Annotated in this window: 42 protein-coding genes and 2 riboswitches (1 of these 44 running past the window's edge); of the genes, 28 read left to right on the forward strand and 14 right to left on the reverse strand. The window is 68.3% G+C overall.

From position 1 onward, the window contains the following. The 16 genes from F3J10_RS03440 to F3J10_RS03515 form a co-directional block, all read left to right on the forward strand. A protein-coding gene (locus F3J10_RS03440) for an ABC transporter ATP-binding protein (RefSeq protein WP_166912784.1) crosses the window boundary here: on the forward strand, positions 1-145 show its end. Its footprint begins 632 nt before the window's first position; only the last 145 of its 777 coding nucleotides appear in the window; its start codon lies off the left edge, out of view; it ends in the stop codon at positions 143-145. Positions 146-327: 182 nt separating this feature from the next. Continuing rightward, positions 328-2298 (forward strand): tRNA uridine-5-carboxymethylaminomethyl(34) synthesis enzyme MnmG, encoded by a 1971-nt coding sequence (gene mnmG / locus F3J10_RS03445; RefSeq protein ID WP_025097713.1) that lies wholly within the window; start codon positions 328-330, stop codon positions 2296-2298. Next, positions 2295-2984 (forward strand): 16S rRNA (guanine(527)-N(7))-methyltransferase RsmG, encoded by a 690-nt coding sequence (gene rsmG, locus F3J10_RS03450; protein ID WP_025097714.1) that lies wholly within the window; start codon positions 2295-2297, stop codon positions 2982-2984. Before mnmG ends, rsmG begins: the two co-directional genes overlap by 4 nt. Before the next feature lie 56 nt (positions 2985-3040). After that, positions 3041-3811: a ParA family protein gene (locus F3J10_RS03455; RefSeq protein WP_013696165.1), complete on the forward strand. Its 771-nt coding sequence runs from the start codon at positions 3041-3043 to the stop codon at positions 3809-3811. Between the two features lie 38 nt (positions 3812-3849). Further along, entirely contained in the window at positions 3850-4737 is an 888-nt protein-coding gene (locus tag F3J10_RS03460) for a ParB/RepB/Spo0J family partition protein (protein WP_013696166.1), read from the forward strand. Between the two features lie 7 nt (positions 4738-4744). Beyond that, a complete protein-coding gene (locus F3J10_RS03465) occupies positions 4745-5878 on the forward strand; it encodes an SLC13 family permease (protein ID WP_046580203.1) in 1134 nt (377 codons plus the stop codon). Between the two features lie 264 nt (positions 5879-6142). Continuing rightward, positions 6143-6673 carry an ATP synthase subunit I gene (locus F3J10_RS03470; protein ID WP_167241043.1) on the forward strand — a complete coding sequence of 177 codons (531 nt, stop codon included), beginning with the start codon at positions 6143-6145 and terminating at the stop codon, positions 6671-6673. A gap of 161 nt (positions 6674-6834) precedes the next feature. After that, positions 6835-7686 (forward strand): F0F1 ATP synthase subunit A, encoded by an 852-nt coding sequence (atpB, locus tag F3J10_RS03475; protein WP_025097717.1) that lies wholly within the window; start codon positions 6835-6837, stop codon positions 7684-7686. Between the two features lie 76 nt (positions 7687-7762). Next, the gene (atpE, locus tag F3J10_RS03480) at positions 7763-8032 is read left to right on the forward strand and encodes a F0F1 ATP synthase subunit C (RefSeq protein WP_013696170.1); all 270 of its coding nucleotides are present in this window, start codon (positions 7763-7765) and stop codon (positions 8030-8032) included. A 126-nt stretch (positions 8033-8158) separates the two neighbouring features. Beyond that, entirely contained in the window at positions 8159-8629 is a 471-nt protein-coding gene (locus F3J10_RS03485) for a F0F1 ATP synthase subunit B (protein WP_013696171.1), read from the forward strand. Positions 8630-8631: 2 nt separating this feature from the next. After that, entirely contained in the window at positions 8632-9171 is a 540-nt protein-coding gene (locus F3J10_RS03490) for a F0F1 ATP synthase subunit delta (protein WP_060004443.1), read from the forward strand. Positions 9172-9215: 44 nt separating this feature from the next. Then, entirely contained in the window at positions 9216-10757 is a 1542-nt protein-coding gene (gene atpA, locus F3J10_RS03495; RefSeq protein WP_013696173.1) for a F0F1 ATP synthase subunit alpha, read from the forward strand. A 72-nt stretch (positions 10758-10829) separates the two neighbouring features. Continuing rightward, the gene (gene atpG, locus F3J10_RS03500) at positions 10830-11708 is read left to right on the forward strand and encodes a F0F1 ATP synthase subunit gamma (RefSeq protein WP_025097719.1); all 879 of its coding nucleotides are present in this window, start codon (positions 10830-10832) and stop codon (positions 11706-11708) included. A gap of 72 nt (positions 11709-11780) precedes the next feature. Further along, positions 11781-13175 carry a F0F1 ATP synthase subunit beta gene (atpD, locus tag F3J10_RS03505; protein ID WP_017917924.1) on the forward strand — a complete coding sequence of 465 codons (1395 nt, stop codon included), beginning with the start codon at positions 11781-11783 and terminating at the stop codon, positions 13173-13175. A gap of 159 nt (positions 13176-13334) precedes the next feature. Further along, complete coding sequence (locus F3J10_RS03510; RefSeq protein ID WP_013696176.1) at positions 13335-13760, forward strand: F0F1 ATP synthase subunit epsilon; 426 nt, start codon at positions 13335-13337, stop codon at positions 13758-13760. 175 nt (positions 13761-13935) lie between these two features. Continuing rightward, positions 13936-15702, forward strand: coding sequence for an AMP-binding protein (locus F3J10_RS03515; protein ID WP_166912772.1), 1767 nt, complete (start codon positions 13936-13938; stop codon positions 15700-15702). Between the two features lie 674 nt (positions 15703-16376). On the opposite strand, the gene F3J10_RS03520 is transcribed toward F3J10_RS03515, so the two are convergent. Continuing rightward, positions 16377-17225 carry a transporter substrate-binding domain-containing protein gene (locus F3J10_RS03520; RefSeq protein ID WP_167241045.1) on the reverse strand — a complete coding sequence of 283 codons (849 nt, stop codon included), beginning with the start codon at positions 17223-17225 and terminating at the stop codon, positions 16377-16379. A 183-nt stretch (positions 17226-17408) separates the two neighbouring features. Between F3J10_RS03520 and hemE the strand changes: the two genes are divergently transcribed. The 6 genes from hemE (at position 17409) to F3J10_RS03550 (ending at position 29210) form a co-directional block, all read left to right on the forward strand. Beyond that, entirely contained in the window at positions 17409-18503 is a 1095-nt protein-coding gene (gene hemE / locus F3J10_RS03525; RefSeq protein ID WP_025097722.1) for a uroporphyrinogen decarboxylase, read from the forward strand. A gap of 528 nt (positions 18504-19031) precedes the next feature. Further along, complete coding sequence (locus F3J10_RS03530) at positions 19032-21284, forward strand: primosomal protein N' (protein WP_167241047.1); 2253 nt, start codon at positions 19032-19034, stop codon at positions 21282-21284. Between the two features lie 493 nt (positions 21285-21777). Then, entirely contained in the window at positions 21778-25701 is a 3924-nt protein-coding gene (gene putA, locus F3J10_RS03535) for a trifunctional transcriptional regulator/proline dehydrogenase/L-glutamate gamma-semialdehyde dehydrogenase (RefSeq protein WP_167231014.1), read from the forward strand. A 97-nt stretch (positions 25702-25798) separates the two neighbouring features. Further along, positions 25799-26938: a branched-chain amino acid ABC transporter substrate-binding protein gene (locus tag F3J10_RS03540; RefSeq protein ID WP_025097725.1), complete on the forward strand. Its 1140-nt coding sequence runs from the start codon at positions 25799-25801 to the stop codon at positions 26936-26938. A 276-nt stretch (positions 26939-27214) separates the two neighbouring features. Next, a complete protein-coding gene (locus F3J10_RS03545) occupies positions 27215-28369 on the forward strand; it encodes a pyridoxal phosphate-dependent aminotransferase (RefSeq protein WP_166914166.1) in 1155 nt (384 codons plus the stop codon). 94 nt (positions 28370-28463) lie between these two features. After that, complete coding sequence (locus F3J10_RS03550) at positions 28464-29210, forward strand: ABC transporter substrate-binding protein (protein ID WP_167241068.1); 747 nt, start codon at positions 28464-28466, stop codon at positions 29208-29210. A gap of 63 nt (positions 29211-29273) precedes the next feature. On the opposite strand, the gene F3J10_RS03555 is transcribed toward F3J10_RS03550, so the two are convergent. Both F3J10_RS03555 and cadR read right to left on the reverse strand, forming a co-directional pair. Then, positions 29274-29885 (reverse strand): PadR family transcriptional regulator, encoded by a 612-nt coding sequence (locus F3J10_RS03555; protein WP_025097728.1) that lies wholly within the window; start codon positions 29883-29885, stop codon positions 29274-29276. A gap of 96 nt (positions 29886-29981) precedes the next feature. Beyond that, positions 29982-30413, reverse strand: coding sequence for a Cd(II)/Pb(II)-responsive transcriptional regulator (gene cadR, locus F3J10_RS03560; RefSeq protein ID WP_025097729.1), 432 nt, complete (start codon positions 30411-30413; stop codon positions 29982-29984). A gap of 88 nt (positions 30414-30501) precedes the next feature. Between cadR and F3J10_RS03565 the strand changes: the two genes are divergently transcribed. Next, positions 30502-33180 (forward strand): heavy metal translocating P-type ATPase, encoded by a 2679-nt coding sequence (locus F3J10_RS03565; RefSeq protein WP_167241049.1) that lies wholly within the window; start codon positions 30502-30504, stop codon positions 33178-33180. A 34-nt stretch (positions 33181-33214) separates the two neighbouring features. Beyond that, positions 33215-33403 carry a hypothetical protein gene (locus F3J10_RS03570; RefSeq protein ID WP_025097731.1) on the forward strand — a complete coding sequence of 63 codons (189 nt, stop codon included), beginning with the start codon at positions 33215-33217 and terminating at the stop codon, positions 33401-33403. A 90-nt stretch (positions 33404-33493) separates the two neighbouring features. Here the strand turns inward: F3J10_RS03570 and F3J10_RS03575 are convergent, their stop codons facing one another. Further along, entirely contained in the window at positions 33494-33973 is a 480-nt protein-coding gene (locus F3J10_RS03575; protein ID WP_167241052.1) for a GyrI-like domain-containing protein, read from the reverse strand. A gap of 231 nt (positions 33974-34204) precedes the next feature. Between F3J10_RS03575 and eat the strand changes: the two genes are divergently transcribed. From eat to eutC, 3 genes are read left to right on the forward strand one after another with little or no spacing between them, the layout of a single operon-like run. Then, the gene (gene eat, locus F3J10_RS03580; RefSeq protein WP_167241054.1) at positions 34205-35614 is read left to right on the forward strand and encodes an ethanolamine permease; all 1410 of its coding nucleotides are present in this window, start codon (positions 34205-34207) and stop codon (positions 35612-35614) included. Positions 35615-35651: 37 nt separating this feature from the next. After that, the gene (locus F3J10_RS03585; RefSeq protein ID WP_167231002.1) at positions 35652-37049 is read left to right on the forward strand and encodes an ethanolamine ammonia-lyase subunit EutB; all 1398 of its coding nucleotides are present in this window, start codon (positions 35652-35654) and stop codon (positions 37047-37049) included. Then, positions 37046-37840 (forward strand): ethanolamine ammonia-lyase subunit EutC, encoded by a 795-nt coding sequence (gene eutC / locus F3J10_RS03590; protein ID WP_025097734.1) that lies wholly within the window; start codon positions 37046-37048, stop codon positions 37838-37840. The genes F3J10_RS03585 and eutC overlap by 4 nt, the downstream gene beginning before the upstream one ends. A 91-nt stretch (positions 37841-37931) precedes the next feature. On the opposite strand, the gene adh is transcribed toward eutC, so the two are convergent. Next, positions 37932-39452 carry an aldehyde dehydrogenase gene (adh, locus tag F3J10_RS03595; RefSeq protein WP_167241056.1) on the reverse strand — a complete coding sequence of 507 codons (1521 nt, stop codon included), beginning with the start codon at positions 39450-39452 and terminating at the stop codon, positions 37932-37934. 337 nt (positions 39453-39789) lie between these two features. Here adh and F3J10_RS03600 point away from each other — a divergent pair, with 337 nt between their 5' ends. Continuing rightward, positions 39790-40920: a helix-turn-helix domain-containing protein gene (locus tag F3J10_RS03600; protein ID WP_167241058.1), complete on the forward strand. Its 1131-nt coding sequence runs from the start codon at positions 39790-39792 to the stop codon at positions 40918-40920. Between the two features lie 61 nt (positions 40921-40981). Here F3J10_RS03600 and F3J10_RS03605 read toward each other — a convergent pair whose 3' ends face one another. The 9 genes from F3J10_RS03605 to F3J10_RS03645 all read right to left on the reverse strand — a co-directional run bounded on the left by F3J10_RS03605 (position 40982) and on the right by F3J10_RS03645 (position 53823). Continuing rightward, positions 40982-42067 (reverse strand): glycosyltransferase family 9 protein, encoded by a 1086-nt coding sequence (locus F3J10_RS03605; protein ID WP_167241060.1) that lies wholly within the window; start codon positions 42065-42067, stop codon positions 40982-40984. A gap of 45 nt (positions 42068-42112) precedes the next feature. After that, on the reverse strand, positions 42113-43834 hold the full coding sequence (locus F3J10_RS03610) for a thiamine pyrophosphate-binding protein (RefSeq protein ID WP_167230971.1): 1722 nt from the start codon (positions 43832-43834) through the stop codon (positions 42113-42115). Positions 43835-44039: 205 nt separating this feature from the next. Next, entirely contained in the window at positions 44040-45428 is a 1389-nt protein-coding gene (locus tag F3J10_RS03615) for an L-serine ammonia-lyase (protein ID WP_167241062.1), read from the reverse strand. A 29-nt stretch (positions 45429-45457) separates the two neighbouring features. Continuing rightward, a complete protein-coding gene (locus F3J10_RS03620) occupies positions 45458-46603 on the reverse strand; it encodes an alginate lyase family protein (RefSeq protein WP_025097740.1) in 1146 nt (381 codons plus the stop codon). A gap of 143 nt (positions 46604-46746) precedes the next feature. Continuing rightward, positions 46747-49677 carry an aminomethyl-transferring glycine dehydrogenase gene (gene gcvP / locus F3J10_RS03625; RefSeq protein ID WP_167230961.1) on the reverse strand — a complete coding sequence of 977 codons (2931 nt, stop codon included), beginning with the start codon at positions 49675-49677 and terminating at the stop codon, positions 46747-46749. Positions 49678-49740: 63 nt separating this feature from the next. Next, positions 49741-50124, reverse strand: coding sequence for a glycine cleavage system protein GcvH (gene gcvH, locus F3J10_RS03630; protein WP_025097742.1), 384 nt, complete (start codon positions 50122-50124; stop codon positions 49741-49743). Between the two features lie 43 nt (positions 50125-50167). Then, the gene (gene gcvT, locus F3J10_RS03635; protein ID WP_025097743.1) at positions 50168-51286 is read right to left on the reverse strand and encodes a glycine cleavage system aminomethyltransferase GcvT; all 1119 of its coding nucleotides are present in this window, start codon (positions 51284-51286) and stop codon (positions 50168-50170) included. 95 nt (positions 51287-51381) lie between these two features. Continuing rightward, a riboswitch (glycine riboswitch) is annotated at positions 51382-51507 on the reverse strand. 34 nt (positions 51508-51541) lie between these two features. Then, positions 51542-51643, reverse strand: a riboswitch (glycine riboswitch). Positions 51644-52163: 520 nt separating this feature from the next. Then, entirely contained in the window at positions 52164-52568 is a 405-nt protein-coding gene (locus tag F3J10_RS03640; RefSeq protein WP_025097744.1) for a hypothetical protein, read from the reverse strand. A gap of 202 nt (positions 52569-52770) precedes the next feature. Then, positions 52771-53823: an oxidoreductase gene (locus F3J10_RS03645; RefSeq protein ID WP_167241064.1), complete on the reverse strand. Its 1053-nt coding sequence runs from the start codon at positions 53821-53823 to the stop codon at positions 52771-52773. Positions 53824-54079 lie beyond the last annotated feature (256 nt).

The following is a 54079-nucleotide window of genomic DNA, read 5'->3' on the forward strand; positions in this document are numbered from 1 at the left end:
GAATGCACGCGCGGCCTTGCAGATCTCCGATTACGCCTATGTCCTCGAAACCGGCGAATTCGTGCTCGATGGACCGGCAGCGGAGCTGGCGCAGAACCCCCGCGTGATCGACAGCTATCTTGGGCTGGCTCGGAAGTCAGGCTGAAATCGAGCGAGCAGGGCGCTTGAAAGCGCCGGAGGTGTTGGAAAAATGCGGCGTGTTTCACGTGAAACACGCCGTTTTTGTTGATCGGCTGTTCGGCCGATATTCGGGCCAAAAGCGAACCCGCTATAATTCGCCCCATACTTCTCTCTCAGGTTCGCGTACGTTCTGACGCGAAATCCGCAATGCTTTATCCCACTGAATTTGACGTGATCGTCGTCGGCGGCGGTCACGCCGGTACGGAAGCCGCTTTGGCTGCCGCACGCATGGGCGTGAAAACGCTGCTGCTGACCCACAATATCGAAACGCTCGGCCAGATGAGCTGCAACCCGTCGATTGGCGGGATCGGCAAGGGCCACTTGGTCAAGGAAGTCGATGCGCTCGGCGGCGCCATGGCGATTGCCACCGACGAAGCCGGCATCCAGTTCCGGATCCTGAATTCGTCCAAGGGCCCGGCCGTGCGCGCCACGCGAGCCCAGGCCGACCGTCTGCTCTACAAGCAGGCGATCCGCAGCCGTCTCGAGAATCAGCCGAACCTCTGGTTGTTCCAGCAAGCCGTCGACGATCTGATCGTCGAAGGTGAACGCGTGGTTGGCGCGGTGACGCAGATCGGCATTCGCTTCCGGGCGCGCGCCGTGGTACTGACCGCCGGCACCTTCCTCGACGGTAAGATCCACGTCGGCCTCAATAATCACACGGGCGGTCGGGCAGGGGATCCTGCCGCCGTCTCGCTTTCCTCGCGCCTCAAGGAACTGAAGCTGCCGCAAGGCCGGCTCAAGACCGGTACGCCGCCGCGTATCGATGGCCGCTCGATCGACTTCTCGAAGCTCGAAGAGCAGCCGGGCGACCTCGATCCGGTGCCGGTGTTCTCGTTCCTGGGCCGCGTCGAGATGCACCCGCGCCAGATGCCATGCTGGGTCACGCATACCAACGAGCGCACGCACGACATCATCCGCAGCGGCCTCGATCGTTCGCCGATGTACACCGGCGTGATCGAGGGCGTCGGCCCGCGTTATTGCCCGTCGATCGAGGACAAGATTCACCGCTTTGCCTCGAAGGATTCGCACCAGATCTTCCTCGAACCGGAAGGGCTGACCACCAACGAGTTCTACCCGAACGGGATCTCGACCAGCCTGCCGTTCGACGTGCAGCTCGACCTGGTTCATTCGATGCGCGGCCTCGAACATGCGCACATCCTGCGTCCCGGTTATGCAATCGAATATGACTACTTCGATCCGCGCGGCCTGAAGGCTTCGCTGGAAACCAAGGCAATCGAAGGCCTGTTCTTCGCGGGCCAGATCAATGGCACGACGGGTTATGAAGAGGCAGCCGCGCAAGGGCTGCTGGCCGGGATCAATGCCGGCCGTTATGCCCAGGAGAAGGATGCCTGGTGCCCACGTCGCGACGAGGCCTATCTGGGCGTGCTGGTCGACGATCTGGTTACGCGCGGTGTGTCCGAGCCTTATCGGATGTTCACCAGCCGCGCCGAGTATCGCCTGAGCCTTCGTGAAGACAATGCCGACATGCGCCTGACCGAAATCGGTCGCGAACTGGGCGTGGTCGACGACGCACGCTGGGATGCGTTCTCGCGCAAACGCGATGCTGTTTCACGTGAAACCGAACGTCTGCGTTCAACCTGGGTGACGCCGAAGACGTTGCCGGCCGAGGAAGCGACGGCGCTGCTCGGCAAGGCGATCGATCACGAATACAGCCTGGCCGAGCTGCTGCGTCGCCCCGGCGTGAGTTATGCCGGTGTCTGCGGCCTGCGCGAAGGAGAGTGCGGGCCGGCAGAGCCGCTCGCCGAGGATCCGGTGCTGTTGGCGCAGATCGAGGAACAGATCGAGATTGGCATCAAGTACCAGGGTTACATCGAGCGCCAGGCCGGCGAGATCGAGCGCAACGGCGCGCATGAAAATACCCGTCTGCCGGAAGGCATCGACTACGCCGAAGTGCGTGGCCTGTCCTTCGAGGCACGTCAAAAGCTGAACCAGCATCGTCCCGAAACGATCGGCCAGGCGTCACGGATCTCGGGCATCACGCCGGCGGCGATCTCGCTGCTGATGGTGCACCTGAAGCGCGGCCTGGGCCGTCGCGGCGCGTCGAGCGCGAACGGCGCGGGCGAAGCAGGGGGCAGCAACGTCCCGACCCAGCAATGACGGCGCGGCAACCGGTGGCGGGCTCGTCCCGCGAGGCGCTGCATGATCTGCTGAGCCAGGGACTCGATTCGCTCGGCATCGAACTCGAACAGGCGCAGGTCGACAAGCTGCTCGACTACGTGGCGCTGCTCGGCAAGTGGAATGCGGTCTACAACCTGACTGCGATTCGCGACCCGCGGCAGATGCTGATCCAGCACATCCTCGATTCGCTTTCGATCGTCCCGCATCTGCGCGAGCTCGATGTGAAGACGGCGCTCGATGTCGGTTCGGGCGGCGGCCTGCCCGGCATCGTGCTGGCGATCGTGTTCCCGCATTGGCAGGTCACGCTCAACGATATCGTCCACAAGAAGTCCGCATTTCAGACCCAGGCGAAGGCCGAACTGAAGCTGGCCAATCTGTCGGTCGTCACCGGCCGCGTGGAATCGCTGCGCCCTGGTCACGAAGTACCGGGTCAGTTCGACGCGATCGTCTCGCGCGCCTTCGCGGATCTGTCGGACTTCGTGGTGCTCGCGCGGCATCTGGTGGCGCCGGGCGGGGCGATCTGGGCGATGAAGGGCGTGTTGCCCGAAGACGAAATCTCGCGCCTGCCGGCAGGCTCGCAAGTGCGCCAGACGATTCGGCTCGCGGTGCCCGCGCTAGACGCGGAACGGCACCTGATCGAAGTCGGCGTTGACGAAGCACAATGAAATTGGGGCGCGGTGAATCCGCGCCCGATGTCTTAAAAAAGAGGGACGAACCAACGATGGCAAAAATCTTCTGCGTGGCCAACCAGAAGGGGGGCGTCGGCAAGACGACGACGACAGTCAATCTCGCCGCGAGTCTCGCTGCCCAGCAGCAGCGCGTATTGCTGATCGATCTGGACCCGCAGGGCAATGCCACCATGGGCAGCGGCATCGACAAGGCGGCCTGCGAGTCGACCGTCTACGAGGTGCTGGTCGATGGCGTGAGCATCGAGCAGGCGCGCGTGCGCCCCGAGTCGCTCGACTACGACGTGCTGCCGGCGAATCGCGAACTGGCGGGCGCGGAGATCGAGCTGGTCGGCGTCGAGAATCGCGAGCGCCAGCTGAAGGCCGCGCTCGAGAAGGTCGCCGATCAATACGACTTCGTGCTGATCGACTGCCCGCCCGCGCTGTCGCTGCTGACGCTGAACGGGCTGTGCTCGGCGCACGGCGTGGTGATCCCGATGCAGTGCGAGTACTTCGCGCTGGAAGGACTGTCCGACCTGGTCAACACCATCAAGCAGATCCACGCGAACCTGAATCGCGACCTGAAGGTGATCGGCCTGCTGCGCGTGATGTTCGATCCGCGCATCACGCTGCAGCAACAGGTGTCCGACCAGTTGAAGGCGCACTTCGGCGACAAGGTGTTCGATGTCGTGATTCCGCGCAATGTGCGGCTTGCCGAGGCGCCCAGCTACGGGCTGCCGGGCGTGGTGTTCGACCGCGCCTCGCGCGGCGCGCAGGCGTACCTGCAGTTCGGCGCGGAAATGATCGAGCGGGTGAGGGCGCTTTGACGCGTCGTGCCAACGGACCAGCAAACGAGGGAAATGCGATGAATGCGGTAGCGAAGAAGAAAGGTCTGGGACGCGGGCTCGAAGCCCTGCTCGGCGGCAGCGCCGACATCACCGAATCGGTGAAGATCGAGGGCGCGCTGAACACGCTGTCGCTCGACAAGCTGCAGGCCGGCAAGTACCAGCCGCGCACGCGCATGGACGAGGGCGCGCTGCAGGAGCTCGCGGCCAGCATTCGTGCGCAGGGTGTGATGCAGCCGATCCTGGTGCGCCCGATCGGCGCCGAACGCTTCGAGATCATCGCCGGCGAACGCCGCTTCCGGGCCGCGCGCCTGGCCGGGCTCGCCGAGGTGCCGGTGCTGATCAAGGAGGTGACCGACCAGGCCGCCGCCGCGATGGCGCTGATCGAGAATATCCAGCGCGAGGATCTCAACCCGCTCGAGGAGGCGCATGGCATCCAGCGCCTGCTCGACGAATTCAGCTTCACGCACGAGCAGGCCGCCGAGGCGGTGGGGCGCTCGCGCAGCGCCGTGTCGAACCTGCTGCGCCTGCTGAACCTGGCCGCGCCGGTGCAGACCATGCTGCTGGCCGGCGATCTCGACATGGGCCACGCGCGCGCGCTGCTGGCCGTCGATGCGGCTACCCAGATCACGCTGGCTCACCAGGTGGTGAACCGCCGCCTGTCGGTGCGCGAGACCGAGAAGCTGGTCGCGCAGACCACCAAGGAAGCGCCCGCCCTGAAGGCCAAGGCCAAGGACGACGGCGGGCGCGACACGCGGCGCCTCGAGGAGGAGCTGTCCGACATGCTGGCCTCGAACGTGAAGATCAAGCTCGGCCGCCGCGGCCGCGGGCAATTGACGATCGACTTCGGCGATCTCGATGCGCTCGAGGGCATCCTCCTGCGCCTGCGCGGCAATATCGCAGCCTGAGGCGCCGATGAGCGAAGTTCGCGGGTGGCTTGCCCCGCGCCGCTGGTTCGCCTTCGTCGCGAACGAGCCGGTGCTGTCGATCCTCGTCCTTGCCCTGGTGGTGCTGCAGGTCGCGCGGCCGCAACCGGCGCTCGCGCTCGCGCGGCTGGTCGACTGGCAGACCGTCGCCACGCTGGCCGGCCTGCTGATGGTCACCAAGGCGCTGGAGTTGTCGGGCTTCCTGATGTGGCTCGCGCATCGCATCGTGCATCACGTGCGCAGCGAGCGCTCGCTGGCGATGCTGCTGATCGTGTTCGCGGCCGTGCTCGCCACCTGGCTCACCAACGACGTTGCCCTGTTCGTGGCGGTGCCGCTGGTGGTGTCCCTGCAACGGCTCACGCCCCTGCCATTCAAGCGGCTGGTGATCTGCCTGGCGATCGCCGTCAACGCCGGCTCGATCGCCACGCCGCTCGGCAATCCGCAGAACCTGTTTCTCTGGCAGCGCAGTGGTGCGTCATTTGGTCGCTTCGTGCTCGAGCTGGGACCGCTCGCGCTGATCACGATGCTGATGCTGCTCTTGCTGGCAGCTTGCATGTTCCGTTCAAAACCGCTCGATTTCTCGGGCGACACCGAGGCGCACGCGGTGCGCCGGCCGCTCGCGATCACCGCGGCGGTGCTGTTCGCGGGCTTCGTGCTGGCCGCCGACGCGCACTACGCGGTGCCGGGCGTGATCGCGGTGGCGGTGCTGCTGCTGGCGATCCGGCGCGACGCGGTGCTGCGCATCGACTGGCTGCTGCTGCTGATCTTCGTGCTGATGTTCATCGTGCTGCGCAGCGCGGCGGCCTTGCCGGTGGTGCACGACACGGTGGCCGGGCTCGGCCTGGACGCGCCGCTGCGCCTTTATACGGCGGGCGCGGTGCTGTCGCAGGGCATCAGCAACGTGCCGGCGGCGATCCTGCTTTCCGAGTTCGGCGGCGATTGGCGCGCGCTCGCCTTCGGCGTCAGCGTGGGCGGTTTCGGTTTCGCGGTCGGCTCGCTGGCGAACCTGATCGCGGTGCGCCTGGCGAAGACGCCGGGCCTCTGGGGGCCATTCCATCTGGTGTGCATTCCCTTCGGCCTGATCGCCTTCGCGATCGGCGGGCTCTGGTTGCATTTCGTCTAGCTGTCGCGTGCGGTGTTTCGTCTGCCGAAGCGGAACGAAAACAAGCTGTAAGGTGCGCGTGCCGAGCACCTTACAACTGTTGTCTGACGTCGGAAATTGACGCGATTTTCCACGCAACTCGCCGCGATTTCGTGGTGTTTTTGTCGCCTGCAAAACCTTGAATCGCTTGCGGGTATCGCTTACAATCGCTCGGATTTGTTAGCACGGCCAGCCCGAAGGCTTTTTGAAAGCTGAAGGCTTACGGCGATTTAGCGGAAGACGAAGATGGCGGGTCAAGCGCCGGAAGACAGGCACGACGATCATCGCCACGCGCAGCAGGTCGCTGGCGTGCAGCGGCACGGTGTTCCACACGCGGAAGACGATTGGGAAGCCGGGCAGCAGGATAACAATATCGTTCCGCTCACGCGGGCCGAGGCTGAAGCGCTGTTCGGTCCGGACGTGAGCCGGCCATCTCGCGTCACCCCGTTTCGGGTGGTGATCGCACAGGTGGTCTTGTCCCTGGTTGCAACGCTGGCGTGGTGGCTGTTTTCAAAGTCGCCGGGTGCCGCTGCGCAATCGGCAATGCTGGGCGGAGCGATCGGCTGGGTACCGAGTGCGGTGTTTGCAGCGAGACTGAGATTCGGCGGTGCGAACACCGTGATGGGCTGGATGTTCGGCGAGGCGCTGAAGCTGAGCGTGACGATTGCGATGTTCACCGCGGTGGCGCTCCGGTTCCCGGACGTGCACTGGGTGCCGCTGCTCGTCACCTATCTCGTCGCACTGAAGACCTACTGGCTCGCACTCGCCTGGCGGTAAAGCATCTTGCGGCAAATCGATGTCGGATTTCGACGCATACGCGGCGCAGCGTGTGCAAGTATCGCAGTTCGACTCGAGGTTGCGCTCTCGTGTTCCCGCAATAATTTCTTGCGGTAATACGTAAAACAACGATTTTCGACAATTGGGTGGCATTAACGACTATGGCAGCTAGCGAAGGCACGCACGCTCTGGATCCGTCCGAGTACATTGCGCACCACTTGCAGAACTTCACCTCCTCGCATCAGACGTCGATCGTCGACTTCCATGTGTGGAATCTCGATACGCTGTTCTGGTCGATCGTCTGTGGTCTCGTGACCATCCTGGTGCTGCGCCTTGCTGCTCGCAAGGCCACGCCGGGCGTGCCGGGCCGCTTCCAGTGCCTGATCGAGATGATCGTCGAGATGGTCGAGGATCAATCGAAGGCGGTGGTGCACGGCAACCGCACCTTCATCGCGCCGCTGGCCCTGACGGTGTTCGTCTGGGTGCTGCTGATGAACTCCCTCGACTTCCTCCCCGTCGACCTCCCGGGCCGCGTGATCGGCGCGCTGGGCCTGGCCGGCGTGATCCCCAATCACCGCATCGTCCCCACCGCCGACCTGAACGGCACGCTCGGCATCGCGCTCGGCGTGTTCATCCTGATGCTCTACTACAGCATCAAGATCAAGGGCGTCGGCGGCTTCGCGCACGAACTGGTCTCGGCACCGTTCGGCGCACACCCGCTGCTGTGGATCCCGAACCTTGCGTTGAACATCGTCGAATACGTCGCCAAGACCGTTTCGCTCGGCATGCGGCTGTTCGGCAACATGTACGCGGGTGAGCTGGTGTTCCTGCTGATCGCTCTGCTGGGCAGCATGTGGAGCTTCGGCGGCGACGCGACGGTTCTCGGCTTCGTCGGTCACGTGATCGCGGGCAGCGTCTGGGCAATCTTCCACATCCTGATTGTTCTGTTGCAGGCATTCATCTTCATGATGCTGACGCTGGTGTATCTCGGCCAGGCGCACGAATCGCACTGAGCGGGCGTCCGGTAGAAGAGTCTTCGTTTTTCGTTTTTAAATCTCTAGTTCCAAGTCTTTTCACATAGGAGTGATCATGCAAGCTTTCATCGCCAACATCCAGGGTCTGACCGCTATCGGTATCGGCATCATCATCGGCCTGGGTGCCGTCGGCGCCTGTATCGGTATCGGCCTGATGGGTGGCAAGTACATCGAAGCCTGCGCACGTCAGCCCGAGCTGATCAACCCGCTGCAAACCAAGATGTTCCTGCTGGCTGGCCTGATCGACGCGGCATTCCTGATCGGCGTTGGCGTGGCGATGCTGTTCGCGTTCGCGAACCCGCTCCTGTCGAAGCTCGCAGGCTAAGGTTCCCCGGAAATATTGCGCCCGCATGGCGGGCGCAGGGCGGAACGGAGACCGGGCGCTGATCGGATGCAACTCGATGAGCGCCTTACCGTTTCTTTTTCCCGGATAGCAGACTAAGGAAACACCGTGAATCTCAACGCAACCCTGTTTGCGCAAATGGTCGTGTTCCTGATCCTCGCGTGGTTCACGATGAAGTTCGTGTGGCCGCCGCTGATCAACGCACTCGACGAACGCGCGAAGAAGATTGCCGACGGTCTCGCCGCAGCGGAAAAGGGCAAGGCGGAACTCGCAGCGGCGCACAAGGCCGCTGACCAGGAGCTCGCGCAAGCCCGTACCGACGGACAGCAACGCATCGCCGACGCCGAAAAGCGCGCGATCGCCGTCGCGGACGAAATCAAGGCGAACGCGCAGGCCGAAGCGGCCCGCATCGTCGCCCAGGCGAAGGCCGACGCCGAACAGCAAATCGTGAAGGCCCGTGAACTGCTGCGCGCGGATGTCGCGACGCTGGCCGTCAAGGGCGCCGAACAGATCCTGAAGCGCGAAGTCGACCAGGCGGCCCACGCCGAACTGCTGAATCAACTGAAAGCCGAGCTCTGATCATGGCCGAATTTGCAACCATCGCCCGCCCTTACGCAGAAGCGCTGTTTCGCGTGGCCGAGGCTGGTGACGTCGCCGCCTGGTCCACCCTCGTCAAGGAGCTGGCCCAGGTTGCGCAACTGCCCGAAGTCCAGTCTGTCGCGTCCAACCCGAAGGTCGGGCGCGAACAGGTCGTCGAACTGCTGGTTGCCGCGGTGAAGTCGCCGCTGGCGAGCGGCACGGAAGCGAAGAACTTCGTGCGGATGCTGGTCGACAATCACCGCACCGTGCTGCTGCCGGAGATCGCCGTGCAATTCGAGGCGCTGAAGAATGCGCGCGAAGGCGCCGCCGACGTGCAGATCGTCAGCGCGTTTCCGCTCGAAGGCGCGCCGCTCGCCGAGCTGCTCGCGAGCCTCGAACGGAAATTCGCACGCAAGCTGAAGCCGACGGTCGAGGTCGACCCGTCGTTGATCGGCGGCGTGCGCGTGACGGTCGGCGACGAAGTGCTCGACACCTCGGTGCGCGCGCGGCTGGTCAGCATGCAAAGCGCACTGACCGCCTGAGCGCCGCAGCCGGCACGCAACAGAATTGAACATCAGGAGCGAATATGCAACTCAATCCCTCTGAGATCAGCGAGCTGATCAAGAGCCGGATCCAGGGCCTTGAAGCGAGCGCGGACGTTCGCAACCAGGGCACCGTGATCTCCGTGACGGACGGCATCGTGCGCATCCACGGCCTGTCGGACGTGATGCAGGGCGAAATGCTCGAATTCCCGGGCAACACCTTCGGCCTCGCGCTGAACCTCGAGCGCGACTCGGTCGGCGCGGTGATCCTGGGCGACTACGGCCACATCTCCGAAGGCAACATCGTCAAGACGACGGGTCGCATTCTGGAAGTGCCGGTCGGTCCCGAACTGATCGGCCGCGTGGTCGATGCGCTCGGCAACCCGATCGACGGCAAGGGCCCCGTCAACGCCAAGGCCACCGACGCGATCGAGAAGATCGCTCCGGGCGTGATCTGGCGTCATGGCGTGTCGCAGCCGGTGCAGACCGGCGTGAAGTCGATCGACGCGATGGTGCCGATCGGCCGCGGCCAGCGCGAGCTGATCATCGGCGACCGCCAGACCGGCAAGACCGCCGTGGCGCTCGACACGATCATCAACCAGAAGGGCAAGGACCTCGTCTGTATCTACGTCGCGATCGGCCAGAAGGCTTCGTCGATCATGAACGTGGTGCGCAAGCTCGAGGAAACCGGCGCGATGGAATACACCATCGTGGTGTCGGCCTCGGCTTCGGATTCGGCCGCGATGCAGTACCTCGCGCCGTACGCCGGCTGCACGATGGGCGAATACTTCCGCGATCGCGGTCAAGACGCCCTGATCATCTATGACGATCTGACCAAGCAAGCCTGGGCCTATCGCCAGATCTCGCTGCTGCTGCGCCGCCCGCCGGGCCGCGAAGCCTATCCCGGCGACGTGTTCTATCTCCACTCGCGTCTGCTCGAGCGTGCCGCGCGCGTCTCGGAAGAGTACGTCGAGAAGTTCACGAACGGCGAAGTGAAGGGCAAGACCGGTTCGCTGACGGCCCTGCCGATCATCGAAACGCAGGCAGGCGACGTCACGGCCTTCGTGCCGACCAACGTGATCTCGATCACGGACGGCCAGATCTTCCTGGAAACCGACCTGTTCAACGCGGGCATCCGTCCGGCAATCAACGCGGGCGTGTCGGTGTCGCGAGTCGGTGGCGCCGCGCAGACCAACGTCGTGAAGAAGCTCTCGGGCGGTATCCGTACCGACCTGGCGCAGTACCGCGAGCTGGCTGCCTTCGCGCAGTTCGCCTCGGACCTGGATGCCGCCACGCGCAAGCAGCTCGAGCGCGGCCGCCGCGTCACGGAACTGCTCAAGCAGCCGCAGTACCAGCCGCTGCAGGTCTGGGAACTGGCCGTCGCGCTGTTCTCGGCGAACAACGGCTACCTCGACGACATCGAGGTGAAGGACGTGCTCGCCTTCGAGAAGGGCCTGCGCGAGTACCTGAAGACCAGCCACGCCGACCTGATCAAGCGTATCGAAGACACCAAGGCTTTGTCGAAGGAAGACGACGGCGCGCTGCACGAAGCGCTGAAGTCCTTCAAGAAGTCGGGCGCCTATTGATCCGCGAGGGACACCTCGAGGCGATGCCATGCGCGTGAGCGCTGAGGCATCGCTTCGGTCAAGGAGCAAGCAATGGCTGGAATGAAGGAAATCCGCGGCAAGATCAAGAGCGTGCAGAACACGCGCAAGATCACCAAGGCGATGGAAATGGTCGCGGCATCGAAGATGCGCCGCGCGCAGGAACGCATGCGCGCTGCCCGTCCCTATGCCGACAAGGTCCGCGCGATCGCCGCGCACATGAGCCGCGCGAACCCGGAATACCGCCACCCGTTCATGGTGGCGAACGAGGAATCGAAGACGGCTGGCCTGATCCTCGTCACGACCGACAAGGGTCTGTGCGGCGGCCTGAACACCAACGTGCTGCGCACGACGGTGAGCAAGCTGAAGGAACTCGAGAAGCAGGGCCAGAAGTTCGAGGCCACCGCGATCGGCAACAAGGGCCTCGGCTTCCTGAACCGCTTCGGCGGCAAGGTGGTCTCGCAGGTCGTCCAGCTCGGCGATACGCCGCACCTGGACAAGCTGATCGGTGCCGTGAAGGTGCAGCTCGACGCGTACTCGGAAGGCAAGCTGTCGGCCGTCTACATCGCCTACACGCGCTTCATCAACACGATGAAGCAGGAAGCGGTGATCGAGCAGCTGCTGCCGCTGTCGGCCGAGCACTTCGAGAACGGCGCGGACGGTACGCCCAAGACCTCGTGGGACTACATCTACGAACCGGATGCGCAGGCGGTGGTCGACGAGCTGCTGGTGCGCTACGTCGAGGCGCTGGTTTACCAGGCAGTGGCGGAAAACATGGCGTCCGAGCAATCGGCGCGAATGGTCGCGATGAAGGCTGCGTCCGACAATGCGAAGACCGTGATCAGCGAGCTTCAGCTGTCGTACAACAAGAGCCGGCAGGCCGCGATCACGAAGGAGCTGTCGGAGATCGTCGGCGGTGCCGCCGCGGTGTAAGCGGCTCAGCGACCGTTGCCTCGAAACTGCGCCCTTGCGCGAGTAAAGAATCAGGTATTGAAAGGAAAAGCGATGAGTACTACTGCTTTGGTAGAAGGCAAGATCGTACAGTGCATCGGCGCCGTTATCGACGTGGAATTCCCGCGCGACAGCATGCCGAAGATCTACGACGCGCTCACTCTGGATGGCTCGGAACTGACGCTCGAAGTCCAGCAGCAGCTGGGTGACGGCATCGTCCGCACCATCTGTCTGGGTGCCTCCGACGGCCTGCGCCGCGGCGTGGCGGTGAAGAACACCGGCAAGCCGATCTCGGTGCCGGTCGGCAAGCCGACCCTCGGCCGCATCATGGACGTGCTGGGTCGTCCGATCGACGAGGCCGGCCCGATCGAGAGCGAGCATCAGCGCTCGATCCACCAGAAGGCACCGGCGTTCGACGAACTGTCGCCGTCGACCGAACTGCTCGAAACCGGCATCAAGGTGATCGACCTGGTCTGCCCGTTCGCCAAGGGCGGCAAGGTCGGCCTGTTCGGCGGCGCCGGCGTGGGCAAGACCGTCAACATGATGGAGCTCATCAACAACATCGCGAAGGAACACGGCGGTTACTCCGTGTTCGCGGGCGTGGGCGAGCGTACCCGTGAAGGGAACGACTTCTACCACGAGATGAAGGACTCCAACGTGCTGGACAAGGTCGCGCTGGTCTACGGCCAGATGAACGAGCCGCCGGGCAACCGTCTGCGCGTGGCGCTGACCGGCCTGACGATGGCCGAGCACTTCCGTGACGAAGGCCTCGACGTGCTGTTCTTCGTCGACAACATCTACCGTTTCACGCTGGCCGGTACCGAAGTGTCGGCACTGCTGGGCCGGATGCCGTCGGCGGTGGGTTACCAGCCGACGCTGGCCGAGGAAATGGGCAAGCTGCAGGAACGCATCACGTCGACCAAGACCGGCTCGATCACGTCCGTGCAGGCCGTGTACGTTCCGGCGGATGACTTGACCGATCCGTCGCCGGCCACCACCTTCGGCCACCTGGACGCCACCGTCGTGCTGTCGCGTGACATCGCCTCGCTGGGTATCTACCCGGCCGTCGATCCGCTCGACTCGACCTCGCGCCAGATCGACCCGAACGTGATCGGCGAAGAGCACTACACGATCACGCGCGGCGTGCAGCAGACGCTGCAGCGCTACAAGGAACTGCGCGACATCATCGCGATCCTGGGCATGGACGAACTTTCGCCGGAAGACAAGCAGACGGTCGCCCGCGCACGGAAGATCCAGCGCTTCCTGTCGCAGCCGTTCCACGTCGCGGAAGTGTTCACGGGCGCGCCGGGCAAGTACGTGCCGCTGAAGGAAACGATCCGTGGCTTCAAGATGATCGTCGAAGGCGAGTGCGACCACCTGCCGGAACAGGCGTTCTACATGGTCGGCACGATCGACGAAGCCTTCGAGAAGGCCAAGAAGATCCAGTAAGGTCAGGGTGAGTGGCAGGCGCGTGCCGCCTGCGCCGGCGCTTCGGTCGATTTCGGCTGGAGCGCTTGCGCGAGGCGCGCTGCCTGCAACACGCTCGACCTGCCGTGCATGGGACGGGCAGCGGCGCGCCAGCGCCGGGGTCCGTCGACAGGAGTCCATATGGCAACCATCAAAGTAGACGTCGTCAGCGCGGAAGAGGAAATCTTCTCGGGCCAGGCGAAGTTCGTCGCGCTGCCGGGCGAATCGGGTGAGTTGGGCATTCTGCCCGGCCACACGCCGCTCATCACCCGGATTCGTCCGGGCGCGGTGCGCATCGAATCGGAAGGCGGTCAGGACGAATTCGTGTTCGTCGCCGGCGGCATTCTCGAAGTGCAACCGGGCGCCGTGACCGTGCTCGCCGACACCGCGATTCGCGGCCGGGATCTCGACGCCGCGAAGGCCGAGGAAGCGAAGCGTCGTGCCGAGGAAACGCTGCAGAACGCGAAGTCGGATATCGACCTCGCGAAGGCGCAGTCGGAACTCGCCACGGCGATGGCGCAGCTCGAGGCGATCCAGCGTCTTGCCAAGATCCGCAGCAAGAACTGAAGCGTCGGTGCCTCGCGCACCGGCAGGAAGAAGCAGCCTCCGGGCTGCTTTTTTTTCGTCCGGGTTTTCGCCCCGCCTCCGCTGCCGCGAGACGCGGGCCGCGCTAACCCCGATGTCAGCCGATTGTCAGCCGGTGCAGAATGAGCCGGCTCACCGCACCTACTCGGAGATGGCAATGACGACGACGGCAAACCAGGCTTCGAATCCGGGCGACCAGGCTGGCCAGGGCTCCCGCCCTGCGGGAATCGCGCCGCACGACGGCCTTTCCTACGTGCGAGGCACGACCGACGTGCCGCTCAGCCACGACACCATCGGCCATTTCCTGGCCGCCGCCATCGCGCGTTTCCCCGATCGGCCGGCCGTGGTATTCCGCGAGCAGGACGTGCGCTGGAGCTGGCGCGAGTTCGGCGACGAGGTCGATGCGCTGGCCGCGGCGCTGATCGAGCTCGGCATCGCGCCGGGCGAGCGCGTCGGCATCTGGGCGCCGAATCGCGTCGAGTGGCTGCTCACGCAGTTCGCGACCGCGCGGATCGGCGCGATCCTGGTCAACATCAACCCCGCCTACCGGCTCGCCGAGCTCGAATACGCGCTGAACCTGGTCGGCTGCAAGATGCTGGTGGCGGCCGATTCGTTCAAGAGCTCGCAGTACACGCAGATGCTGCGCACGCTCGCGCCCGAGCTCGACGACTGCGCGCCGGGCGCCCTGCATGCGGCGCGCCTGCCCGCGCTGCGCGCGGTGGTGTCGATGAGCGAGGCGCCGCCGGCCGGCATGCTGCGCTTCGACGACGTGCTCGCGCACGGGCGCACGCTGCGCGAGCACGCGGGCCTCGACGTGCTCGGCGCGGGCCTGGCCGACACCGATCCCATCAATATCCAGTTCACCAGCGGCACCACCGGCAGCCCGAAGGGCGCGACTCTCACGCATCGCAACGTGGTCAACAACGCGCGCGCGATCGCGCGGGTGATGCGGCTCACCGAACAGGACGCGCTGTGCATTCCGGTGCCGCTCTATCACTGCTTCGGCATGGTGCTGTCGGTGCTTGCCAGCGTGTCGGTCGGCGCGAAGATGGTGTTTCCCGGCGCCGCCTTCGATCCGCTCGCCACCCTGGCCGCCGTCGAGGCCGAGCGCTGCACGGCGCTGCAGGGCGTGCCGACCATGTTCATCGCCGAGCTCGACCACCCCGAATTCAAGCGCTTCGACCTCGGCACGCTGCGCACCGGCATCATGGCCGGTTCGCCCTGCCCGATCGAGACCATGAAGCGCGTGGTGGCCGAGATGCACATGGCCGAGGTCACCATCGCCTACGGCATGACCGAAACCAGCCCCGTCTCGTTCCAGAGCACCACCGACGACACGCTGGAGAAGCGCACCACCACGGTCGGCCGGATCCAGCCGCATCTGGAGGCGAAGATCGTCGATGCCGAGGGCGCGATCGTGCCGGTCGGCGCCACCGGTGAACTCTGCACGCGCGGTTACGCGGTGATGGCCGGCTACTGGGGCGACGAGGCGCTCACGCGGCGCGCGATCGTCGACGGCTGGATGCACACGGGCGACCTGGCCACCTTCGACGAGGAAGGCTTCTGCAACATCGTCGGGCGCCTCAAGGACATGCTGATCCGCGGCGGCGAGAACATCTACCCGCGCGAGATCGAGGAATTCCTGTTTCGTCACCCGAAGATCCAGAGCGCGCAGGTGTTCGGCGTGCCTGATCCGAAGTACGGCGAGGAAGTGTGCGCGTGGATCGTGCTGCGCGCCGGCGAGGCGATGGACGAGGAGGAGCTGCGCGACTTCTGCCGCGGGCAGATTGCCCACTACAAGGTGCCGCGCTACGTGCGATTCGTGGAGGCGCTGCCGATGACGGTGACCGGCAAGGTGCAGAAGTTCGTGATGCGCGACGCGATGATCGACGAACTGCGGCTGACGGAGCAGAAAACGGCCTGACGCGGGAGCGTTTGCGTTTTCTATGGACGAAAAAAAGCGGGCTTATTAGCCCGCTAAAAACCACACGCTACGGGGTTAGCGCGAGGAGACCAAAGGTGGAAGCAATCGGCATGAGCCGATCACGATTCCAACAAGGATGCCCCTGGGAAGGGATTCGGTACGAGACCGACGGACTATTCAGCGTGCTTCGTATCCGCTCACACAAGGCACAAGAAAGACCGCATCCGTGTTGAAACCGTGAGAGCCATTGTGGGCGAATTGATCGGGGCTGGCGGTAACAAAGTGTATCAGGTTGTAACGCCCGCCAGATAAGGCTCTCCGGGATTTTTTACTTTCTGTCGGAGTTTAAAGCGGGGTCTTTTTACCGTATTTTCCGGCCATCATTTTGTGTGTTTTTTTGTGTTTTCGCCAAACGCCAGAATAAGGCCGACAAGCCGGCAAAACTGGTATTTCCTGCATTCGGATAATCCCCGATTTCCCGGACGAATATCCTCGCGATGGTGCATCAATCCGGCTACAGCCGACTTCCTGCCGCCTTGCGGGCCGATTCGCTGCCCTCGCCGGGCCCGGCAGCGGCACCGATGGCCGGCTGGACTACCCGGCCCGGTAAGCCTTGCCGCCCCGGGTGTAACCGGCGCGCCGCGTCGTAAGACACCGAAACGCCGGCCGCGCCCCTACTTGAGCCATTTGTCCGTCACGGCCTGGAATTCGCCGGTCTCGCGGGCCAGATGCAGCCACTGGTCGACGTATTGCTGGAACACCACGTCGCCGCGCGGAACCATGTAGGCCTTCTCGCCGAACTGGAACGGCTGCTCGGGGTGGACCGAGCAGAGCCCGGGATTGAGCTTCTGCTGCCAGAGCGTTTCCGAGGCATCGGTGACCATCACGTCGGCGCGGCCGTCGAGGATCTCCCGGAAGATCGTCACGTTGTCGGGATGCACGCTCAGTTGCGCGTGGCCCAGGTACTTCCTGGCGAAACGCTCGTTGGTGCCGCCCGGGTTGACGATCACGCGCGTGGCCGGCTGGTCGATCTGGGCGACGCTCTGGTAGCGGCCCACGTCGGCGCAGCGCACGATCGGCGTCTTGCCGTCCTGCATGGTCGGGCGTGTGAAGAAGGCGCGTTGCTGGCGATCGAGCGTGGTGGAGATGCCGCCGACGGCGATATCGCAGCGCGCCACGAAATCGTCGGTGAGCGCGCGCCAACTGGTCTTCACGTACTCGGTGCGCACCTTCAGCGAACGAGCCAGCGATTCGGCCAGGTCGATATCGATGCCCTCGAAGCGGCCGTCGGGCCGGTAATACGAATAAGGGCGGTAGTCGCCGGTGGTGCACACGCGCAGCACGCCGCGCGCGAGCACTTCGTCGAGCCGCGAGGCGGCGGCGGGCGCCGCGCCGGCCGCGTTGGCGATCGGCTCGGCGGGGCTGGCCGCGAAGGCCGTGGCGCCCGCGCAGGCGATGCCAAAGCCAAGGCAGGACGCGACTGCGCGTGCGCGGAAGCGCGCCGGAATGAGGGCCGGGATCATCGATGTCTCCAAACGGGGTTTTCTGGTGGCGAGTGCTGGAATGCGGCGCCGGCTCCGGGGCACGGGCGGCGCGCATCGGTCCCCGATGATAGCGGCGCGCGCCGGTCCCGCGAAGCCGTCGCGCGGCCGGCGGCGGGCGGCTCCGGTAGAATGCGCGTTTGCACCCGCTTCGTCGCTCATACCGTGGCTCATAACCTGCTCAACGACACCTTCCTGCGCGCGCTGCGTCGCGAGCCGACCGACTACACGCCGATCTGGCTGATGCGCCAGGCAGGCCGTTACCTGCCCGAGTACAACGCCACGCGTGCGCGCGCCGGCAGCTTCCTGGGCCTGGCCAAGAATCCCGACTACGCGACCGAGGTGACGCTGCAGCCGCTCGAGCGCTACCCGCTCGACGCCGCGATCCTGTTCTCCGACATCCTGACGATCCCCGACGCGATGGGCCTGGGCCTCGAGTTCCAGGCCGGCGAGGGGCCGAAGTTCGCCAGCCCGGTGCGCACCGAGGCCGACGTGGCGCGGCTGGCCGTGCCCGACATCGGCGCGACGCTGGGCTACGTGACCGATGCGGTGCGCGAGATCCGACGCGCGCTGACCGACGCGCAGGGCCGCCAGCGGGTGCCGCTGATCGGCTTCTCGGGCAGCCCCTGGACGCTCGCCTGCTACATGGTCGAGGGCGGCGGGTCGGACGATTTCCGCACGGTGAAGTCGATGGCCTATGCGCGGCCGGACCTGATGCAGCGGATCCTCGATGTCAACGTGGATGCGGTGGCCGCCTACCTGAACGCGCAGATCGAAGCCGGCGCGCAGGCCGTGATGATCTTCGACACCTGGGGCGGCACGCTGGCCGACGGCGCCTACCAGCGCCTCTCGCTGGACCCGATCCGTCGCGTGGTGGCCAAGCTCAAGCGCCAGCACGACGGTGAGCAGGTGCCGGTGATCACCTTCACCAAGGGCGGCGGGCTGTGGCTCGAGGAGATCGCCGCCAGCGGCGTCGACGCGGTTGGCCTGGACTGGACCGTCAACCTCGGCCGCGCGCGCGAGCGCGTGAACGGCGCGGTGGCCCTGCAAGGCAACCTCGACCCGAACATCCTGTTCGCGCCGCCGGCGACGATCCGCATGGAAGCGCGCGCGGTGCTCGACAGCTACGGCAACCATCCCGGCCACGTGTTCAACCTCGGCCACGGCATCTCGCAGTTCACGCCGCCGGAAAGCGTCGCCGAGCTGGTCGACGAGGTGCATCGCCATAGCCGCACGCTACGCGCGGGTTCGCTGGGCTGAGGAAGTCGCGCGGGCGGCGCGTTGGCATGGTGTTCCGCTTGCTCGCCCAGCTTACCTGGCGCGGGCAGGACAAGGCCTGAGCGGCGCGTCGAATCGAAGCCGGGATGCTGCGTCGCAGCGATTCCGGTTTGCGCCGGCCGGGCGAATCGGGGCGCAAGCGCCCGTCGATCGGCACTTCCCGGCTTGTCAAGACTTGACTTATACACATTTTGCACGTTGCGGCGCGGTAGAGCGCCGCGTCGACAAAACGTCCACGCTATTGCGCTGGAAATCGGATAGCAGCCTTGCTGGATAAGGCTCGGCGACAAGGACTCCGATGTATCAAAAAGCAGTGATCGGCACGCGGGGAAGCCATTCCGGGACAGTCAAGCACGAGTTCTCAACAAAGTTATCCACAGGAAGGATCGGCTTCCACTGATTCTTAATGAGAATCCGAAACTTAGCGCCGAAAGTGATGTTTTACTTTAACTTCGCGTCGCCGGCCGTGCGCCGGCCGTCGATCGCGCCTGCCGGCGCGCCGGGCGGCCAATGAGCGAAGCCCTCTACGTGCGCGTCGCGCTCGATCATCCTTTAGCGACGCTATTTGATTACCGCTATCGCGGCGCGCTGCCGCCGCGCGTCGGCATGCTGGTGCAGGTGCCGTTCGGCAAGCGGCTGGTGGTGGGGCTTATCTGCGAAGTCGCCACTCACACCGAGGTGCCCGAGAATCGCCTGCGCGAGGTCGCCGCGATCTGCGGCGAGCTGCCGCCGCTGGCCGGCGACTGGCTCGACCTGGTCGATTTCGCGGCCGATTACTATCAGCGCGGCCGCGGCGAGGTTGCCCTGCCGGCGCTGCCGCAGGCGCTGCGCGACGCCGAGCGCTGGGGCCGCCTGCTGGCGCCGGAGATCCGCTACCAGCTCTCGCCCGCCGGCCGCGAGGCCCTGCCCGATGCGCTGCCCGCGCGCGCCGCGGCGCTGCGCCGGCTCGCGCAGGCGCTGCTCGACAACCCCTCCCTCCCCCTGCCCGAACTGCGCGCGCTGCATCCCAAGGCGCAAGCGACGCTCGACGCCTGGTGCGAGGCGGGCTGGGCCGCCTGCATCGAGATCGCCGCGGCCGACGTCGGTGGACAAGCGGTGGATAACTCGATCGTCGCGCCTGTGCCGCCGGCACTCACCGCCGAGCAGGCCGACGCGCTGGAAGCGATCGAGGCCGCGCGCGGCTTCGCGCCCTTCCTGCTGCACGGCGTGACGGGCAGCGGCAAGACCGAGGTCTACCTGCGTGCGCTGGCGGCGCTGCTGTCCACGCGACCCGAGGCGCAGGCGCTGGTGCTGGTGCCCGAGATCAACCTGACGCCGCAGTTCGAGGCCGCGTTCCGCGCGCGCTTCGCCGCAGTGCTGCCGCCCGGCGCGATCGTCACGCTGCACAGCGGGCTGGCCGAGGGCGAGCGCGCGCGACACTGGCTCGCCGCGCATACCGGCCGCGCGCGCATCGTGCTCGGCACGCGCCTGGCGGTGCTGGCCTCGCTGCCGTCGCTGGCGATGATCGTGGTCGACGAGGAGCACGAGCCCGCCTACAAGCAGCAGGAAGGCCTGCGCTACTCGGCGCGCGACCTCGCGGTATGGCGCGCCAAGCGGCTCGAGATCCCGGTGGTGCTGGGCTCGGCCACGCCCTCGCTGGAAAGCTGGTGGCAGGCCGAGCAGGGCCGCTACACGCGGCTCACGCTGTCGCGCCGCGCGGTGGCCGACGCGGTGCTGCCCACCGTCAGGCTGGTCGACCAGGAGGAGGAGCGGCGGCGCGGCCGGGCTTCGATCGGCGGCTTGTCGGGGCCGCTGGTGGCCGCGCTCAAGGGCCGGCTCGAACGCGGCGAGCAGAGCCTGATCTTCCTGAACCGGCGCGGCTACGCGCCGGCGCTGGCCTGCGACGCCTGCGGCTGGGTGGCCGGCTGCCCGCGCTGCAGCGCCTACGTGGTGCTGCACAAGCCCGAGCGCGCGCTGCGCTGCCACCATTGCGGCTGGGAATCGCGGATCCCGCACAACTGCCCCGAGTGCGGCAATGTCGATATCGCGCCGCTCGGGCGCGGCACGCAGCGCGTCGAGGAGACGCTCGCCGAGGCGGTGCCGGGCGCGCGGATCCTGCGCATCGACGCCGACAGCACGCGCCGCAAGGGCAGCGCCGAGGCGCTGTTCTCCGACGTCCATGCCGGCGAGGTCGACATCCTGGTGGGCACCCAGATGATCGCCAAGGGGCACGACTTCCGGCGCGTCTCGCTGGTCGGCGTGCTCAATGCCGACACCGCCCTGTTCTCGCACGACTTCCGCGCCACCGAGCGCCTGTTCGCGCAGCTGATGCAGGTCAGCGGCCGCGCGGGCCGCGCCGGGCTGCCCGGCGACGTGCTGATCCAGACGCGTTATCCGCGCCACGCGCTCTATCACGCGCTGGCGCGGCACGATTACGTCGGCTTCGCCGGCTCGACGCTGGCCGAGCGCCGCGACGCGCACCTGCCGCCCTTCGTCTACCAGGCCTTGCTGCGCGCCGAGGGGCGCACCCTGGAGGCCGCGCTGGCCTTCCTGCAGGCGGGCGCGGCCGAGCTGGCGGCGCTGCCCGGCGCCGAGCGCGTGACCGTCTACGACGCCGTGCCGATGACGATCGTGAAGGTGCTCCATGTGCACCGCGCGCAACTGCTGGTGGAAAGCGCCTCGCGCGCGGTGTTGCAACACGTGCTGGCGGCGTGGCAACCGCGGCTGCGCGAACTGAAGGGCGTGTTGCGCTGGAGCGTCGAGGTGGACCCGCTCGACATCTGAGCGACGTGCCCCCAAGGCCTTCCCGAGCCGGTTTGCGCGACGGGAGCGCATGCATCGAAGTGGTGCAACCAGAGGGCTTCCCGGACGTTTTCCAGGTCGCGCCAGGTGCCTTCGATGCTGCCGCGGGTCCACATTTCACCTGCTTCGCGATGCACCGGAATCAAACAGGAACCCGCGACAGGCAAGGCGCGAGGTCGATCACCGCGTAGCGAGCACTCGCCTCGCCGCCGTGTGCGGTACTTCCCGAAACGCCAATTCCCCATTCCGGTGCGCCGAAAAATCCGCGCCAGGCGCTCACCCGTCCTAAGGGAAAATACCGATCACCCTAGTGCTTGGCGTGGACCGGTTGCGATGCTCTAATGCATTGATTTCAAAGTATTTTGCAAAGGTGCAACCGAACTCGCGATTCGGTTGCACCTTTTTATTGTGTGGCATAGGATTCCGCGAGTCTTATCCACGCGACCGCCGGCCAAGTACCGGCACACAAGGAATCATGGCAAGCACCACCCTAGGCGTCAAAGTCGACGATCTGCTCCGTTCGCGTCTGAAGGACGCCGCCGCGCGCCTGGAGCGCACCCCCCACTGGCTGATCAAACAAGCGATCTTCGCGTACCTCGAGAAGATCGAGCACGGCCAGCTTCCGGCCGAGCTGTCGGGTCGCAGCGGTTTCGCCGAACTCGCCGACAGCCATGCCGACAACGACGACGGCGCGCCCCACCCGTTCCTCGAATTCGCGCAGAGCGTGCAGCCGCAATCGGTGCTGCGCGCCGCGATCACGGCCGCCTATCGTCGCCCCGAGCCCGAGTGCGTGCCCTTCCTGATCGGCCAGGCCCGCCTCAGCGCGAACCTGTCGACCGACGCGCAGAACCTGGCCGCCAAGCTGGTCGAGACGCTGCGCAGCAAGAGCTCCGGCGGCGGCGTCGAAGGGCTGATCCACGAATTCTCGCTGTCGAGCCAGGAAGGCGTGGCGCTGATGTGCCTGGCCGAGGCGCTGCTGCGCATCCCCGATCGCGCCACGCGCGACGCGCTGATCCGCGACAAGATCAGCAAGGGCGACTGGCGCTCGCACGTCGGCCACGCGCCCTCGCTGTTCGTCAACGCGGCCACCTGGGGGCTGATGATCACCGGCAAGCTGGTCACCACCAACAGCGAGGCCGGGCTGTCCTCCGCGCTCACGCGCCTGATCGGCCGCGGCGGCGAACCGCTGATCCGCAAGGGCGTCGACATGGCGATGCGCCTGATGGGCGAGCAGTTCGTGACCGGCGAGACGATCTCGGAGGCGCTGGCCAACAGCCGCAAGTACGAGGCGCGCGGCTTCCGCTATTCCTACGACATGCTCGGCGAGGCCGCCACCACCGAGGAGGATGCGCAGCGCTACTACGCCTCCTACGAGCAGGCGATCCACGCGATCGGCAAGGCCGCCGGCAGCCGCGGCATCTACGAAGGCCCGGGCATCTCGATCAAGCTGTCCGCGCTGCATCCGCGCTACTCGCGCGCGCAGCAGGATCGCACCATCAGCGAACTGCTGCCGCGCGTGCGCGCGCTGGCCCTGCTGGCGCGCCGCTACGACATCGGCCTCAATATCGACGCCGAGGAAGCGGACCGCCTGGAGCTCTCGCTCGACCTGCTCGAGGCGCTCTGCTTCGATCCGGACCTGGCCGGCTGGAACGGCATCGGCTTCGTGGTGCAGGCCTACCAGAAGCGCTGCCCGTTCGTGATCGACTACCTGATCGACCTGGCGCGCCGCAGCCGCCACCGCCTGATGATCCGCCTGGTGAAGGGCGCTTATTGGGACTCCGAAATCAAGCGCGCCCAGGTCGACGGCCTGGAGGGCTACCCGGTCTACACGCGCAAGATCTACACCGACGTGTCCTACCTGGCCTGCGCAAAGAAACTGCTCGGCGCGCCCGACGCGGTCTATCCGCAGTTCGCCACGCACAACGCGCACACGCTCTCGGCGATCTACCACCTGGCCGGCCAGAACTACTACCCGGGCCAGTACGAGTTCCAGTGCCTGCACGGCATGGGCGAGCCGCTGTACGAGGAAGTGACGGGCCGCGACAAGCTGAACCGCCCGTGCCGCGTCTACGCGCCGGTCGGCACCCACGAAACCCTGCTCGCCTACCTGGTGCGCCGCCTGCTCGAGAACGGCGCCAATACCTCCTTCGTGAACCGCATCGCCGACAAGGCGGTGGCCGTGAAGGACCTGGTGGCCGATCCGGTCGAGGAAGCCGCCAGGATCGTCCCGCTCGGCGCGCCGCACGCGAAGATCCCGCTGCCGCGCCAGCTCTACGGCGATTCGCGCGCCAACTCGATGGGCCTCGACCTGTCGAACGAACACCGCCTCGCCTCGCTGTCCTCGGCACTGCTGACGAGCGCGCATCATCCGTGGCGCGCCGCGCCGCTGCTGGCCGACGAGGCCTTGTCCGACGCGCCGGCGCGCGAGGTCCGCAACCCGGCCGACCTGCGCGACGTGGTCGGCACCGTCAGCGAGGCGACGCCCGAGCAGGTCGGTGCCGCGCTCGCGCATGCCGTGTCGGCCGCGCCGATCTGGCAGGCCACGCCGGTCGAGGATCGCGCCGACTGCCTGGCGCGCGCCGCCGACCTGCTCGAGGCGCAGATGCACACGCTGATGGGCCTGGTGATCCGCGAGGCCGGCAAGTCGCTGCCGAACGCGGTGGCCGAGATTCGCGAAGCGATCGACTTCCTGCGCTACTACTCGGCGCAGATCCGCGACGAGTTCTCCAACGACACGCATCGCCCGCTCGGCCCGGTGGTCTGCATCAGCCCCTGGAACTTCCCGCTGGCGATCTTCATGGGCCAGGTGGCGGCCGCGCTGGCCGCCGGCAACACGGTGCTGGCCAAGCCCGCCGAGCAGACCCCGCTGATCGCCGCGCAGGCCGTGCGCATCCTGCGCGAGGCCGGCGTGCCGGCCGGCGCGGTGCAACTGCTGCCGGGCGACGGCGAGACGGTCGGTGCCGCGCTGGTGGGCGATCCGCGCACGCGCGCGGTGATGTTCACCGGCTCGACCGAGGTGGCGCGCCTGATCAACAAGGTGCTGGCCGCGCGCCTGGACCCGGACGGCAAGCCGATCCCGCTGATCGCCGAGACCGGCGGCCAGAACGCGATGATCGTGGATTCGTCCGCGCTGGCCGAGCAGGTGGTGGCCGACGTGCTGAACTCGGCCTTCGACTCGGCCGGCCAGCGCTGCTCGGCGCTGCGCGTGCTCTGCCTGCAGGACGACGTGGCCGACCGCACGCTGACCATGCTCAAGGGCGCCATGCACGAGCTCGCGCTCGGCAACCCCGATCGCCTCTCGACCGACGTCGGCCCGGTGATCGACGCCGACGCCAAGCGCGGCATCGATGCCCACGTGGCCGCGATGAAGGAAAAGGGCCACCCGGTCACCCAGCTGCCGATGCCGGACGGCTGCGCGCAGGGCACCTTCGTGCCGCCCACGCTGATCGAGATCGGCAGCATCGACGAGCTCAAGCGCGAGGTGTTCGGCCCCGTGCTGCACGTGGTGCGCTACCGCCGCAGCGCGCTCGACAAGCTGCTCGAGCAGGTGCGCGCGACCGGCTACGGCCTCACGCTCGGCATCCATACGCGCATCGACGAGACCATCGCCCATGTGATCGGCCGTGCCCATGTCGGCAACATCTACGTGAACCGCAACGTGGTGGGCGCCGTGGTGGGCGTGCAGCCGTTCGGCGGCGAGGGGCTGTCCGGTACCGGTCCCAAGGCCGGCGGCGCGCTCTACCTGCAGCGCCTGCTGGCCACGCGCCCGGCGGGCCTGCCGAAGTCGCTGGAGGCCTCGCTGGTGGTGGATGCGCCGGTGGAGGGCGAGTCGGGTGATAATCCGGCGTCGGCCCTGGCCGCGCTGCGCGACTGGCTGATCGAACAGCGCGAGGCCGCGCTGGCCGCGCGCTGCGAAGGCTACCTGTCGCGCGTGCTGGCCGGCGCGACCGCGGTGCTGCCCGGCCCGACCGGCGAGCGCAACACCTACACGCTCGGTCCGCGCGGCACGGTGCTCTGCATCGCGGCCACCGCGCGCGGCGCGCGTGCGCAGTTCGCCTCGGTGCTGGCCACCGGCAACCGCGCGCTGTTCGCGGGCGCCGCCGGCGAGGCGCTGGCCGCCGCGCTGCCGGCCTCGCTGAAGGGTCAGGCGACGGTGCGCAAGCAGGCCGACGCGAGCTTCGACGCGGTGCTGTTCGAAGGCGACAGCGACGAACTGCTGGCGCTGGTGAAGGAGGTCTCGCAGCGTCCCGGTCCGATCGTCTCGGTGCAGGGCGTGGCGGCCGGCGCCTTCGAGAACGGCGACGAGGATTACGCGCTGGAGCGCCTGCTGACCGAGCGCTCGGTCAGCGTGAACACCGCGGCGGCGGGCGGTAACGCGAACCTGATGACGATCGGCTGAGCGATCCCGGCTGGTTGGCATGACGAAACGGAAGCGGCACGGCAAACCCGAAGCCGCTCCATTTACCCTGGTTTTACCCTGGTATTAGGAGAAGCTAATGCAACACACGATGAAAAAAGTGGCAGGCGCGACGTTCGTTGCGGTCATGTCGCTGGCGGGGACCGCGTACGCGGATGACGTGAAGATCGGCTTCGCGGCACCGATGACGGGAGCGCAGGCGCATTACGGCAAGGACATGCAGAACGGCATCGTGCTGGCGATCGAGGACTTCAACGCGACGAAGCCCGTGATCGGCGGCAAGCCGGTGACCTTCGTGCTCGACTCGCAGGACGACCAGGCCGACCCGCGCACGGGCACCACGGTCGCGCAGAAGCTCGTCGACGACGGTATCAAGGGCATGCTCGGCCACTTCAACTCGGGTACCACGATCCCGGCCTCGCGCATCTACGCGAACGCCGGCATCCCGGAAGTCGCGATGGCGACGGCGCCGGAGTACACCACGCAAGGCTACAAGACGACCTTCCGGATGATGACCTCCGACACGCAGCAGGGCTCGGTCGCGGGCGCCTTCGCGGTGAAGGATCTCGGCATGAAGAAGATCGCCATCGTCGACGATCGCACCGCCTACGGCCAGGGCCTGGCCGACCAGTTCGAGAAGGCCGCCAAGGCAGCCGGCGCGACCATCGTCGATCGCGAGTTCACCAACGACAAGGCCGTCGACTTCAAGGCGATCCTGACCAAGCTGAAGGCCGCCAAGCCGGATCTGGTCTATTACGGCGGCGCCGATTCGCAGGCCGCGCCGATGGTCAAGCAGATGAAGTCGCTGGGCGTCACGGCGCCGCTGATGGGCGGTGAAATGGTCCACACGCCGACCTTCCTGAAGATCGCGGGCGACGCCTCGGAAGGCACCATCGCCTCGCTGGCCGGCCTGCCGCTGAACGACATGCCGGGCGGCAAGACCTACGCCGACAAGTACAAGAAGCGCTTCGGCGAGGACGTGCAGACCTACTCGCCCTACGCCTACGACGGCGCGATGGCGATGTTCAACGCGATGAAGAAGGCGAACTCGACCGATCCGGCCAAGTACCTGCCGGTGCTGGCGCAGACCGACATGGCCGGCGTGACCTCGACGCATATCGCCTACGATTCGCGCGGCGACCTGAAGAACGGCGGCATCACGATGTACAAGGTCGAAAAGGGCGAGTGGAAGCCGCTCAAGAGCATCGGCGGCAAGTAAGCCTCGCGGCCCCGGCGGCTTGACCGCCCGGGCTGGCTCGCGGGACCGGACCGGCCGGTCGGCACGTTGTCACGACGTGCCGGCCGGCCGGTTTTTTCATGGCCGCCGTGCCGCGGAGCATCGCGGCGCGGGATCGCGTCGTGCGGTTCAGCCATGCAATTTCCTCATGGCGGCCATGTAGAGGATTCGATTGCGGGGGGAATTTGTCTCCGGCTAAATCGCCCGGTATGGCCGCCGCCGCGTCGGCGCGGCCGGTTCCGCCGCAGGAGATGTCCCATGCAGAGCGCCCTCGCGCCCCGCTCCAAGCTGCCCGACGTGGGCACCACGATCTTCAGCGTGATCGGCAAGCTGGCCGCCGAACACGATGCCCTCAATCTCTCGCAGGGCGCGCCCAACTTCGCGCCCGACCCGGCGCTGGTCGAGGGCGTGGCGCGCGCGATGCGCGACGGCCACAACCAGTACGCGCCGATGCCGGGCGTGCTGGCGCTGCGCGAGGCGCTGGCGCTGAAGACCGAGAGCCTGGGCGGCGCGCGCTACGACCCCGGCAGCGAGATCACCGTGCTGGCCAGCGCCAGCGAGGGCCTGTACGCCGCGATCAGCGCGCTGGTGCATCCCGGCGACGAGGTGATCTATTTCGAGCCCTCGTTCGACAGCTACGCGCCGATCGTGCGCATGCAGGGCGCCGTGCCGGTGGCCATCAAGCTCTCGCCGGAAACCTTCCGGATCGACTGGGACGAGGTGGCGGCCGCGCTCACGCCGCGCACGCGGATGATCATCGTCAACACCCCGCACAACCCCACCGCCACCATTTTCGGCGCCGACGATCTCGCGCGGCTCGAGCGGCTCACGCGCGACACCGGCATCGTGATCCTGTCCGACGAGGTCTACGAGCACGTGGTGTTCGACGGCGCGCGCCACCTCGGCATGGCGAGCCGCCCGGCGCTGGCCGAGCGCAGCGTGATCGTCTCCTCGTTCGGCAAGTCCTTCCACGTGACGGGCTGGCGCGTCGGCTATTGCCTGGCGCCGGCCGCGCTGATGGACGAGATCCGCAAGGTCCACCAGTTCATGGTGTTCTCGGCCGATACGCCGATGCAGATCGCCTTCGCCGAGGCACTGGCCGATCCGGCCAGCTACCTGGGGCTGTCGGCCTTCTACCAGGCCAAGCGCGACCTGCTGGCGCGCGAGCTGGCCGATTCGCGCTTCGAGCTGCTGCCCAGCGAGGGCAGCTTCTTCATGCTGGCGCGTTTTCGCGATTTCTCCGACGAGCGCGACAGCGATTTCGTGCTGCGCCTGATTCGCGACGCGCGCGTCGCCACCATCCCGCTGTCGGCGTTCCACGCGGACGGCACCGAGACCGGCGTGATACGCCTGAGCTTCGCCAAGGACGACGCGACGCTCGTCGAGGGCGCGCGCCGGCTGCGCGCGCTCTGATCCGAATCCCGCAGACTGCAAGGAGATCAGCATGACTGGATGGAACCGGCGGCGCGTCAGCGCGTTCGCCTGCGCGCTCGGCGCGACGGCTGCCATGAGCCTCACGGGCGCCGCCCGGGCGGCCGATGCGCAGAACCTGCGCTTCGGCGTCGAGGCGCAATACGCGCCGTTCGAATCGAAGGCGGCCGACGGCTCGCTGCAGGGCTTCGACATCGACGTCGGCAATGCCGTGTGCCGCACCGCGAAGCTCGACTGCAAGTGGGTGGAGACCTCGTTCGACGGATTGATCCCGGCCCTGCAGGGGCGCAAGTTCGACGCGATCAACTCGGCCATGAACGCGACGCCGCAGCGTCGCCAGGCGATCGCCTTCACCACCATCATCTATCGCGTGCCGACGCAGTTGATCGCGCGCGCGAGCAGCGGTTTGCAGCCGACGCCGGAATCGCTGAAGGGCAAGCGCATCGGCGTGCTGCAGGGCTCCATCCAGGAAACCTACGCGAACGCGCACTGGGCCAACGCGGATGTGTCGATCGTCTCCTACCAGGACCAGAACCAGGTCTATGCCGACCTGGTTTCGGGGCGCCTGGACGGCACCCTGGTGCTCGCGCCGGCCGGCCAGCGCGGATTCCTGTCCCGGCCCGACGGCAAGGGTTTCGCCTTCGTCGGCGCGCCGGTGCGCGACGACCGGATCCTCGGCGACGGGATCGGCTTCGGCTTGCGCAAGGGGGATGCGGCGCTGAAGGCGCGCCTCGACGCGGCCATCGAGCAGATCAAGGCCGACGGCACGGTGCAGGCGCTGGGCCGCAAGTATTTCGGCGATATCGACATCTCGACGAAGTAGCGAGCATGAGATGGGGCGCGCATGGATCTCGTGCCGCCCCGCCCCGCTCCGCTCCATCCCGCCTCAATCGGGATCGGCCTCGGCCAGGCGTGCCGCCACGTCGCGCAGCCAGGCCTCGCTCCAGGTCAGCGCACCCACCTTCAGGTGCCCCACCACGCTGCGCACCCAGTCGAGTTCGGTCTCGACGGTGGCCTGCAGCAACTCGCTCTCCAGCAGGAACAGCCGCGGGATCTGCATCGCGAGTGCCGCGTTGCGCGCCGCCTCAAGCCGTTCGAGTTCCTCCTCGAGCGCGAGGATGCGCGCCTCGAGCTGGCGCCGCGCATCCTCGACCGACAGCAAGGGCAGGATCGACAGCGCGACCGGAAACGCCGGGAATTCGCGGGCCGGTTGCGCGAGCTGCTCGCGCAGCCACTGGCGCGCGGTGTTGCGACCCGATTCGGTGACGGCGTAGATAGTGCGCTCGGGGAACATGCCGTCGCGCTCGGTATCGTGGACCACCACCAGGTGGTCGCGCAGCAGGCGCTCGAGCGTCTGGTAGAGGCTGTTGCGCTGGCGGACGTTGATCACCTCGTCCTTGCCGCGCAGTTTGATCAGCTGCTGGATCCGGTAGGCGTGCATCGGCGCTTCGGTCAGCATCGCCAGCACGGCCAGCGCGAGAGGGGAAAATTTCGGCATGAGCCAGTCGAATCCATCATCAATTTGTGACTAGTGATTTTATGACTGGTCATGAATTGACGCAATGATGAACGCGCGTGCCGGCTGCAGGCGCGCCTAGCCGACGTGGGTGCGCTTGGCCGGCGCCTCCGGCGTTTCCATGGTCGCGAGGCCATGCACGATGCCGCAATCCTCGACCGTGTGATCGCCCTGGCACTGCTCGCGCAATTCGCTGAGCTGGGCCTTCAGGTGCTGCAGTTCGACCAGCCGCGCATTGACGTGGCCGATGTGTTCGTCGAGCAGCGTGTTGATCGAATCGCAGCGATCGGCGGGGTCGTCGGTCAGGCGCAGCAGCGCGCGGATTTCGTCGTGCGTCATGTCGAGCGCGCGGCAGTTGCGGATGAACCGCAGGCGCTCGACGTGGACTTCGGTGTAGCGCCGGTAATTGGCGTCGGTGCGCTCGGCATCCGGCATCAGACCCTCCTTCTCGTAGAAGCGGATCGTTTCCGGCGTGCAGCGGGCGGCTTTCGCGAGTTCGCCGATCTTCATCAGATTCTCCTGGCGGTAGCGGTTGACCCTGAAGTGGCTTCAGGGTGTTAACTCTACACCGTCAAGCAATCAGGCATCGGAGAAGGTGATGAGCGAAAGCAATCGGAGCAAGGACGCGATCGGCGTCGAGGCGCGCGAGGCGCAGGCGGTGGGGGCCGGCGACCATGCCGGCCACGAGGCGCATGCGCATGGCGCCGGCGCGACTTGCTGCGGGCACGACCACGACCATGCCCGTGCGCCGGCCGATGCCCGCGCCGCCGCCGCGCCGGGCCAGGCGATCCAATGGACGCGCCGCGATCCGGCCAGGCAGGCCGAACTCGCGCTCGCCGCCGCGCCGGAACGTGCCGATGCATGTTGTTCGGGCGAGGCGCATTCGCATGAGCATGATCACGCGCATGCCGGCCACGACGATGCGGGGCACGACCACGCCGCGCACGGCAGCCATGGCCATGCCGCCGCCGATCACGCGGGCCATGACCCTTCGAACCATGATCATGCGGGCCACGGTCACGCCGCGCACAATCACGCGGACCACGACCACGACCACGACCACGCCGCCCACAGCCACGACCACGGCGCCGACTGCTGCGCCCCCGCCGCGCTGACGCTCGCGCCGCTGCCCGGCACCGAGCGCCTGGCCGACGGCCAGGAACGCTCCGCCTTCCGCATCATGCAGATGGACTGCCCGACCGAGGAAACGCTGATCCGCAAGAAGCTGGGCGGCATGGCCTCGGTGGCGACGCTCGAATTCAACCTGATGCAGCGCATGCTGACCGTGGTCCACACGCCGGGCGCGGCCGATTCGGTCGCCGCGGCGATCCGCACGCTCGGCATGACGCCCGAGCTGGCCGGCGCCGCCGACGCCAAGGCGGGCGGCCCCATCGCCGAGCCCGCCAAGCCGGTCTGGCCGCTGGTCGCGGCCGGCGTCGCCGCGCTGGCTTCCGAGGCCGTCACCTGGGCCGGCCTGCCGACCTGGGCCGCCGCGCTGCTGGCGCTGGCCTCGGTGGCGGTCTGCGGGCTCACCACCTATCGCAAGGGCTGGATCGCGATCCGCAACGGCAACCTCAACATCAACGCGCTGATGAGCATCGCCGTGACCGGCGCGATGCTGATCGGCCAGTGGCCCGAGGCGGCGATGGTGATGGTGCTGTTTACCATCGCCGAACTGATCGAGGCGAAGTCGCTCGACCGCGCCCGCAACGCGATCCAGGGTCTGATGCGGCTCGCGCCCGATACCGCCACGGTGCGCCAGCCCGACGGCAGCTGGGCGTCGGTGGCGGCGGCCGAGGTCGCGCTCGGCGCGATCGTGCGCGTGCGCCCCGGCGAGCGCATCGGCCTGGACGGCGAGCTGGTCGAGGGCCGCTCCAGCGTGAACCAGGCGCCGATCACGGGCGAGAGCCTGCCGATCGAGAAGGCACCCGGCGACGCCGTGTTCGCCGGCACCATCAACGAATCGGGCTCGTTCGACTATCGCGTCACCGCGGTGGCCTCGAACACCACGCTGGCGCGCATCATCCACGCCGTCGAGGAGGCGCAGGGCGCCAAGGCGCCGACCCAGCGCTTCGTCGACCGCTTCGCGCGCGTCTACACGCCGATCGTGTTCGCGATCGCGCTGCTGGTCGCGGTGGTGCCGCCGCTGCTGCTGGGCGGGTCCTGGCACGACTGGGTCTATCGCGCGCTGGTGCTGCTGGTGATCGCCTGCCCTTGCGCGCTGGTGATCTCGACGCCGGTCACCATCGTCTCGGGGCTGGCGGCCGCGGCGCGGCGCGGGATCCTGGTGAAGGGCGGCGTCTATCTCGAGGAAGGCCGCAAGCTCGGCTGGCTCGCGCTCGACAAGACCGGCACGCTCACCCACGGCAAGCCGGTGCGCACCGACGTCGAGGTCCTGGCCGACGATCTCGAGCCGCAGCGGATCGCCTTCATGGCCGCGAGCCTCGCGAGCCGCTCCGATCACCCCGTTTCGCAGGCGATCGCGACCGCGGCGCTGGCCGAGCGCGGCAGCGCCGGCGCGCCGTTCGCCGAGGTCGAGGGCTTCGAGGCGCTGCCGGGCCGCGGCGTGCGCGGGAGCATCGACGGTGCCGCCTACTGGCTCGGCAACCGGCGCCTGGCGGTCGAGCTCGGCCGCGCCTCGGCGGCGCTCGACGAACGCGTGGCCGCGCTCGAATCGAAGGGCCGCACGGTGGTGATGCTGATCGACGCGACGCGTGTGCTCGGCCTGTTCGCGGTCGCCGACACGGTCAAGCAGACCAGCCGCGAGGCGATCGAGCAACTGCACGCGCTCGGCATCCGCACCGCGATGCTGACCGGCGACAATGCGCACACGGCCGCGGCGATCGCGCGCGAGGTCGGCATCGACGATGCGCGCGGCAACCAGTTGCCCGAAGACAAGCTGGCCGCCGTGGTGGAATTGTCGGGCCAGGGCCGCGCGGTCGGGATGGTGGGCGACGGCATCAACGACGCGCCGGCGCTGGCGCGCGCCGACATCGGCTTCGCGATGGGCGCGATGGGCACCGACACGGCGATCGAGACGGCCGACGTCGCGCTGATGGACGACGATCTGCGCAAGATCCCCGCCTTCGTGCGCCTGTCGCGCGCCACGCACCGCGTGCTGGTGCAGAACATCGGCTTCGCGCTGGTGGTGAAGGCGGTGTTCCTCGGCCTCACCGTGGCCGGGCTGGGCACCATGTGGATGGCCGTGTTCGCCGACGCGGGCGCGAGCCTGATCGTGGTCGGCAATGGCTTGCGGCTGCTGCGCGCCTCGCGCTGAGGGGCACGGCGGCATCGGGAAGGAGGCGCTCGCGATGAACCGTTTCTCCCGCTGGTTCGACACGCTGCGCGGCGCGTTGGGCGGCCATGCCGCGCGGCCGGGGCAGCGCTTCACCCAACTGCGTTCCGGCGATGCAGGCCGGCCGGCGGTCTGCCGCCGCTGTCGCGCGCCGCTGGAAGCGGCCTCGCGCATGTGCACGCGATGCGGCACGCGCGTGCATTGAGCCGGTCAGCGCAATGCGCGATGCGCCGCTGAATGCCGGCTTATCCACAGCGGGCCGTGGATAAACGGTCCGGCTCGCTGTGCGCGCCGCTCAGCGCAGCGGCAGGCAGATCTCGGTCAGCAACTGCTCGGCCGGCGTGTCGCGCGGATCGTTGAGATAGCGCTCGAACGAAGGCGCCTCGGCCGGCGCGTGTCCCGATGCGGGCAGCCATTCCTGGAACAGCCATCGATACGATTCGCCGAGCCGCGCATAGGGCCCGCGATGAATCAGTACCGCATACGGGCCGCCCGAGATGGTCAGGTGTTCGAACTGCCCGGGCAAGGCCGGCGCCGCGGTCCCCTCGCCGAGCGCGAAGCAGGCATGCGAGCGCAACTGCGCGGCCGGCACCGTCTCGGGATCGTCGTGGAAGATGCCCAGGCATTGCGTATCGGGTCCGAACTGGCCCTGTTCGTCGAGCCAGGCGGCCAGGCGCGAGAATGCGACATGCATCTCGGCATAAGGGCCGATATGGGCGGCCGCGACTACCTCGAGCGGCGCGAGCTGGCGGATGTCGAGCTGCGGATTCGTCATGCTGGAAGGTCCCCGGAATCAGTCGTGATGGATCGGCCGGCACGCGCGACCACCGGCGCCATGCCGCCGCTCATCCTACGGAAGCCTTACGACCCGCGCAATCGGCAGCATCCGCCGCCCCGCCCACCTTTGCCGATTTTCGATAACGCCTCGATTAATGACTCTCTAGCATCGGTGATCGGTCACCCGATCCGGCGCGCCGCGCCGGCAGCCGCACATGAGGAGAGAGCGATGCAAGCAGAGTCGAACGGCCGCCCCGCAGCGGGCGGCGCCGCGCCGGGGCCGGCACTGAAACAGACCCTCGGCACCTGGCAGCTGTGGGGCATCGCGGTGGGCCTGGTGATCTCGGGCGAGTATTTCGGCTGGAGCTACGGCTGGGCCAGCGCCGGCACGCTGGGCTTCGTGGTCACCGCGCTGTTCATCGCGGCGATGTACACCACCTTCATCTTCAGCTTCACCGAGCTGACCACCTCGATCCCGCACGCCGGCGGCCCGTTCGCCTATGCGCGGCGCGCCTTCGGCCCGGCCGGCGGCTACCTGGCCGGCATCGCCACCCTGGTCGAGTTCGTGTTCGCGCCGCCGGCCATCGCGCTGGCGATCGGCGCCTACCTGCACGTGCAGTTCCCCTCGCTGGAGCCGAAGCACGCGGCGATGGGCGCCTACCTGGTGTTCATGGCGCTCAATATCGTCGGCGTGCAGATCGCCGCCACCTTCGAGCTGATCGTCACCCTGCTGGCGATCTTCGAGCTGCTGGTGTTCATGGGCGTGGTTTCGCCGGGCTTCTCCTGGGACAACTTCACCCGCGGCGGCTGGAGCGGCGCCGACCACTTCTCGCCGGGCGCCTTCCACGGCATGTTCGCGGCGATTCCGTTCGCGATCTGGTTCTTCCTCGCGATCGAGGGCGTGGCGATGGCCGCCGAGGAGGCGAAGAACCCGAAGCGCTCGATTCCGATCGCCTATGTCGCCGGGATCCTGACCCTGGTGGTGCTGGCGATCGGCGTGATGGTGTTCGCGGGCGGCGCCGGCGATTGGACCAAGCTGGCCAACATCAACGATCCGCTGCCGCAGGCCATGAAGTACATCGTCGGCGAGCACAGCGGCTGGATGCACATGCTGGTCTGGCTGGGCCTGTTCGGGCTGGTGGCCTCGTTCCACGGCATCATCCTCGGCTATTCGCGGCAGATCTTCGCGCTGGCGCGCGAGGGCTACCTGCCGGAATGGCTGGCCAAGGTGCACCCGCGCTTTCGCACGCCGTATCGCGCGATCCTGGCGGGCGGCGTGGTCGGCATCGCGGCGATCTACAGCGACGAGCTGATCCAGTTCGGCGGCCAGACGCTCACCGCGAACATCGTGACGATGTCGGTATTCGGCGCTATCGTGATGTACATCGTCAGCATGGCGGCCCTCTTCAAGCTGCGCCGCAGCCAGCCGGCGATGGCGCGCCCGTTCCGCGCGCCGCTCTACCCGCTGTTCCCCGCCTTCGCGCTGGTGGCGGCGCTGGTCTGCCTCGGCACGATGGTCTATTTCAACGCGCTGGTCGCGCTGATCTTCGTGGCGATCGTCGCGCTCGGCTACGGCTACTTCCTGGCCACGCGCGCGCAGCGGGCGGCCGCGCCGGCCGAGGCGCTGCTCGAGGAATGACAGCACGCGCGCCGGGCGGCGCGCAGGAGATTCGCAGATGTCGTACACGGAGACGATCGGCTCGCGCACCTACCGGTTCGCGGACCTGAAGACCTTGATGGCGAAGGCCAGCCCCCTGCGCTCGGGCGACCAGCTCGCCGGCGTGGCGGCGGCCAGCGAGGAGGAGCGCGTGGCGGCGAAGATCGCCCTGGCCGCCGTGCCGCTCAAGGCCTTCCTCAACGAGGCGCTGATTCCCTACGAGCGCGACGAGGTCACGCGGCTGGTGATCGACGAGCACGACGCGGCCGCCTTCGCCGAGATCTCGCACCTGACGGTGGGCGATTTCCGCAACTGGCTGCTCTCGCCCGCCGCCGATGGTGCCGCGCTCGAACGCGTGGCGCCGGGCCTCACGCCCGAGATGGTGGCGGCGGTCTCGAAGCTGATGCGCAACCAGGACCTGATCGCGGCGGCCCGCAAGCGCCGCGTGGTCACGCGCTTTCGCAACACGGTCGGGCTGCCGGGGCGCATGTCGGTGCGCCTGCAACCGAATCACCCGACCGACGACGCCAGGGGCATCGCCGCCTCGATGCTCGACGGCCTGATGTACGGCTCCGGCGACGCGATGATCGGCATCAATCCCGCCACCGACAGCCTGGCCGCCATCACGCGCCTGCTGAACATGATCGATGCGTTTCGCGAGCGCTACCGCGTGCCGACGCAGTCCTGCGTGCTGACCCACGTCACCAACACCATCGCCGCGATCGAGAAGGGTGCGCCGGTCGACCTGGTGTTCCAGTCGATCGCCGGCACCGAGCAGGCCAATGCCAGCTTCGGCATCTCGCTGGCCCTGCTCGGCGAGGCGCACGAGGCGGCGCTCTCGCTCAAGCGCGGCACGGTGGGCGACAACCTCATGTACTTCGAGACCGGCCAGGGCAGCGCGCTGTCGGCCAACGCGCATCACGGTGTCGACCAGCAGACCTGCGAGGTGCGCGCCTACGCGGTGGCGCGCCGGTTCCGGCCCTTCCTGGTCAATACCGTGGTCGGCTTCATCGGCCCCGAGTACCTGTACGACGGCAAGCAGATCATCCGCGCCGGGCTCGAGGATCACTTCTGCGGCAAGCTGCTGGGCGTGCCGATGGGTTGCGATATCTGCTACACCAACCACGCCGAGGCCGACCAGGACGACATGGACACGCTGCTGACCCTGCTCGGCGCGGCCGGCATCAACTTCATCATGGGCATCCCCGGCGCCGACGACGTGATGCTGAACTACCAGAGCACTTCCTTCCACGACGCGCTCTACGTGCGCGAGGTGCTGGGGCTGCGGCGCGCGCCCGAGTTCGAGGAATGGCTGGAGGCGATGGAGATCGCCGACGCGAAGGGCGCGCTGATACCGGCGCATGCGCGCGCGCCGCTGCTGGCCGGGGCGAAGGAATGGATGGGGATCGACGCATGAGCGATGCGGTCGAGAAGAACCCCTGGGGCGGCCTGAAGACCTTCACCAACGCGCGGATCGCATTGGGCCGCGCCGGCAGCAGCCTGCCCACCGAGCCCCTGCTGGCCTTCAATCTCTCGCACGCGCAGGCACGCGACGCGGTGCACCAGCCGCTCGATGCCGACAAGCTGCGCGGCGAGCTGGAGGCGGCCGGCTTCGCCACGCTCGGCGCGGACAGCGCGGCGCCCGATCGCCAGCACTACCTGCGCCGCCCCGACCTCGGGCGCAAGCTGTCCGAGGCGAGCCGCGAGGCGCTGGCCGCCGAGGGCGCCAAGCCGGCCAAGGCGCCGGACCTGGTGTTCGTGATCGGCGACGGCCTGTCGGCCTTCGCGGCTGCGAAGCAGGCGCTGCCGCTGCTGAACGCGATACGTGGGCGGCTCGATGCCGATGGCTGGTCGCTCGGGCCGGTGGTGGTGGCGCGGCAGGCGCGCGTCGCGCTCGGCGACGAGATCGGCGAGCTGTTGCGCGCGCAACTGGTGGCGATCCTGATCGGCGAGCGACCGGGCCTCAGCTCGCCCGACAGCCTCGGCGTCTACCTGACCTACGCGCCGAAGGTGGGCTGCCACGACGCCCAGCGCAACTGCATCTCGAACGTGCGCCCCGAGGGCCTGCCTTACGAGGCGGCCGCGCACAAGCTGCATTACCTGCTCACCCACGCGCGCCGCCTGCAACTGACCGGCGTCGGCCTCAAGGACGACAGTGACGCGCTGTTGGCCGATCGATCGGACAGCGAACGAATCGGCGAAGGATAGCCGAGCCTGCCGTTGCCCGCACGAAAAAAAGCGCCGGTGGAATATCCACCGGCGCCTTGTCATTGCGGCGAGTTCGGCGAGGCCGCCGCGATCAGAAGAAGCCGAGCGGCTTGTCGTCGTAGCTGACCAGCAGGTTCTTGGTCTGCTGGTAATGGTTGAGCATCATCTTGTGCGTCTCGCGGCCGATCCCCGACTGCTTGTAGCCGCCGAACGCGGCATGCGCCGGATAGGCGTGATAGCAGTTGGTCCACACGCGGCCGGCCTGGATCGCGCGGCCGAAGCGATAGGCGCGACCGCCGTCGCGGGTCCACACGCCGGCGCCGAGCCCGTAGAGCGTGTCGTTGGCGATCTCCAGCGCCTCCTCCTCGTTCTTGAAGGTGGTCACCGACAGCACCGGCCCGAAGATCTCCTCCTGGAAGATGCGCATCTTGTTGTGGCCGCGGAACACGGTCGGCTTCACGTAGTAGCCGCTGGCGAGCTCGCCAGTCAGCGTGTTGCGCTCGCCGCCCGTCAGGCACTCGGCGCCTTCCTGGCGGCCGATGTCGATGTAGGACAGGATCTTCTCGAGCTGCTCGGCCGAGGCCTGCGCGCCGATCATGGTCTGCGCATCGAGCGGGTGGCCCTGGCGGATCTTCTCGACGCGCTTGACGGCGCGCTCGATGAAGCGGTCGTAGATGCTTTCCTCGACCAGCGCGCGCGACGGGCAGGTGCACACCTCCCCCTGGTTCAGCGCGAACATCGCGAAGCCTTCCAGGGCCTTGTCGAAGTAGCTGTCGTCGCGGTCCATCACGTCGGCGAAGAAGATGTTCGGGCTCTTGCCGCCGAGCTCGAGCGTGACCGGGATCAGGTTCGCGCTGGCGTACTGCATGATCAGGCGGCCGGTGGTGGTCTCGCCGGTGAAGGCGATCTTCGAGATCCGCTTGCTGGAGGCCAGCGGCTTGCCGGCTTCCAGCCCGAAGCCGTTGACGATGTTGAGCACGCCCGGCGGCAGCAGGTCCTGGACCAGCTCGGCCCACACCAGGATCGAGGCCGGCGTCTGCTCGGCCGGCTTGAGCACCACGCAGTTGCCGGCCGCCAGCGCCGGCGCGATCTTCCAGGCCGCCATCAGGATCGGGAAGTTCCAGGGGATGATCTGGCCGACCACGCCGAGCGGCTCGTGGAAGTGATAGGCCACCAGGTCGCCGCCGATGTCGGCGATCGAGCCTTCCTGGGCGCGCACGCAGCCCGCGAAGTAGCGGAAATGGTCGATCGCGAGCGGGATGTCGGCCGCGGTGGTCTCGCGCAGCGGCTTGCCGTTGTCGATGGTCTCGGCCACCGCCAGGCGCGCGAGGTTCTGCTCCATGCGATCGGCGATGCGCAGCAGCACGGCGGCGCGCTCGGCCACCGGGGTCGCGCCCCAGCTCGCTTTGGCCTTGTGCGCGGCGTCCAGCGCGAGGTTGATGTCGGCTTCCTGCGAGCGCGGGATCGAGGTGAAGGCCTGGCCGGTGACGGGCGAGAGATTGTCGAAGTACTGGCCGTCGACAGGGGGCACCCATTCGCCGCCGATGAAGTTCCCGTATTGCTTGCGGTACGGGAATTCGATGTTCAGGTGCTGCATCTCGGCGTGGTTCATCGTGTCGCTCCTCGCATGTCGGTTTGGGGAAAACATCGCCGCGCGCGCAAGAGGACGCTCGCCACGCGCGGCGCGGTGTTCCGGATACGCCAAAAGCGTGCCAGCGCGCCGCCTCGCGGTGCGCGCCCGGCGCGAGGCGGTGCGGCGGCGGCGGGCAGGGCCGCCGCGACGATGACGCTGCCGTGACTGTGCAGGAATGGAACGTTCGCCCGGCACAGGCTGTGCCGTCGCGGCACAGCGCGCGGCGGCGAGCGACCGGGCCGCGCCGGGCCCGGTTTCGGCACGGGACTTGCATTCGCTTTCCGGATCGAGGCAGGAGCAGGCCGGGAGGGCGGACATGGACAGCGCACGAGGCGGCGGCGAGGCGACCGCGGAGGACACGCGGCGCAGCGCGGCAGGCGACGAGGTGCCGGCGGGCCGCGCCGTGGTCAGCGTCGCGCACGACGCCGACGAGCAGGCGCGCAACCTGGTGGGCTGGCGCCAGACCTACGACCAGCTCGCGGCCGGGCATTTCGTCGGCACCCTCACCGAGCTGCCGCTCGACACCATGAAGCTGTTCCGCGAGACCACCAGCCACACGCTGCGCCAGGCCTGCGAGGTGCGCGGCGATGCCTACTGGTTCGGTATCCCGGTGCTGGCGCCCGAGTTCGAGGCCGCGCAGATGCGCATCGATACGCGGCCGGTCGCGGCCGACGGCTTCGCCTGCCGGCCCGGCAATGTCGAATTCGAGCTGCTGACGCCGGCGGCCTTTTCGATCTATGGCGTGGTGGTGCGTGGCGAGGTGCTGCGCCGTCACGCCGAGCAGGTCGAGCGGGCGGGCTTCGACGAGAGCGTGCCACGCCAGGCCATGGTGCGCGCCGGCGATGCGCGGCTGGCGCGCCTGCGCGCGCTGCTGGCGTCGCGGCTCGATCCTTGGCCCGATTCGAGGCTTGCTTCGCGATCCAACGCGCAATCCGACGTTCAGCCCGACTTTCAGCCAGATTCACGGCTGTTCCAGGCGACCTCGCCGCGTGCGGCCCTTTCCGATGGCGAGCGCCGTGATCTGCAGGAGGCCGTGCTGGCTGCCCTGTTCGACGTCTGCGCGGGGCCGGCCGGCGACGAGGAGGCCGATGGCATGCAGCCGCAGCGGCGGCGCCGCATCGTTGCCCAGGCGCGCGACTACGTGCTCGCGCATCGCGCGCGTGCGGTGGGCGTGCCCGAGCTTTGCGAGCAACTGCACGTGAGCCGACGCACCTTGCAGAACTGCTTCCAGGACGTGCTCGGGATGGCGCCCGCCACCTATCTGCGCGCGCTGCGCCTTAACGGCGCGCGGCGCGACCTGTGCGGGCGCGCCGCCGGCTCGGTGCAGGACGTGGCCGCCGCCTGGGGGTTCTGGCACCTGAGCCAGTTCGCGACCGACTATCGCCGCATGTTCGGGATGCGGCCTTCCGAGGCGCTGCGCGAATCGGTGACGGTCGCGCTCGGCTGAAGCGGGCGAGCGCCGCATTGCCGGCCGTTGCTGGCCAATCGCCGATCCCCGGCGCCAGCCGTTATTCGCGCGCCCGCGGCCAGGCCAGCGCATCCCAATCGACCAGCCCCCAGGCCGCCTCGACCATCGCGATCTCGGCGGGATCGTCGCTGGCATGGCGATCGCGCAGCGCGGGCGGCACCGTGACCACGAAGGGCCGGCACAGCGGATAGTCGCGCACGCGCAGCTCCGGCGCGATGCTGGTGAAGCCGGCCAGGGTCGGCACCTCGAAGCCGTCGGCGGCGTGGATCGCCGAGGTGTCGGCGCTGACCAGCACCGCCGCGTCGCGGATCCAGGCGAAGTAGGCGGCCGTATCGGGCGACAGCTCGCGCACGTCCGTGTAGGCGGCATGCTCGACGGGCCCGAAGCCGAGCACGGGCAGGCCGTATCGCCGGGCGATGCGCTCCACGATGGCGGCGCGCTGCGAGGGCGGGATGCTGCGCAGCGGCGTGCTCGCCTCGGCGCAGAACAGCGCGTAGCGCTGCCCGCGCCAGGCCGCGGGCAGTTCCGGCAGCGCCAGCCGCGCCAGCCAGCGATTGCGCCTGGCGGCGGCCGGCACCGTGGCCGGATCGACGCCGAGCGCATCGAGGAAGTAGTCGATCATCGGCAGCGCCGCGAAGGACGGCCGATACAGCTGGTTGCCGACGTCGATCCTCGCTTCGTCGGCCGGCAGCGCATCGAGGTCCGCCGGCAGCACGCGCATGCCGGCGACCACCTCGTCGGCGAGCCGGTAGAGCTGCTCGACATGGCCGGACAAACGCGACGGCCGATACAGCACGATACGCAGCGCCGGATGCGCATCGCGCAGCGCCGCCAGCGCGCTGAGCCCGATGATCGAATCGCCGAGCGCGACGCCCATGCCGTTGATCACGTGGACCCGGGCATGTCGCGCGTAGTCGAGCCGGAACGGCTGCTCGGCCGCGTTGAGGATGCCGGTGCCGCCCTGGCTGGCGGCGCGATGGCCGGGCGGCACCTGGCCCGCCATCTCCAGGTCGTAGGGCGCCACCAGCCGGCGCTCGCGCGAGAGCAGGGTGCCGGGGTGCCGCAGCGCGGCCGTCCCCTCCAGGTCGGCCGGCGTGTCAGCGGCGAGCGGCGCGGGATGTGCCATCGATGCGGGAATCCTCGAAGCAAGAGTCGACGGGAGCAGGGCGTCTCATGCGCCCGGCCCGGTTTCGCCGCGGGCGCGCCGCCCCTGCTCGCGCACCTGCTCCAGCGTCGCGGCCGGCGTGCTGGCCTCCTGCGGGATCCGGATCTCGATCAGCGCGGGCAGGCCGCTGCCGAGCGCGCGTTCGAGCGCCGGCGCGAATTCGGCGGTGGTGGCGACGGTCTCGCCATGCGCGCCGAACGCGCGCGCATAAGCGGCGAAGTCGGGGTTGGTGAGGCCGGTGCCATGCACGCGGTTCGGGTAATGGCGTTCCTGGTGCATGCGGATCGTGCCGAAGTGGCCGTTGTTGACCACGATCACCACAATGTTCAGGCCGTATTGCATCGCCGTGGCCAGCTCGTGGCCGGCCATCATGAAGCAGCCGTCGCCGGCCAGCGCCACCGCGATTCGTTGCGGATACAAGGACTTCGCGGCCAGCGCGGCCGGCACGCCGTAGCCCATCGCGCCATTGGTCGGCGCGAGCTGCGAGCGGAACGCGCGATAGGCGTAATGGCGATGCAGCCAGGTGGCGTAGTTGCCGGCGCCGTTGCTGACGATCGCGTCGTGCGGCAGCCGTTCGCGCAACTGCTGCATGATCTCGCCGAGCTGCACCTCGCCCGGCATCGGCAGCGGCTTGCGCCAGGCCAGGTAGGCCGCATGCGCCTCGCTCGCGCTGCCGGCCCAGGGCAGCAGCTCGGGCGGCGCGAGCTCGGCCAGCCGCGCCGCGATCTCGGGCATGCCCGAGACGATCGGCAGGTCGGGCAGGTAGACCCGGCCCAGTTCCTCGGCGCCCTGGTGGACGTGGATCAGCGACTGGCGCGTCTTCGGTATTTCCAGCAGCGTGTAGCCGCCGGTGGTGGCTTCGCCCAGGCGCGGGCCCAGCACGAGCAGCAGGTCGGCCTCGCGGATGCGCCTGGCGAGCGCCGGATTGATGCCGAGCCCGACGTCGCCGGCATACAGCGGATGCTCGTTGTCGAAGCTGTCCTGGTAGCGGAACGCGCAGGCCACCGGCAACTGCCAGGCCTCGGCGAAGCGGCGCAGGTCGGCGCAGGCCTCGACGCTCCAGCCGCTGCCGCCGGCGATCAGCAGCGGGCGCTCGGCGCGCGCGAGCCGCTCGCGCAGCTCGGCCATCTGGGCCGCGGAGGGCGCCGCCGCGATCCGCTTGGCGGCCGGCAGCACCGGCTGCGGCGCGCAGGGGTTGGACAGCAGGTCTTCAGGCAGCGCCAGCACCACCGGGCCGGGACGGCCCGAGGTCGCGACGTGGAAGGCATGGCTCAGGTACTCGGGAATCCGCCGCGCGTCGTCGATCTGCGCGACCCACTTGGCCAGCTCGCCGTACATGCGGCGATAGTCGATCTCCTGGAAGGCCTCGCGGTCGAGATGCTCGCGCGCGCATTGGCCGACGAACAGGATCATCGGCGTCGAATCCTGGAACGCGGTATGCACGCCGATCGAGGCATGCGTCGCGCCCGGTCCGCGCGTGACCAGGGCCACGCCGGGCCGGCCGGTCAGCTTGCCGACCGCCTCGGCCATGTTGGCGGCGGCGGCCTCGTGGCGGCAGACGATGGTGTCGATACGCGCGGTTTCGTCGCCGAGCGCGTCGAGCACGGCGAGGAAGCTTTCGCCGGGCACGCAGAACACGCGTTCGACATGGTTGGCGAGCAGCGCATCGACGAGCAGTCGGGCGCCGTTGACGCTGGCGGGGACGGCGGAATCCGGAGTGTGCGACATGGACGGCGGGCTCCCTCGGTGGCGGGAGGGATAGCTTACGCCGGATGGGCGAAACGTGGCGAGCGGGCCGCGAACGGTGCGTGCTCGCCGCGAAACGCCGCCGCGCGTCGTTGCGAGGACCGAGAAAACGAAAAAGGGCGAGCGCGTAAACGCAAGGCGCCGCGCAGCCGATCCGGCGCGCGGCGCGTGTCGCCTCAAATCCCGTTCAGCACTCGACGATATTCACCGCCAGCCCGCCGCGCGAGGTTTCCTTGTACTTGGTCTTCATGTCGGCGCCGGTCTCGCGCATGGTCTTGATCACCGAATCGAGCGACACGTAGTGGCTGCCGTCGCCGCGCAGGGCCATGCGCGCGGCGTTGACGGCCTTCACCGAAGCCATCGCGTTGCGCTCGATGCAGGGGATCTGCACCATCCCGCCGACCGGGTCGCAGGTCAGGCCGAGGTTGTGCTCCATGCCGATCTCGGCGGCGTTCTCGACCTGGCGCGGCGTGCCGCCCAGCACGGCGGCCAGCGCGCCGGCCGCCATCGAGCAGGCCACGCCCACCTCGCCCTGGCAGCCCACCTCGGCGCCCGAGATCGAGGCGTTGAGCTTGTAGAGGATGCCGATCGCGGCGGCCGTCATCAGGAAGTCGATCACGCCCTGCTCGTTGGCGCCCGGCACGAAGCGCGTGTAGTAGTGCAGCACGGCCGGGATGATGCCGGCCGCGCCGTTGGTGGGCGCGGTCACCACGCGCCCGCCCGCGGCGTTTTCCTCGTTCACGGCGATCGCGTAGAGGTTGATCCAGTCGACCATCGACAGCGGGTCGCGCAGCGCCTGCTCCGGGTTGCCGGTCAGCGTGCGATACAGCTGCGGCGCGCGGCGCTTGACCTGGAACGGCCCGGGCAGGGTGCCCTCGGCGTCGGGGTTGTTGATGCCGCAGCCGCGCGACACGCAGGACTGCATCACCTCCCAGATCTTGAGCAGGCCGGCGCGGGTGGTGTTCTCGTCGTGCCAGGCGCGCTCGTTGTCCCACATCAGCTGGGCGATCGACTTGCCGGTGGCGGCGGTCAGCTCCAGCAGCTCGGTGCCGGAGCGGAACGGGTAGGGCATCTGCTCGGCCGCGTTCAGCACCTTGGTATTGGCCGCGCCGGCCGTCACCACGAAGCCGCCGCCCACCGACAGGTAGGTGGTCTCGCGCAGCGCCTCGCCGGCCGCGTCGCGCGCGCGCAGCGTCATCGCGTTCGGGTGCTCGGGCAGCGCCTGCCGATAGAAGCCGATCTGCTCCTTCAGCACGAAGGGCACCGGATGGCGGCCCAGCAGCGAGAGCGTTTTCGTGTCGCGCACGGCGGCCAGCCGCGCGTCGATGGTATCCGGGTCCACCGTGTCGGGCGCGTCGCCCATCAGGCCCAGCATCACGCCGCGATCGGTGCCGTGGCCCTTGCCGGTGGCGCCGAGCGAGCCATACAGGTCGACCTTCACGCCGGCGACCTGCTCGAGCAGGCCATCACGCTCGAGCCCCTGGACGAACATCAGCGCGGCGCGCATCGGTCCGACCGTATGCGAGCTGGACGGGCCTATCCCGATTTTGAAAAGATCGAACACGCTGACTGCCATGGGGAGTTCCTGTAATGCGGATGGGGTGATTAACGTGCCGGCAGCGGCAGGCACGCAGCCAGCCAGGCGGGCGGCTGCGGCGCGAGCTGCTGCGCGACGCTGTTGTAGCGGCCGTCGAGACGGGCCGCGAGGTGGAACAGCTCGGTGGCGTTGGCCGGCTGCCATTGGCCCGAATAACCGGGCAGGCCCGCCTCGCGACGCTTGGCGTCGAACGGCACCGTGGAGTTCACGAATTCTTCATGGGTCTTCTCGCCGCGCGCATAGGGCACCAGCCAGTCGAGCGCGGCCTGCAGGGTTGCGCCGTTGCTGCCGCGCTCGCGCAGCCAGTTGCGGTTGAAGCGCCGCGCGGCCAGCGCCGCCGTGACCAGCGGCTGCAGGTCGTAGACCGCGTAGTGGACCGCGTCGCGCTCCTCGAAATCGAAGGTGGTGCCGTCCGGCTTGATGTTGTCGGCCAGGTGCTCGACGAACAGGCGCTGGGCGGCGTTCATCATCTTGCGATCGCCGAGCGTGAAGGCCGACAGCGCGATCAGCTTGATCCGGTGGCTCTGCCAGTTGTTGCGCCACACGCCGGTGAGCGGGCGCGGCTGCGCGTCGACCTGCGCCACGTAGCCGGCGCCGAGCTTGGCGATGAAGGTCGAGGCCGCGTTGCGCGTCTTGACCGGCAGCGTGCTGGCGGCCATGTCGTAGGCGATGATGAGGCCCTCGAAGCGGGTCTCGTCGATCGGGTTGAAGTCGGGCTGGTAGGTGGTGACCCAGGCCAGCAGGAAGCGGTTCAGCAGCGCGAGATAACGCGGGTTGTTGGTGACGCGCCAGGCCAGCGCCGCATCGCGCATCAGCTCCATGTCCTTGAGCGCTTCCTCGCTCTGGTCGCGGATGCCTTCGTGCGGCAGCAGGCCTTCGGTATGCAGGTGCACGAGCGCCTTCGGCGCGTCGTTCAGGTGCGCGTCGACGCTGCGCACCAGCGCCTGGATGCCGGGCTCGGCCGAGGTGCTCTCGTTGCTCTGCAGCGCGGGCGCCGCGCAGAAATTCATCGCCGCGCGCGCCGGCGAGGCAGCGGCCGACAGCGCGAACGCGACGCAGGCCGCGAATGCCGGCGCGAACGCGCGCCAATGGGCCTGCCGTACGTGCTGTACATGCCGTGTGGCCATTCGATCCGGAAACACCTTGCGCACCATGCGGAACTCCTCGTTTGGCTGGATGGCGGTGTCAGATGTTAGCCGGACTTGGAGGCGAACGCGACCGCGCGCCATGCGCCCCGCCGCGGGGGCGGGAGGCATGGCGCGCGTCATGACGGGCTCGGCGAGGGGCGCGCGGGCCGTCAGGCGTAGTCGGACATCGGCACGCACGCGCAGAACAGGTTGCGGTCGCCGTAGACGTTGTCCGCCCGGCCGACCGGCGGCCAGTACTTGTTGCCGGCGGCCAGCGACGCCACCGGGAACGCGGCCTGCTCGCGCGTGTAGGCGTGCGTCCACTCGTTGGCGGTGACCACCGCCGCCGTGTGCGGCGCATGGCGCAGCGGATTGTCCTCGCGATCGGCGCGGCCTTCCTCGACGGCGCGGATTTCCTCGCGGATCGCCACCATCGCGTCGATGAAGCGGTCCAGCTCCTCCTGCGATTCCGATTCGGTCGGCTCGACCATCAGCGTGCCCGGCACCGGGAAGCTCATGGTCGGCGCGTGGAAGCCGTAGTCCATCAGGCGCTTGGCGACGTCGTCGACGGTGATGCCGCTGCTGTCCTTGATCGGGCGCAGGTCGAGGATGCACTCGTGCGCGACCAGCCCGCCCGGGCCCGAATACAGCACCGGGTAATGCGGCGCGAGACGCTTGGCGATGTAGTTGGCGTTGAGGATCGCCACTTCGGTGGCGGCCGTCAGGTTGCGCGCGCCCATCATCGCGATGTACATCCACGAGATCGGCAGGATCGAGGCCGAGCCGTAAGGCGCCGCCGAGACCGCGCCGATGCCGTCGGCGCCGCGCGTGTAGCCGGTCGAATGCTGGTTCGGCAGGAACCTGGCGAGATGCGCGCCGACCGCGACCGGGCCGACGCCGGGGCCGCCGCCGCCGTGCGGGATGCAGAAGGTCTTGTGCAGGTTCAGGTGGGACACGTCGCCGCCGAACTGGCCCGGCGCGGTCAGGCCGACCATCGCGTTCATGTTCGCGCCGTCCACGTAGACCTGGCCGCCGTGCGCGTGCACGACCTCGCAGATCTCGCGCACGTTCTGCTCGAACACGCCGTGCGTCGACGGGTAGGTGATCATGATCGCGGCCAGGTTCGCCGCGTGCTGCTCGGCCTTGGCCTTGAGGTCGGCGAGGTCGACGTTGCCCTGCTCGTCGCAGGCCACCACCACCACCTTCATGCCGGCCATGTGGGCCGAGGCCGGGTTGGTGCCGTGCGCCGAGGCCGGGATCAGGCAGACGTCGCGATGGCCCTCGCCGCGCGAGGCGTGATAGGCGTGGATGATCAGCAGGCCCGCGTACTCGCCCTGCGAGCCGGCGTTCGGCTGCAGCGAGACCGCCGCGTAGCCGGTGGCGGCCACCAGCATCTGCTCGAGCTGGCTGATCATGGTGCGGTAGCCGACGGTCTGCTCGTCCGGTGCGAACGGGTGGATCTGGCCGAATTCGGGCCAGGTGACCGGCAGCATCTCCGAGGTCGCGTTCAGCTTCATGGTGCAGGAGCCGAGCGGGATCATCGAGCGGTCCAGCGCCAGATCCTTGTCCGACAGGCTGCGCAGGTAGCGCAGCATCTCGGTTTCGGAATGATGGCGGTTGAATACCGGGTGGGTCAGGTAGGCGCTCTGGCGTTCGAGCTGGGCCGGCAGCACCGGCGCGCCCGGCAGGGCGGCTTCCAGCGCGTCCACCGACGGCGCGGCGGCGCCCGCCACCGAGGCGAACACGGCCAGCAGGTCGGCCAGGTCGGCGCGGGTGGTGGTCTCGTCGATCGAGATGCCCACCTGGCTGGCGCCGGCATGGCGCAGGTTGATGCGCTTGGCGCGCGCGGCTTCGTGCAGCGCGGCGGCTTGCTGGCCGGCCTCGACCGTCAGCGTGTCGAAGAAGCTGTCGTTGACCAGCGTGTAGCCGAGCTGGGCGACGCCCGCCGCCAGCAGGCCGGCGATCCGGTTCACGCGCAGCGCGATGGTCTTCAGGCCGCGCGGGCCGTGGTAGACCGCGTAGGAGCTGGCCATGATCGCCAGCAGGGCCTGCGCGGTACAGACGTTCGAGGTGGCCTTCTCGCGGCGGATATGCTGCTCGCGCGTCTGCAGGGCCAGGCGCATGGCCGGCTTGCCCTGCGCGTCGACCGTCACGCCCACCAGGCGGCCCGGCATCTGGCGCTTGAATTCGTCGCGCACGGCCAGGTAGGCCGCGTGCGGGCCGCCGAAGCCGACCGGCACGCCGAAGCGCTGGGTATTGCCGACCGCCACGTCCGCGCCCCATTCGCCGGGCGGCGTGAGCACGGTCAGGGCCAGCAGGTCGGCCGCCACCACCACGTGGCCGCCGGCCGCGTGCACGGCCTCGGTCAGCGCGCGGTAGTCGCGCACGTCGCCGTTCACGCCCGGGTATTGCAGCAGCACGCCGAACGCGTCGGCATCGGCGGCCTGCGCCGCCGGGCCCGTCACCACCTCGATGCCGATCGGCTCGGCGCGGGTGCGGATCACTTCCAGCGTTTGCGGCAGCACGTCGTCGGCCACGAAGAAGCGGTTCGACTTCGGTTTGCCGTTGCGCTGCAGCAGGGTCATCGCCTCGGCGGCGGCGGTGGCTTCGTCCAGCAGCGAGGCATTGGAGATCGCCAGGCCGGTCAGGTCGGTGACCATCTGCTGGAAGTTCAGCAGCGCCTCCAGGCGGCCCTGCGAGATTTCCGGCTGGTAGGGCGTGTAGGCCGTGTACCAGGCCGGGTTCTCGAGCACGTTACGCAGGATCACGGCCGGCGTATGCGCGTTGTAGTAACCCTGGCCGATGAAGGACCGGAACACCTGGTTCTGGTTCGCCAGCTCGCGCAGCGCGGCGAGCGCTTCCGCCTCGCTCCTGGGCTGCGTGAACGGCCCCAGCGGCAGCGTCTCGTCGCGCCGGATCGCGGCGGGGATCACCGCCTCGATCAGCGCCGCGCGCGAGGCGAAGCCGAGCGTGTCGAGCATCGCCTGCTGGCTGGCGGCGTCGGGGCCGATATGACGTTCGGCGAACGCGTCGTGCGTTTCGAGCGCGGCGAGCGAGAGGGGCGTGCGGTTCATCAGGTGATCCGGATGGTCGAGCTTCATGGCATTCCTGCGGGTTGCGGCGCGCGTGCCGTGGTCGCGCGCGCCGCTCGGGTCGAAAAGGGCTTAGCCGTCGATCAGCTTGCTGTACGCGGCCGCGTCGAGCAGATCGTTGGTGTTGGCGCCGGGGGCGAGCTTGATCTTGAACAGCCAGGCGTCGTAGGCGTCTTCGTTGACCGACTCGGGCTCGTCGATCGCGTCCGAGTTGGAGGCGATGATTTCGCCGGAAACCGGCGCGTAGATGTCGGAAGCGGCCTTGACCGACTCGACCACGCCGATCGGGTCACCCGCCTTCACCTGCTTGCCGGCTTCCGGCAATTCGAGGAAGACGATGTCGCCGAGCGTGCTCTGGGCGTGATCGGTGATGCCGACCGTCAGCGTGCCGTCGGCTTCGGTGCGGATCCACTCGTGTTCGTCGGTGTATTTCAGATCTGCCGGGACGTTGCTCATCGGATGCTCCTGATTGTGTTGTGCGTGTTGGAGGTTCGTGCGCTCAGGCGGCCAATACCTTGCCGTTGCGCACGAACGGGAGTTTTACCACGCGCGCGGGAAGGTTTTTGTCGCGGATTCGCACCTGCACGGTGTCGCCGACGGCAACGCCGGCCGGCACGCGCGCGAACGCGATCGATTCCTGCATGCTGGGCGAGAAGGTGCCGCTGGTGATCTCGCCCTCGCCGTGTGCGGTGAGGACCTGCTGGTGGGCGCGCAGCACGCCGCCCGCCTTGCCGTTTTCCTTCTCGAGGATCAGGCCGACGAAGCCGGCGCGCTCGCCGTGCGCCTCGAGCGCGGCGCGGCCGACGAACTCGCGCGGCGCCGACAGGTCGATGGTCCAGGCCAGGCCCGCGTCGAGCGGCGAGACGGTTTCGTCCATGTCCTGGCCGTAGAGGTTCATGCCGGCCTCCAGGCGCAGCGTGTCGCGCGCGCCGAGCCCGGCCGGGCGCACGCCGTGGGCGATCAGCGCGTCCCACAGCGCTTGCACGTGAGCCGCCGGCACGATGATCTCGAAGCCGTCCTCGCCGGTATAGCCGGTGCGCGCCACGGTCAGGTCGCCGAACGGGGTGCCGGCCACCTGGGCGGCGTTGAAGGGTTTCAGTTCGCTGGTGGCGGCGCGCGCGGCGGGCACCGTGTCCCAGGCCTTGGCGCGGGCGTTCGGGCCCTGCACGGCGACGATCGCCAGCTCGCGGCGCGGCGTGATCTCGAGGCCGAAGCCGCCCTCCTCGTTGAGGCGCTGGAACCAGGCGATGTCCTTCTCGGCGGTGCCCGCGTTGACCACGGTGCGGAAGAAGGTTTCGGTGAAGTAGTAGACGATCAGGTCGTCGATCACGCCGCCTTCGGGGTTCAGCAGGCAGGAGTAGAGCGCCTTGCCGGGCGTGTGCAGCTTGCCGACGTTGTTGGCGATGGCGTGCTCGAAGAAGGCGCGGGCGCGCTCGCCGCGGAAATCGACCACGCACATGTGGGACACGTCGAACATCCCGGCATCGGTGCGCACGGCGCGATGCTCTTCCAGCTGGGAGCCGTAGTTGACGGGCATGTCCCAGCCGCCGAAATCGACCATGCGGGCGTTGAGCGCGGCATGCGCGGCGTGGAGCGGGGTGTGTTTGAGTGCGGTCATCGGGGCCTCGAGGTTCCGTGCGGGCGGGTGCCCGGACGCGAAAACGATTCGGCAAGTGGGTGAGCCGCCGGCGCGCGACGCGCCCGTGGTTCCTTGCCAGCCCCTCTGTCCTCGATACCTGAGAGATTGCACCGCCGTTGACCGGCCGGTGCGCGCCCCTTCGGTGGGCAGCCTGCCGATGCTCGCGCACGTGGCTACTGCCGCTCTCCAGAGTACGAAAAACCTGACGCGCAACCTGGGCTGCGCGTATGTGTTCCGACGCGGTCGGTCCTTTTGCCTGAGAGTTTGTGGGTGTGCCCCTTCGGCGGCGCGGCGGCCTGGAATCCAGGCTGTCGCACGCTCTCCCGACGCGTGCCGGCGAATGTACGCGAGGCCAAAGGGCTTGTCAATTTGCGCAAATTCACGTCGCTTGGCGGCAGGCGGGCAGGGCACGGATGCCGGCCGCGGACCTCGCGGCGCGGCTGTCGGCAGCGGCGTGCCGCCTGGGGACAAGTCGGTGGACAGCCTGTGGATCGAGCGGGGACAAGCGTGCCTGAAGCTGTGGACAAGCCGGTGGATGAATCAGGGGACAAGCTCGGGATAAAGCGGGGACAAGTCGTGGATAAGCCGGGCGATGCGCGTGGATAAGGCGGTGGAAAAGCCGGTGGACAAGCTGGGAGCAAGCCGTGGACAAGCGCTGGACAAGTCGCGTTCGGCGGTGGACAAGTGGCGGCCGCACCCGCATGGCGCGGGCCCGGGCGGGCAGCCGGCGCGATGCCGGCATGGGGGAAGGTAAAGCGTGGAAAGCGAAGCGGGCGGCGGCTCGCATTCGATCGAGCCGGGCCGCCTGCCGAGGGGCCATGTCGCGAGGCGGCCCGAGCGAGCCGCCCAGCCCGTCTCAGACGCCGATCGCGCGCGCGGCCGTGTCGAGTTCCTGGTTCAGCACGCGCTGCTCGTCAGCGGTCAGCCCGCCGCCATGCTGCGCGCTCATGTCGTTGGCTTCCTGGCGGATCACGTCGAGGCGTCGATGCAGCGCCTCGCCCTGCGGCGGCGGATAGGCGCCGCCGTTCACCCGCGAATCGATGCGGTTGCCGAGGCTGTCGATGCGGCCCAGGATGCCGTTCATGCGCTCCACGCCGATCGGCGGCGGAGCGGGTTGCGGCGGCGGGGGCGGCGGCTGGACGGGGATCGGTTGAACGGGGCGTGGACGCGGCGCCGGCCGCTTCGGCGGCGGCGTGACGACGCACGCGGCCAGCGAGGCGACGAGGGCGGCGCCGAGGGCCGCACGGATCAGCCGTTGCATGAATCGTTCTCCTATGGCGAATCGGTGAGGCGCAAGATCCGGGCCGTGCGAAACGGCGTCTTGCAAAGCGAAGCCGGCCCGCGAGGGGCCGGCCGGGGAAGCATGCTTCAGACCTGTCCGAAACGGAAGCCGGTTCCCCGTTGTTTTGTAACCGAATGTTGTTCGCGGCCGGCGAGCTGCCGCCCGGGCGCGGCTCGCAGGGTCAGAACGGCTCGCTGGCGAACGGCAGGCGACGGCCCTCGCGCTCGCTGCGCTCGGCCAGCTCGATGATGGCCATCACGTCCACCGCGTCCTGGGCCGACACCGGGAACGGCGCGCGATCCTGCACCGAGGCGGCCAGCGCGCGGTAGAACTCGGCGTACTGGCCGTCGAGGGTGGGCACCGGCCGCTCGGTCTCGACCTCGCCGTCCAGCAGGTGCAGCACGCCGGGCGGATTGCCGCCGCCGAACTCGACGTCGTCGGGCGTGAGGCCGGCCTTGAGCTGGTCCTCCTGGGTATCGAGGCCGAACTTCTGGTAGCCGCCGCGCGTGCCGAGCACGGTGAAGCGCGGCGCCTCGATCGCGGCCAGCGCGCTCGCGTGCAGGATCACTTCATGGTTCGCGTAGCCCAGCACCAGGTGCACGAAGTCGGCCGCCGCCGCGCCGTCGCGGCGCGCGCGCACCGTGGCGCCGACCGTCTCGGGCCGGCCGAACAGCACCAGCGCCTGGTCGATCAGGTGCGGGCCGAGGTCGAACAGCAGGCCGCCGCCGCGCGTGGCGTCCTCGCGCCAGCGCTGGCGGATCTGCGGGCGGAAGCGGTCGAAGTGCGATTCGAACAGCGTCAGGCGCCCCAGCTCGCCGCTCGCCACCAGCTCGCGCACGGTGAGGAAGTCGCCGTCCCAGCGACGGTTGTGGAAGGGCGCGAACACCAGGGCGCGGTCGGCCGCCAGGCGTGCCAGCGTGCGCGCCTCGGCCGAGCTGAGCGTGACGGGCTTGTCGACCACCACGTGCTTGCCGGCCTCGAGCGCGCGGCGGGCCAGATCGAAGTGGGTGTCGTTGGGCGTGGCGATCACCACGCAGTCGAGCTCGGCGAGCCCGAGCAGCGCGTCGAAATCGGCGACCACGGTCGCCTCCGGGTACGCGGCGCGCGCCTTGTCGGCTTGCCCGGTGGCGATCGCGGCCACCTGCGTGCGGCCGCTGTGCGCGATCACCGGCGCGTGGAAGGTGGCGCCGGCGAAACCGAAACCCATCAGACCAACTTTCAGCAAAGACGTCATGAGCGAATCCTGTCAGCTTGCGAGATCGAACGGAAGGCGGGCGGCGGGCGGTGAAGCGGGCTGGGAGCGGGCCCTGAGGCGGGCAGTCGAGCACGGCGCGCGGCCGCCGCCGCGACCGGCTATTGTGGCACGGCGAACCGGGGCGCGAACGCAGCGGCCCCCATGCCGGCGAGCGCCGCCCGCTCGCGGCACGCCGCGGCGGCCGCCGCGCGCGGTCTTCCTTCGCGCGCTCGCGTCAGCCCTGCCGCGCTCCCCG

Origin of the sequence: Burkholderia sp. Cy-637, from assembly GCF_011753175.1 — a bacterium.
Classification (GTDB): domain Bacteria; phylum Pseudomonadota; class Gammaproteobacteria; order Burkholderiales; family Burkholderiaceae; genus Burkholderia; species Burkholderia gladioli.

Coding starts and splice junctions, on each gene's coding strand:
- putA (WP_167231014.1), top strand. CDS start 21,778: ATGGCAAGCACCACCCTAGGCGTCAAAGTCGACGATCTGCTCCGTTCG.
- adh (WP_167241056.1), bottom strand. CDS start 39,452: ATGAACCACGCCGAGATGCAGCACCTGAACATCGAATTCCCGTACCGC.
- atpG (WP_025097719.1), top strand. CDS start 10,830: ATGGCTGGAATGAAGGAAATCCGCGGCAAGATCAAGAGCGTGCAGAAC.
- F3J10_RS03575 (WP_167241052.1), bottom strand. CDS start 33,973: ATGACGAATCCGCAGCTCGACATCCGCCAGCTCGCGCCGCTCGAGGTA.
- F3J10_RS03570 (WP_025097731.1), top strand. CDS start 33,215: ATGAACCGTTTCTCCCGCTGGTTCGACACGCTGCGCGGCGCGTTGGGC.
- F3J10_RS03460 (WP_013696166.1), top strand. CDS start 3,850: ATGAATGCGGTAGCGAAGAAGAAAGGTCTGGGACGCGGGCTCGAAGCC.
- F3J10_RS03470 (WP_167241043.1), top strand. CDS start 6,143: ATGGCGGGTCAAGCGCCGGAAGACAGGCACGACGATCATCGCCACGCG.
- F3J10_RS03605 (WP_167241060.1), bottom strand. CDS start 42,067: ATGGCACATCCCGCGCCGCTCGCCGCTGACACGCCGGCCGACCTGGAG.
- F3J10_RS03615 (WP_167241062.1), bottom strand. CDS start 45,428: ATGGCAGTCAGCGTGTTCGATCTTTTCAAAATCGGGATAGGCCCGTCC.
- eat (WP_167241054.1), top strand. CDS start 34,205: ATGCAAGCAGAGTCGAACGGCCGCCCCGCAGCGGGCGGCGCCGCGCCG.
- gcvT (WP_025097743.1), bottom strand. CDS start 51,286: ATGACCGCACTCAAACACACCCCGCTCCACGCCGCGCATGCCGCGCTC.
- F3J10_RS03465 (WP_046580203.1), top strand. CDS start 4,745: ATGAGCGAAGTTCGCGGGTGGCTTGCCCCGCGCCGCTGGTTCGCCTTC.
- F3J10_RS03530 (WP_167241047.1), top strand. CDS start 19,032: ATGAGCGAAGCCCTCTACGTGCGCGTCGCGCTCGATCATCCTTTAGCG.
- atpE (WP_013696170.1), top strand. CDS start 7,763: ATGCAAGCTTTCATCGCCAACATCCAGGGTCTGACCGCTATCGGTATC.
- atpD (WP_017917924.1), top strand. CDS start 11,781: ATGAGTACTACTGCTTTGGTAGAAGGCAAGATCGTACAGTGCATCGGC.
- gcvP (WP_167230961.1), bottom strand. CDS start 49,677: ATGAAGCTCGACCATCCGGATCACCTGATGAACCGCACGCCCCTCTCG.
- rsmG (WP_025097714.1), top strand. CDS start 2,295: ATGACGGCGCGGCAACCGGTGGCGGGCTCGTCCCGCGAGGCGCTGCAT.
- atpA (WP_013696173.1), top strand. CDS start 9,216: ATGCAACTCAATCCCTCTGAGATCAGCGAGCTGATCAAGAGCCGGATC.
- F3J10_RS03620 (WP_025097740.1), bottom strand. CDS start 46,603: ATGGTGCGCAAGGTGTTTCCGGATCGAATGGCCACACGGCATGTACAG.
- F3J10_RS03600 (WP_167241058.1), top strand. CDS start 39,790: ATGGACAGCGCACGAGGCGGCGGCGAGGCGACCGCGGAGGACACGCGG.
- gcvH (WP_025097742.1), bottom strand. CDS start 50,124: ATGAGCAACGTCCCGGCAGATCTGAAATACACCGACGAACACGAGTGG.
- F3J10_RS03645 (WP_167241064.1), bottom strand. CDS start 53,823: ATGACGTCTTTGCTGAAAGTTGGTCTGATGGGTTTCGGTTTCGCCGGC.
- F3J10_RS03640 (WP_025097744.1), bottom strand. CDS start 52,568: ATGCAACGGCTGATCCGTGCGGCCCTCGGCGCCGCCCTCGTCGCCTCG.
- atpB (WP_025097717.1), top strand. CDS start 6,835: ATGGCAGCTAGCGAAGGCACGCACGCTCTGGATCCGTCCGAGTACATT.
- F3J10_RS03610 (WP_167230971.1), bottom strand. CDS start 43,834: ATGTCGCACACTCCGGATTCCGCCGTCCCCGCCAGCGTCAACGGCGCC.
- F3J10_RS03550 (WP_167241068.1), top strand. CDS start 28,464: ATGAGCCTCACGGGCGCCGCCCGGGCGGCCGATGCGCAGAACCTGCGC.
- eutC (WP_025097734.1), top strand. CDS start 37,046: ATGAGCGATGCGGTCGAGAAGAACCCCTGGGGCGGCCTGAAGACCTTC.
- F3J10_RS03555 (WP_025097728.1), bottom strand. CDS start 29,885: ATGCCGAAATTTTCCCCTCTCGCGCTGGCCGTGCTGGCGATGCTGACC.
- mnmG (WP_025097713.1), top strand. CDS start 328: ATGCTTTATCCCACTGAATTTGACGTGATCGTCGTCGGCGGCGGTCAC.
- F3J10_RS03490 (WP_060004443.1), top strand. CDS start 8,632: ATGGCCGAATTTGCAACCATCGCCCGCCCTTACGCAGAAGCGCTGTTT.
- F3J10_RS03510 (WP_013696176.1), top strand. CDS start 13,335: ATGGCAACCATCAAAGTAGACGTCGTCAGCGCGGAAGAGGAAATCTTC.
- F3J10_RS03565 (WP_167241049.1), top strand. CDS start 30,502: ATGAGCGAAAGCAATCGGAGCAAGGACGCGATCGGCGTCGAGGCGCGC.
- F3J10_RS03585 (WP_167231002.1), top strand. CDS start 35,652: ATGTCGTACACGGAGACGATCGGCTCGCGCACCTACCGGTTCGCGGAC.
- F3J10_RS03515 (WP_166912772.1), top strand. CDS start 13,936: ATGACGACGACGGCAAACCAGGCTTCGAATCCGGGCGACCAGGCTGGC.
- F3J10_RS03455 (WP_013696165.1), top strand. CDS start 3,041: ATGGCAAAAATCTTCTGCGTGGCCAACCAGAAGGGGGGCGTCGGCAAG.
- F3J10_RS03540 (WP_025097725.1), top strand. CDS start 25,799: ATGCAACACACGATGAAAAAAGTGGCAGGCGCGACGTTCGTTGCGGTC.
- cadR (WP_025097729.1), bottom strand. CDS start 30,413: ATGAAGATCGGCGAACTCGCGAAAGCCGCCCGCTGCACGCCGGAAACG.
- F3J10_RS03545 (WP_166914166.1), top strand. CDS start 27,215: ATGCAGAGCGCCCTCGCGCCCCGCTCCAAGCTGCCCGACGTGGGCACC.
- F3J10_RS03520 (WP_167241045.1), bottom strand. CDS start 17,225: ATGATCCCGGCCCTCATTCCGGCGCGCTTCCGCGCACGCGCAGTCGCG.